42 protein-coding genes and 2 tRNA genes are annotated in these 46,422 nt (G+C 72.0%); 22 read left to right on the top strand and 22 right to left on the bottom strand.

The window, feature by feature from the left end:
• From ABZ573_RS29995 to ABZ573_RS29985, 3 genes are all read left to right on the top strand, one after another.
• The coding region (locus ABZ573_RS29995; protein WP_358122370.1) for an FAD-linked oxidase C-terminal domain-containing protein at nucleotides 1-167 on the top strand (167 nt) is incomplete at its 5' end.
• 42 nt (nucleotides 168-209) lie between these two features.
• Entirely contained in the window at nucleotides 210-1,448 is a 1,239-nt protein-coding gene (locus ABZ573_RS29990) for an ATP-grasp domain-containing protein (protein ID WP_358122358.1), read from the top strand.
• 90 nt (nucleotides 1,449-1,538) lie between these two features.
• Nucleotides 1,539-2,072, top strand: a complete 534-nt coding sequence (locus ABZ573_RS29985; protein ID WP_327029958.1) for a YbhB/YbcL family Raf kinase inhibitor-like protein — start codon at nucleotides 1,539-1,541, stop codon at nucleotides 2,070-2,072.
• A gap of 18 nt (nucleotides 2,073-2,090) precedes the next feature.
• On the opposite strand, the gene ABZ573_RS29980 is transcribed toward ABZ573_RS29985, so the two are convergent.
• Nucleotides 2,091-2,801 carry a class I SAM-dependent methyltransferase gene (locus tag ABZ573_RS29980; protein ID WP_327029957.1) on the bottom strand — a complete coding sequence of 237 codons (711 nt, stop codon included), beginning with the start codon at nucleotides 2,799-2,801 and terminating at the stop codon, nucleotides 2,091-2,093.
• A gap of 212 nt (nucleotides 2,802-3,013) precedes the next feature.
• Here ABZ573_RS29980 and ABZ573_RS29975 point away from each other — a divergent pair, with 212 nt between their 5' ends.
• On the top strand, nucleotides 3,014-4,834 hold the full coding sequence (locus tag ABZ573_RS29975; RefSeq protein WP_327029956.1) for a hypothetical protein: 1,821 nt from the start codon (nucleotides 3,014-3,016) through the stop codon (nucleotides 4,832-4,834).
• Between the two features lie 24 nt (nucleotides 4,835-4,858).
• Here ABZ573_RS29975 and ABZ573_RS29970 read toward each other — a convergent pair whose 3' ends face one another.
• Entirely contained in the window at nucleotides 4,859-5,641 is a 783-nt protein-coding gene (locus tag ABZ573_RS29970; protein WP_358122368.1) for an IucA/IucC family C-terminal-domain containing protein, read from the bottom strand.
• A 295-nt stretch (nucleotides 5,642-5,936) separates the two neighbouring features.
• Between ABZ573_RS29970 and ABZ573_RS29965 the strand changes: the two genes are divergently transcribed.
• A complete protein-coding gene (locus tag ABZ573_RS29965) occupies nucleotides 5,937-7,454 on the top strand; it encodes a peptide deformylase (RefSeq protein WP_358122366.1) in 1,518 nt (505 codons plus the stop codon).
• 164 nt (nucleotides 7,455-7,618) lie between these two features.
• On the opposite strand, the gene ABZ573_RS29960 is transcribed toward ABZ573_RS29965, so the two are convergent.
• Nucleotides 7,619-8,737, bottom strand: a complete 1,119-nt coding sequence (locus ABZ573_RS29960; protein ID WP_327029955.1) for a globin domain-containing protein — start codon at nucleotides 8,735-8,737, stop codon at nucleotides 7,619-7,621.
• Between the two features lie 158 nt (nucleotides 8,738-8,895).
• On the opposite strand from ABZ573_RS29960, the gene ABZ573_RS29955 reads away from it, so the two are divergent.
• Entirely contained in the window at nucleotides 8,896-9,666 is a 771-nt protein-coding gene (locus ABZ573_RS29955) for a CPBP family intramembrane glutamic endopeptidase (RefSeq protein ID WP_327029954.1), read from the top strand.
• Nucleotides 9,667-9,857: 191 nt separating this feature from the next.
• Here ABZ573_RS29955 and ABZ573_RS29950 read toward each other — a convergent pair whose 3' ends face one another.
• Nucleotides 9,858-10,547 carry a hypothetical protein gene (locus ABZ573_RS29950; RefSeq protein ID WP_327029953.1) on the bottom strand — a complete coding sequence of 230 codons (690 nt, stop codon included), beginning with the start codon at nucleotides 10,545-10,547 and terminating at the stop codon, nucleotides 9,858-9,860.
• 70 nt (nucleotides 10,548-10,617) lie between these two features.
• On the opposite strand from ABZ573_RS29950, the gene ABZ573_RS29945 reads away from it, so the two are divergent.
• The 3 genes from ABZ573_RS29945 to ABZ573_RS29935 all read left to right on the top strand — a co-directional run bounded on the left by ABZ573_RS29945 (nucleotide 10,618) and on the right by ABZ573_RS29935 (nucleotide 11,872).
• Nucleotides 10,618-11,085 carry a hypothetical protein gene (locus ABZ573_RS29945; RefSeq protein ID WP_327029952.1) on the top strand — a complete coding sequence of 156 codons (468 nt, stop codon included), beginning with the start codon at nucleotides 10,618-10,620 and terminating at the stop codon, nucleotides 11,083-11,085.
• Nucleotides 11,086-11,672: 587 nt separating this feature from the next.
• Nucleotides 11,673-11,763: transfer RNA gene (locus ABZ573_RS29940), tRNA-Ser, on the top strand.
• A gap of 36 nt (nucleotides 11,764-11,799) precedes the next feature.
• Nucleotides 11,800-11,872: transfer RNA gene (locus ABZ573_RS29935), tRNA-Arg, on the top strand.
• A 331-nt stretch (nucleotides 11,873-12,203) separates the two neighbouring features.
• Here ABZ573_RS29935 and ABZ573_RS29930 read toward each other — a convergent pair.
• A complete protein-coding gene (locus ABZ573_RS29930; RefSeq protein WP_327029951.1) occupies nucleotides 12,204-13,457 on the bottom strand; it encodes a S8 family peptidase in 1,254 nt (417 codons plus the stop codon).
• A gap of 561 nt (nucleotides 13,458-14,018) precedes the next feature.
• On the opposite strand from ABZ573_RS29930, the gene ABZ573_RS29925 reads away from it, so the two are divergent.
• The 3 genes from ABZ573_RS29925 to ABZ573_RS29915 are packed head-to-tail and all read left to right on the top strand — an operon-like array spanning nucleotide 14,019 to nucleotide 16,863.
• Entirely contained in the window at nucleotides 14,019-15,257 is a 1,239-nt protein-coding gene (locus tag ABZ573_RS29925; protein WP_327029950.1) for a YcaO-like family protein, read from the top strand.
• 8 nt (nucleotides 15,258-15,265) lie between these two features.
• Nucleotides 15,266-15,613, top strand: coding sequence for a hypothetical protein (locus tag ABZ573_RS29920; RefSeq protein WP_192581332.1), 348 nt, complete (start codon nucleotides 15,266-15,268; stop codon nucleotides 15,611-15,613).
• 8 nt (nucleotides 15,614-15,621) lie between these two features.
• Nucleotides 15,622-16,863 (top strand): MFS transporter, encoded by a 1,242-nt coding sequence (locus ABZ573_RS29915; protein ID WP_358122354.1) that lies wholly within the window; start codon nucleotides 15,622-15,624, stop codon nucleotides 16,861-16,863.
• Nucleotides 16,864-16,887: 24 nt separating this feature from the next.
• Here the strand turns inward: ABZ573_RS29915 and ABZ573_RS29910 are convergent, their stop codons facing one another.
• Nucleotides 16,888-18,144, bottom strand: a complete 1,257-nt coding sequence (locus tag ABZ573_RS29910; protein WP_358122364.1) for an MFS transporter — start codon at nucleotides 18,142-18,144, stop codon at nucleotides 16,888-16,890.
• Nucleotides 18,145-18,384: 240 nt separating this feature from the next.
• Here ABZ573_RS29910 and ABZ573_RS29905 point away from each other — a divergent pair, with 240 nt between their 5' ends.
• Nucleotides 18,385-18,558, top strand: coding sequence for a hypothetical protein (locus ABZ573_RS29905; RefSeq protein ID WP_192581334.1), 174 nt, complete (start codon nucleotides 18,385-18,387; stop codon nucleotides 18,556-18,558).
• A 131-nt stretch (nucleotides 18,559-18,689) separates the two neighbouring features.
• On the opposite strand, the gene ABZ573_RS29900 is transcribed toward ABZ573_RS29905, so the two are convergent.
• Nucleotides 18,690-19,037 carry a hypothetical protein gene (locus tag ABZ573_RS29900; RefSeq protein WP_151453793.1) on the bottom strand — a complete coding sequence of 116 codons (348 nt, stop codon included), beginning with the start codon at nucleotides 19,035-19,037 and terminating at the stop codon, nucleotides 18,690-18,692.
• A 182-nt stretch (nucleotides 19,038-19,219) separates the two neighbouring features.
• Between ABZ573_RS29900 and ABZ573_RS29895 the strand changes: the two genes are divergently transcribed.
• The 4 genes from ABZ573_RS29895 to ABZ573_RS29880 all read left to right on the top strand — a co-directional run bounded on the left by ABZ573_RS29895 (nucleotide 19,220) and on the right by ABZ573_RS29880 (nucleotide 23,726).
• On the top strand, nucleotides 19,220-19,795 hold the full coding sequence (locus ABZ573_RS29895; RefSeq protein ID WP_327029946.1) for an NADPH-dependent F420 reductase: 576 nt from the start codon (nucleotides 19,220-19,222) through the stop codon (nucleotides 19,793-19,795).
• A gap of 21 nt (nucleotides 19,796-19,816) precedes the next feature.
• On the top strand, nucleotides 19,817-20,185 hold the full coding sequence (locus ABZ573_RS29890; protein ID WP_358122351.1) for a hypothetical protein: 369 nt from the start codon (nucleotides 19,817-19,819) through the stop codon (nucleotides 20,183-20,185).
• Between the two features lie 418 nt (nucleotides 20,186-20,603).
• On the top strand, nucleotides 20,604-22,253 hold the full coding sequence (locus ABZ573_RS29885; RefSeq protein WP_358122349.1) for a cellulose-binding protein: 1,650 nt from the start codon (nucleotides 20,604-20,606) through the stop codon (nucleotides 22,251-22,253).
• Between the two features lie 240 nt (nucleotides 22,254-22,493).
• On the top strand, nucleotides 22,494-23,726 hold the full coding sequence (locus ABZ573_RS29880; RefSeq protein WP_151454813.1) for a serine protease: 1,233 nt from the start codon (nucleotides 22,494-22,496) through the stop codon (nucleotides 23,724-23,726).
• Between the two features lie 376 nt (nucleotides 23,727-24,102).
• On the opposite strand, the gene ABZ573_RS29875 is transcribed toward ABZ573_RS29880, so the two are convergent.
• Complete coding sequence (locus ABZ573_RS29875; RefSeq protein WP_358122347.1) at nucleotides 24,103-25,971, bottom strand: ABC transporter ATP-binding protein; 1,869 nt, start codon at nucleotides 25,969-25,971, stop codon at nucleotides 24,103-24,105.
• 197 nt (nucleotides 25,972-26,168) lie between these two features.
• Here ABZ573_RS29875 and ABZ573_RS29870 point away from each other — a divergent pair, with 197 nt between their 5' ends.
• Nucleotides 26,169-26,666 carry a pyridoxamine 5'-phosphate oxidase family protein gene (locus tag ABZ573_RS29870; protein WP_192581405.1) on the top strand — a complete coding sequence of 166 codons (498 nt, stop codon included), beginning with the start codon at nucleotides 26,169-26,171 and terminating at the stop codon, nucleotides 26,664-26,666.
• On the opposite strand, the gene ABZ573_RS29865 is transcribed toward ABZ573_RS29870, so the two are convergent.
• On the bottom strand, nucleotides 26,638-27,288 hold the full coding sequence (locus tag ABZ573_RS29865; protein ID WP_225852210.1) for a DUF2306 domain-containing protein: 651 nt from the start codon (nucleotides 27,286-27,288) through the stop codon (nucleotides 26,638-26,640). The two genes, ABZ573_RS29870 and ABZ573_RS29865, sit on opposite strands and share 29 nt — an antisense overlap.
• 556 nt (nucleotides 27,289-27,844) lie before the next feature.
• Here ABZ573_RS29865 and ABZ573_RS29860 point away from each other — a divergent pair.
• On the top strand, nucleotides 27,845-28,612 hold the full coding sequence (locus tag ABZ573_RS29860; RefSeq protein ID WP_192581406.1) for an RNA pseudouridine synthase: 768 nt from the start codon (nucleotides 27,845-27,847) through the stop codon (nucleotides 28,610-28,612).
• Between the two features lie 232 nt (nucleotides 28,613-28,844).
• Nucleotides 28,845-29,795, top strand: a complete 951-nt coding sequence (locus tag ABZ573_RS29855; protein WP_327029941.1) for an alpha/beta fold hydrolase — start codon at nucleotides 28,845-28,847, stop codon at nucleotides 29,793-29,795.
• On the opposite strand, the gene fxsT is transcribed toward ABZ573_RS29855, so the two are convergent.
• The 13 genes from fxsT to ABZ573_RS29790 all read right to left on the bottom strand — a co-directional run bounded on the left by fxsT (nucleotide 29,789) and on the right by ABZ573_RS29790 (nucleotide 44,121).
• Nucleotides 29,789-33,700 (bottom strand): FxSxx-COOH system tetratricopeptide repeat protein, encoded by a 3,912-nt coding sequence (fxsT, locus tag ABZ573_RS29850; protein WP_358122343.1) that lies wholly within the window; start codon nucleotides 33,698-33,700, stop codon nucleotides 29,789-29,791. The two genes, ABZ573_RS29855 and fxsT, sit on opposite strands and share 7 nt — an antisense overlap.
• A complete protein-coding gene (locus tag ABZ573_RS29845) occupies nucleotides 33,697-34,908 on the bottom strand; it encodes a TIR-like protein FxsC (protein ID WP_358122341.1) in 1,212 nt (403 codons plus the stop codon). The genes fxsT and ABZ573_RS29845 overlap by 4 nt, the downstream gene beginning before the upstream one ends.
• Entirely contained in the window at nucleotides 34,895-35,572 is a 678-nt protein-coding gene (locus tag ABZ573_RS29840; protein WP_151454819.1) for a TIR-like protein FxsC, read from the bottom strand. Before ABZ573_RS29840 ends, ABZ573_RS29845 begins: the two co-directional genes overlap by 14 nt.
• A 77-nt stretch (nucleotides 35,573-35,649) precedes the next feature.
• Complete coding sequence (locus tag ABZ573_RS29835; protein ID WP_225852212.1) at nucleotides 35,650-36,453, bottom strand: AAC(3) family N-acetyltransferase; 804 nt, start codon at nucleotides 36,451-36,453, stop codon at nucleotides 35,650-35,652.
• On the bottom strand, nucleotides 36,444-38,717 hold the full coding sequence (locus ABZ573_RS29830; protein ID WP_358122362.1) for an FxsB family cyclophane-forming radical SAM/SPASM peptide maturase: 2,274 nt from the start codon (nucleotides 38,715-38,717) through the stop codon (nucleotides 36,444-36,446). The genes ABZ573_RS29835 and ABZ573_RS29830 overlap by 10 nt, the downstream gene beginning before the upstream one ends.
• Nucleotides 38,718-39,023: 306 nt before the next feature.
• Nucleotides 39,024-39,926, bottom strand: coding sequence for a DUF4231 domain-containing protein (locus ABZ573_RS29825; protein WP_327029937.1), 903 nt, complete (start codon nucleotides 39,924-39,926; stop codon nucleotides 39,024-39,026).
• Nucleotides 39,927-39,991: 65 nt separating this feature from the next.
• The gene (locus ABZ573_RS29820; RefSeq protein WP_358122338.1) at nucleotides 39,992-40,441 is read right to left on the bottom strand and encodes a SitI3 family protein; all 450 of its coding nucleotides are present in this window, start codon (nucleotides 40,439-40,441) and stop codon (nucleotides 39,992-39,994) included.
• A 15-nt stretch (nucleotides 40,442-40,456) separates the two neighbouring features.
• Nucleotides 40,457-40,879, bottom strand: a complete 423-nt coding sequence (locus tag ABZ573_RS29815; protein WP_358122360.1) for a hypothetical protein — start codon at nucleotides 40,877-40,879, stop codon at nucleotides 40,457-40,459.
• A 188-nt stretch (nucleotides 40,880-41,067) separates the two neighbouring features.
• Nucleotides 41,068-41,595 (bottom strand): DUF6244 family protein, encoded by a 528-nt coding sequence (locus ABZ573_RS29810; RefSeq protein WP_151454823.1) that lies wholly within the window; start codon nucleotides 41,593-41,595, stop codon nucleotides 41,068-41,070.
• Nucleotides 41,596-41,716: 121 nt separating this feature from the next.
• Nucleotides 41,717-42,232, bottom strand: a complete 516-nt coding sequence (locus ABZ573_RS29805; RefSeq protein WP_358122336.1) for a DUF6098 family protein — start codon at nucleotides 42,230-42,232, stop codon at nucleotides 41,717-41,719.
• Between the two features lie 86 nt (nucleotides 42,233-42,318).
• Nucleotides 42,319-43,377, bottom strand: a complete 1,059-nt coding sequence (gene trpS / locus ABZ573_RS29800; protein WP_358122334.1) for a tryptophan--tRNA ligase — start codon at nucleotides 43,375-43,377, stop codon at nucleotides 42,319-42,321.
• Nucleotides 43,378-43,463: 86 nt separating this feature from the next.
• Entirely contained in the window at nucleotides 43,464-43,640 is a 177-nt protein-coding gene (locus ABZ573_RS29795) for a hypothetical protein (protein ID WP_192581407.1), read from the bottom strand.
• A 31-nt stretch (nucleotides 43,641-43,671) separates the two neighbouring features.
• On the bottom strand, nucleotides 43,672-44,121 hold the full coding sequence (locus tag ABZ573_RS29790; protein WP_327029933.1) for a PRC-barrel domain-containing protein: 450 nt from the start codon (nucleotides 44,119-44,121) through the stop codon (nucleotides 43,672-43,674).
• Between the two features lie 283 nt (nucleotides 44,122-44,404).
• On the opposite strand from ABZ573_RS29790, the gene ABZ573_RS29785 reads away from it, so the two are divergent.
• Both ABZ573_RS29785 and ABZ573_RS29780 read left to right on the top strand, forming a co-directional pair.
• Complete coding sequence (locus ABZ573_RS29785; RefSeq protein ID WP_151454826.1) at nucleotides 44,405-44,872, top strand: hypothetical protein; 468 nt, start codon at nucleotides 44,405-44,407, stop codon at nucleotides 44,870-44,872.
• 371 nt (nucleotides 44,873-45,243) lie between these two features.
• Entirely contained in the window at nucleotides 45,244-45,507 is a 264-nt protein-coding gene (locus ABZ573_RS29780) for an SCO4848 family membrane protein (RefSeq protein ID WP_151454827.1), read from the top strand.
• Nucleotides 45,508-46,422: the final 915 nt, after the last annotated feature.

The raw sequence follows: 46,422 nt of genomic DNA, 5'->3' as shown, positions 1-46,422 counted from the left end.
GCCTCGGCCTCGAACTGGGCGGCACCTGCACCGGCGAGCACGGCGTGGGCCTGCTCAAGCGCGACTGGCTGGCCCGCGAGATCGGCCCGGTGAGCCTGCGGGTGCACCAGGCGATCAAGGCCGCCCTGGACCCGGCCGGCCTGCTCAACCCCGGCAAGGTCTTCTGATGCCCGCCACCCTCCGGCGGGCCGTACGGAGATGAGGAGAGCGTGCCGACCATAGCCATCGTCGACGGATACTCCACAGGCAGCGCGCTGAGTCGGGCGCTGGCCGAGCGAGGGGTGACCTGCGTCCACGTACGCAGCGGCGAGTCCCTGTACGACTACTACCTGAAGACGTTCCGCCCCGGCGACTACGCGGTCGACCTCGGCTTCGTCGCCGACGAGGACCACCTCGTGGACCGGCTACGGGCGCTCGGCGTCGACCGGGTCGTCGCGGGCACCGAGCCGGGGGTGGTCCTCGCCGACACGCTCAACCACCTGCTCGGTACGCCCGGCAACGACATCGCCACGGTCACCGCGCGGCGCGACAAGTCGGCGATGGCGGCGACCGTGGCCGCCGCCGGTCTCGCCGTGCCCGCCGGCCGGTGCTTCGAGTCCGTGGACCAGGCGGTCGCCTGGTACGCGACCAGCCTGTCCGGCCCGGCCGTCGTCAAGCCCGTGGACGGCGCGGGCACCGACAACGTGCGGTTCTGCGAGAGTCTCGACGAGGTGCGCCTCGCCTGCGCGACGGTCCTGGCCTCGGTCAACCTGTACGGCGTACCCAATCGACGGGTGCTGGTCCAGGAGCGGCTCGTCGGGACCGAGTTCTACGTCAACACGGTCTCGTACGCGGGCACGCACCGGGTCGCCGAGATCTGGCGGTACACGAAACGGCCGGGCCCGGGCGGCGGTCCCATCTACGACTACGAGGAGCCGGTCGACCGGGGCTCGGCCCTGGCCCGGCAGCTCCGTGAGTTCGTCTTCGGGGTGCTCGACGCGCTCGGTGTCCGGTCCTCGGCGGCACACACCGAGCTCATGCTCACCGACCGGGGGCCGGTGCTGATCGAGGCCGGGGCCCGACTCGGGGGAGCGACCCTGCCCGACGTGGTGGCGAAGTTCTGCGGTGTGTCGCAGACCTTCCTACAGGCCCAGCACCTCGTCGATCCGGCGTCGCTCGACCAGTTCGACGACCGTACGCCGGGTTGGGCCGCCGCCGTCCGGAACGTGTCGCTGATCAACCCGGTCCCCGTCGCCGCGCAGGCGGGGGACTGGTACGCCCGGCTGTCGGAGCTGCCGGCGGCCGTGGCGATCGCCGCGCGCTGCTCCCCCGGGGCCGAACTGCCGCAGACCGTCGACCTGTTCAGCTCGCCCGGCTACCTCTATCTCGCCGCGGAGGATCCGGCCGAGGTCGAGCGGAGCTACGAGATGTTGCGCCGCTGGGAACGGCACGGCCTGTACGGGAGCTGACCCTGCGCTCCCGGCGCTGCCGGTTCGATCGCGGGTGCCGACGGGGTAAGAAGGTGCGGAGGAACAACCGCTCACCGGAAGGACCCCCCGATGACCCTGGAACGACCGATCGCCCCGGACCCGTACGAGCTGCTGCCGACCGTTGCGTCGTTCACGCTGACCAGTGACGACGTGCAGAACGGCGAGCCGATGGACGCCGCGTACGCCCACGGCAGCGTCGGGGGCGACAACATCTCGCCGCAGCTCGCCTGGTCCGGCTTCCCGGCCGAGACCAAGGGCTTCGTGGTGACCTGCCTCGACCCGGACGCGCCGACGGGCAGCGGCTTCTGGCACTGGGTCCTGGTCAACCTGCCGGCCGACGTGACGCGGCTGCCGCGCGGCGCGGCCGGCGACGACCTCGGCGGCGCCTTCACGGTCCGCAACGACTACGGCGACCGGGGCTACGGCGGCGCCGCCCCACCGGCAGGCGACCGGCCGCACCGCTACGTGTTCGCGGTGCACGCCCTGGACGTGGAGCGCCTCGACGTCACCCCTGCCGCGACCCCCGCCGTGGTCGGCTTCAACCTGGCCTTCCACACCCTGGCCCGCGCCGTGATCCGCCCCACCTACCAGGTCAAGGAGTAACCCGGAGCGGGCCCGGCCTCAGGAGGGGACCCGGGCTACCGCGAAGACCGACTGGCCGAACGGGGGGAGGACGCGCTGTTCCGCCGCCTTGGTGGCGGGGAGCACGAGGGTGTCGTAGACCTTGACCATCGGGCCCTCCTTCGGCATCAGCCGGAAGACCTTGGTCGCCATGAAGTAGCCGATCAGGCCGAGCGCGTTCGCGTAGTGGATCTTCTCCACCGTCAGGCCGGCGGCGGTCATCGCGGCGGCCAGGGTCTTCTTCGTGTAGCGCCGCACGTGGCCGGTGGCGATGTCCGCCGGGCTCATCGCGAACTGGAAGGCGGGCACGATGATGATGACGTTGCCGCCCGGCCGGACCAGGTCGCGCATGCTGCGCAGCGCGCCCACGTGGTCCTCGATGTGCTCCAGCACGTTGTACGACACGGCGGCGCTGTAGTCGCCCCGGTCGGGGTGCGGCAGCAGCATCTGCCGGACCTCGATGTGGGGCTGGTCGGCCAGCCGCTCCTTCAGCAGGACGAGCCGGTCCGGGTCGGCCTCGGTGGCGGTGAAGCGCGGCAGGTGCTCCGCCCACTCCAGCGCGTAGTCGCCGAGCCCGCTGCCGATCTCGATCGGGTTGTCACCGAGGTACGGCAGGGCCAGCTCGACGAACCAGCGACGGTGGTTGACCGCCGTCGCGAGACCCTCCAGGACCTCGGACTGCACGCGCTGATCCCCAGTGATTTCTGCCATGCGTCGATTCCTCACGATATGAACTCGACCCGCGCCTGGACCGACAGAGTGAATCATCCGCACTGGCAACAGAAAAATCGGGGCACCCGTGGTGGCCGAAATGCGGTCGGGGGTGGGCACGTGATCGGCGGTCGGCGAACCCGGCACATGGTACGCCAGTACCCCGAAACATGTCACCTTGGCGTCATAGCCTGACTACTCTACGAATCGTCATGACTACTCCTGAATCGGGCCTCCCCGCTGGCGAGTCAGGGCCCGGGGCGTCGGTGGACGGGCCCGACCGGGGCGTACGGCCCTGGAAGGGGTGGTGGACGGACGCCGCCGCGGTGGCGAGTTTCGTCGCGCTGGGCTTCTGGGTGACCGCGCGGCTCTGGCTGCGCCCGTCGCACGGCATCCGGGACAACCGCACCGACCAGTCGCAGTTCGAGTGGATGATGGCGCACGGCGCGCGCGTGATGACCGATTTTGTTGATCCATTCACCTCGGACCGGATGAACGTGCCGGAGACCGTCAATCTGATGGCAAATACGTCCGTATTATCCGTATCTCTGCCAATGACGCCCGTCACACTCCTGCTCGGCACCCGCGCGTCGTTTCTGCTCTTTCTCACCCTGGGCATGATCGCCACGGCGACGGCCTGGTACTTCCTGCTGTCCCGGGTGGTCGTCGGCGCCCGCGGGCCGGCCTGGCTCGGCGCCGCGTTCTGCGCGTACGCCCCGGCGATGATCTCGCACGCCAACGCGCACCCCAACATCGTCTCGCAGTACGTGGTGCCCCTGATCGTCTGGCGCACCTTGCGACTCGCCGAGCCGGGGCGCTGGCTGCGCAACGGGCTGCTGCTCGCGGCGGTCATCGTGTGGCAGGCCTTCCTCAACCTCGAGGTGCTGCTGATGACCGCCATCGGACTGGGCGTGGTGGTCGGGGCGCTCGCCCTCGGCCGGCCCGAGCTGCGCCGGCGGGTCCGGCCGTTCCTCGCGGGCCTGGCGGTGGCCGCCGTCGTGGCGCTGGTGGTGCTCGCGTACCCGCTCCACGTCCAGTTCTTCGGCCCGGGGGCGTACAACGGGCTGTCCTGGCTGATCCGGGGCTACTCGACGGACCTCGCGTCGTTCGTGGCGTACTCGCGGGAGTCCCTGGCCGGTGACGCCCGCAGCGCGCAGGGGCTGGCGAAGAACCCCACCGAGGAGAACGCCTTCTTCGGCTGGCCGCTGGTGGTGCTCGTCGTCGCCCTGGTCTGGTGGCTGCGCCGGCACGTCGTGGTACGCGGCCTCGCCGTCCTCGCGCTCTTCTTCGGCCTGCTCTCCCTCGGGCGGGAGGTGCAGCTCAACGGCAGGGGGACCGGGATACCCGGCCCGTGGGCGGCGCTGGAGAACCTGCCCGTCCTGCACTCGGTGGTGCCGACCCGGTGGGCGCTGGCGATCACCCCGATCGTCGGGGTGCTGCTCGCCTACGGGGCGGACCACGCGCGCGCCCTGGCCGCCCGGCACCCGCGGGCACGCCCGCAGATCCGCTTCGCCACCGCCACGGTGCTGGTCATGGCCCTGCTGCCGATCCTGCCGACCCCGCTGCCCACCACCCGGCTCGACCCCGTGCCCGCCTTCGTCACCTCGGGCGCCTGGCGGCCGTACGCGGACGGCGGGCGGAGCATCGTGACCCTCCCGCTGCCCGACACCCACTACGCCGATCCGCTGCGCTGGTCGGCGCGGACCGGGCTGGACATGCCCATCGCCCGCGGCTACTTCCTCGGCCCGGACACCCGCCCCGGTCGGGACCGGATCGCCCTGTTCTCCGCGCCGCCCCGCCCCACCAGCGAGTTCTTCGCCGAGATCCGGCGGACCGGCGCGGTGCCACCGATCACCCCGCAGGCGCGGGTCGACGCGGTCGGGGACCTGCGGTACTGGCGGGCGGGCGCGGTCGTCCTCGGGCCGCACCGGCAGGCCGACGCGCTGCGCCGGGGCATGACCGAGCTGACCGGCGTCCGCCCCACGTACACCGGTGGGGTCTGGCTCTGGGACGTCCGCCCGCTCACCGACTGACGCCGGGCGGCCCGGAGGCGGCCGTCAGGACTGGCGGACGCAGCAGCCCTGGCAGATCTTGGGCTTGGGGAGGGTGAAGGCGAGGCAGCAGGTGCGCCGCTGCACGGTCGGCTCGCCGTTGGGGCCCGGGACCAGCTCCACCAGGTCGGCGAGGTCGAGCGCGCCGAGCAGCGTCTCGATCGTCTCGACCGACGAGCCGGGCAGGCCGTCGGCGGCCCGGAGGACGCCATGGGCGATGCCCGAGGCCACCGACCCGAGCAGGGTGCGCGCGCCGATCCGGACCTCGGCCTGGATCGCGGCGACCATCGGGGCCAGGTGGGCGTCGAGCAGCGAGGCCCGGAGCGCCTGGAGCAGTTCTGCCTCGTCCGCGACGACCCGCACCTCGGGCAGCCCGGCGAGCGCCAGCGGGTCGCTCGGCAGCACCGCGACCGTGGTCGAGCGGCGCAGGCCCATGGTGAGCAGCGGTCGGTGGTCCTCGAAGTGGATCAGCACGTCGGCCGGGTCGAGCAGCGGCACCCGTCGGGCCGAGGCCCAGCCGAGCGCCACGGGCAGCGCCGTCCAGTAGCTGTACGACTTCCAGGCCAGCGCGGCGCAGGCGTGCGGGGTGCCGCCCCAGCGCGAACTGGCCGAGCGCAGGAACTCCGGCAGGAGGGTGCCGTCGACCAGGGTGGTCGCCGGGCGCCAGCCGAACTCGTCGTGCACCAGCAGGCCGGGCGCGAGACCGGGCACGTCGTCGGTGCCGAACATCGCGCGCATGGCGGCGGTGACCGGGGCCAGCGGCGCGGCGGCGGTGTCGCGCTTCGGCATCACCGCTGTCACTGGACTCACCCACCCCGTCGTCGCCGTCGGCGGGCAATCCGCCCGTCGCTGAGCTAAGGCTAGCCTAACCACATCCCGCGAGATAAGGGAAGGCTCGCCTGCGTCGGATCCGGAGGGGCCGGTCACTCCGCCCGTGCGGCCGTACTACCCGGTCATCGGGGCGGAAAACGTCGCCCCAGTATCGACAGCCATCGCTATCTGTCAAGGCTCGTGTCGGCAAGGTGCCAGTTCCGTGTGCGCGTCGCCACAGAACGTGAAACTGATACTCCCGGCCACGAGGAAGCTGATGACCTCACCGCTCGATCGGGCTGCCGACTCCTTCGCCGCCGAGATCGCCCGGCACCGCACGGGGCGGGGGCTGTCCAAGAAGCAGCTCGCCACCCTGATGGGCTTCGACCCGTCGTACGTCAGCCACGTCGAGGGGCGCCGGCACCGCCCCACCGAGGACTTCGCGCGCCGCGCCGAGGCCGTACTGGAGGCCGGCGGCGCGATCTGGCAGCGCTTCAAGGAGTACGACGAGCTGCGGCACGCCCGGGCCGAGCGGGCACACCGGGACCCACCCGTCCCTGGGCAGTGGATGCCGCCCGGCACCGGACTGATCGTCGAGCGGGAACTCGCCACCCTCACCCACCTCGGCGACGCCTACCGCTGCGTCATCCGGCGCGAGCTGTACAACGCCGGCACCGAGCCGGTCACCCGCTACCTGGTGCGGATCGCCGTCGACCGCTACCCCAACGACCCGGGGCGCTCCAACCTGCACCACCGCGAACACCCGCTGACCTTCGCCGAGCTGCGGCTGCGGGCGTACCGGGAGGACGGGGACGAGCGGGAGGCGATGCACTGGCGGGCCAAGCACGACCGCGACGCCTTCAAGGAGCTGTGGCTGCTCTTCGAGAACGCCGACCGGCGCTTCCCCCTCTACCCGGGGGACCGGACCACCATCGAGTACGCGTACTGCGTCGGGCACGACAAGTGGGGCCCCTGGTTCCAGCGGGCGGTCCGGCTGCCCACCCGGCAGATGGCCGTACGCCTGGACCTCCCGGCCGCGGTCGACCCGCAGGTGTGGGGCGCGGAGACCTCGCTCTCGGCGGAGGAGGGCCCGCTGCGCACGCCCGTGATCAGGCGCGAGGACGCCGACCGGGTGATCTTCGACTGGGCGACCGAGGACCCGCCGCTCAACGCGCGGTACCGGTTGCAGTGGCGGTTCCGCGGCCGGCCCGACGTCGAGCCCGAGGAAGCCGGGCGGATCCGGCCCAGCGACCGGATGCGCGGCATCGGCATCGTGCAGCGCGGCGCCGACCTGCTCCGCCAACCGGCCCGGCCGTTCGACCTGCCCCGCGAGGAACGGGAGGCCCGGGACGTCGCCGACCGCCTCGCGGCGACCCTGGTCCGCCTCGACGAGCTGCACCCGTTCCGCAAGGGGGTGGGCATCGCCGCCCCGCAGCTCGGCCTCGGCCGGGCGGTGGCGGTGGTCCGGCCCCCCGACCGGTCGGCCGACCCCGTCGTGCTGCTCAACCCCCGCGTCGTCGACGCCTCTCCCGACAGCGACGAGCAGTACGAGGGGTGCCTCTCCTTCTTCGACCACCGTGGCCTCGTGCCCAGGCCGCTCCGGCTCGACGTGGAGCACGCCCAGTACGACGGCAGCCGGATCATCACCTCGTTCGAGTTCGGCATGGCCCGGCTCGTCGCCCACGAGATCGACCACCTGGAGGGGCGGCTCTACGTCGACCGGATGGCGCCGGGGGTGCCGCTGGTGCCGGTCGAGGAGTACCGCGAGACCGGCCGGCCCTGGCGCTACTGACCTGCGCACATCCGCCCCGGCGGCACGACCACGTCCGCCCGGGTGGGAAGGACGGCCGGGCGGACGTGATCGTGCGGGGCGGTGCCGGTCCGCCCGATTGGGGGACCGGGGCGCGTGCCCCAGGGGGCAGGAGCACGCGCCCCGGTATGGGGGGAGGAACGCTTCTAGAGGTTGCCGAAGGTGTCGTAGCGGGTGTTCTCCGGCGGGACGCCGTCCTCGGCGAGCACCCGGAGGGCGGCCCGGACCATGCGGGCGGAACCGGAGACGTAACAGTCGTGCGCCGTCCACGGGCCGTACCGGCTGACCACGTCGGGGATGTCACCCAGCTCGCCGTCGAAGTCGGGATCCTCGCTGCACGCCGGAGTGACCGACAGCCACGGGTGCGCGGCCACCAACTCCTGGAGCCCGGCCAGGCCGTACAGGTCCGCCGCCGTACGGGCGCCGTAGAAGACGTGCACCCAGCGGGTCCGGTTGTAGCCGGCCAACTCCTCCACCAGCGCCTTGATCGGAGCCAGGCCGACGCCGCCCGCCACGCAGAGGATGTCCCGCTCCGAGGAGCGGTCCAGCGTCATCGACCCCATCGGCGCCGCCACCCGGAGCAGGTCGCCGGGCTTGACCCGGCGGACCAGCGCCCCGGACACCCAGCCGGCGCCCTCCGGCGTACGAACGTGGAACTCCAGCAGGTTGTCGTCGTTCGGGGCGTTCGCCACCGAGTAGGTGCGCCACACCCGGGGAAGGTGGCGGGGCACCTCCACGCTGACGTACTGGCCGGCCCGCCACGGCAGCGGATGCTGCAACGCCCGACAGGTCAGCACCGCCGTGTCCCTGCCGTACCGCTCGTGGGTCAGCACCTCCGCGTGCCAGAACGGCGGGTTGTCGTCGGCCGCCGCCCCGGCCAGCATCTTCTCCGTGATCGCCGCGTACGCGTCCCGCCACGCCTGGTCGTACTCCAGGTTCCAGCCGTCGCCGGCGATGCTGCGCAGCGCGTCCAGCAGCGCGACGCCCATGGTCTCGTAGTGCGCCGCCTCGACGTGGTACTTGCGGTGGTCCCGGCCCAGCGAGCGCAGGTACTCGTCGAAGCTCTCCGGGTCGCCGACCGTCTGGGCGGCGGTGACGATCGCCTCCAGGATCCGGTCGCCCTGCCCGGTCATCTCCACCGGGAAGAGCTTGCGCAGCTCGGGGTCGAGCAGGAAGAGCCGGGCGTAGAAGTGACCGCTCAGCCGCTCCCGGTGCTCCTCGACCAGGGTCCAGCTCTCCTTCAGCAGCCTTGCGAAGTCGTCCACGGGGCGCGCTCCTTCTCCTGACGGCGGATCGGGCATCCATAGAATGTCCACGGAGCGTGCCGACCGGTCGCACAGAATGTGCGACCGGCTCGTGAGGCTCGTTCGGGCGGTGCCGCCGGCCGGTGACGTCGGCCCTCGGCGTCGGGCAGAGTGGTGCGGTGACCGTTGAGCTGCAACGCCCGGCGACCCGCCGGATGCTCGGCACCGAGACGCTGCTCGTGCTCGGCCTCTCGCTCGGCCAGTCCGCCGTCTACGCGACGGTGTCGATCGTGGCGAAGCTGACCGCCGACGGGCCGCTGTCGAAGCAGACCGCCGCGCTCAACACGTCGGTGTCACCCCGGCCGTGGCTGGACCTGACGTACCAGCTGCTCGGGATCGTCTTCGCGCTGCTGCCGGTGCTGCTCGCCGTACACCTGCTGGCGCGGGACCCCGGCGATCCGGCGCGGACGCTCGGCCTGGACGCCCGGCGGCCCGGTCAGGACCTGGCCCGCGGCGCCGGCCTGGCCGCGCTGATCGGCCTGCCCGGCCTGGCGCTGTTCTGGGCGGCGGCCCAGCTCGGCGTCAACGCCACCCTGGTGCCGGCCGCGCTGCCCGACCTCTGGTGGACGGTGCCGGTGCTGATCCTCGCCGCCGTGCAGAACTCGGTGCTGGAGGAGGTGATCGTCGTCGGCTACCTGACGACCCGGCTGCGCCAGCTCCAGTGGCGGGTCGGCGCGATCGTGGCGACGAGCGCCCTGCTGCGCGGCTCGTACCACCTCTACCAGGGCTTCGGCGCCTTCCTCGGCAACGTGGTGATGGGCGTCGTGTTCAGCCTCTTCTACCTGCGCACCCGCCGGGTCATGCCGCTGGTCGTCGCGCACACGCTGCTCGACATCGTCGCCTTCCTCGGCTACGCCCTGCTGCCGAAGGAATGGTTCGACTGGCTCTGACGCCCACCAGCCCCTTCTCCCTCCGCGGCCTCGTCCCCGCCGTTGCCCCCGTCGGCTGCCGCCGTCGGGTGCCGCCCCGGCAGATCTTGGTCGGAAAGCGCCCCTCCGGGGGCCATTTCTCACCAAGATCTACCAGCGGCCCGCGTCCTTCCCCGCCGCGTTCCGCTCGGCCGAGCGCCGGCCGCCGGCGATCAGCGGGGCGTGGGCCGCCGGTAGGCGGTGACCGCGCGGGCGGCGAGCCGCTCGGCCGCCGCCGCGTCCCCGGCCGCGGCCACGAGGACCGCCGCGCCGGGCAGCACCCGGGACGCCACCCGCAGCGCCAGCCAGCCGCCCGCCTGGGCGGCCAACGGCGCCGCCAGCCGCCACGCCGCCTCGGCCGCCCGGGGCCAGCCCGCCTCGTCGGGCTCCTCCGCCGACCGGGCCGCCGCCAGCGCCGCCTGCGCGCTCTCCGCGTCCGGGTGCACGCGGGTCAGCACCAGCAACTCCACCGCCCGGTCCGGATGCGCCGGGTCCCGGCCGTACGCCGCCGCCAGGTGCAGCACCAGGTTGGCCTGCGCCCACAGCACGGCCGCCAGCTCGGCCACCGGCGCGAAGAGCCCCGCCAGCGCGGCGGTCGCCCCGCCCACCCCGGCCTGCCGGACGAACCGCCGGGTCGCGAGCCGCGCCAAGCCGTCCGCTCCCGCATCGGGGTACGCGTCGCGCAGCCGCTGCGCCCAGTCGCGGGCACGCGGCCCGAACGCCTCGACGGCGGCCAGGGCCAGCAACTCCGGCGCGAACGCGGGATGCTCCAGCACCCGCGCGGCGGCCAGCCGAAGGACCGTTTCCGGCGTACGCCCCGGCGGGGTCCCCGCCGCCCCGTCGCCGGCATGCCGCTCGACCACCTGCGGGGGCGCGGCGGTCGGGGCCTCGACGGGGGCCTGGACTGGAGCCTCGGCAGCGACCGTCGCCGGGGTGAGCGTCGCCGGGACGGCCTTCTTCGCGGGCGTCGCCTTCCGGGCAGGCTCGGCCCTCGCGGCCGGTGTGGCCTTCTTCGCGGGTGTCGCCCTCTTCGCGGGCGCGGCCTTCCGGGCGGCTGTGGTCTTCCGAGCGGGTGCGCCCTTCGTTGCCACCGGGGGCGCCGCGCCTTCCGCCGTTCCCGGCTCTGTGGCTTCCGCCGCCGTCGTGGCCGGCTCTGCGGCCTCCTTCGCCGCCGTCTCCGGTACTGCGGCCTCCTTCGCCGCCGTTCCCGGCTCTGCGGCCTCCGCCAGCGTCGTCGCGTCGACCTGGTCTGCCGCCTCCTTTGCTGTGGGCGGTCGCGTTGGCGCGGCCTTCTTCGCGACCGCCCTCTTCCCGGGCGCCTTGCGGGCGGGGGCGGCGTTACCGCCAGAGGTCTGCGTGCCGGAGCCGGGCGGGCCCGCAGCGGTGGCGGACCCCGGCTGATCGCCGGCAGCGGTGGGCACGCCGTCGCCGGTGTGTGCGACGTCACTCCTGCCGGTCTCGTCCGCCTGGCCGAGCCGCTCCCGTAGTGCCTTTTCGGCAGCGCGGCCGGCTTGGCCGGGCTGCTTCCGTGGCGCCTGTTCCGCCGTGTGGTCGGCCTGGTCGGGCTGCTTTTGCGGTGTCTGTTCGGCCGTGCGGTCGGCCTGGCGGGGCAGCGGCGGATCGGCCGAGGGCGGTTGGAAGAGCACCGCAGGGGCCGGCTTCGCCCGCCTGGGGCGCTTCCCGGAATCCTCCGGCCCGGCCGGCTCCGGCGGCGCGGGGGGCGGACTGAAGGTCGCCTTCGGGGAGCGTCGGCGCGCTCCCTCAGCAGGCTCTCGGCGGGTCGGCTCGCGCGGCGGCTGCTCCTGCATATCGATGGAGCGTAGTCCTGATCACGCCCGTGCACAGCAGGGAAAGCCGAGGCCGGGGCGAGTCCGGGCCTGGTTCGGGACAGCCCGTTGCGTGAGCGGAGGGGCGTACCGGGGAAGTCGCTTTGCTCCTGATGGGTGAGGCCCTGTATCCTCGGGCGCGGTGGTCTGCAGGGCCACCAGGGAGACTTCGCCTAGTCTGGTCTATGGCGCCGCACTGCTAATGCGGTTGGGGTCTTAAAGCCCCTCCCGGGTTCGAATCCCGGAGTCTCCGCGCGAAAGCCGGGTGTGTAGACTGGCCAAGCACCGAGCGCCCGTAGCTCAACGGATAGAGCATCTGACTACGGATCAGAAGGTTAGGGGTTCGAGTCCCTTCGGGCGCACTTCACGATCAAGGCCGTGACCAGCGGAAACGCCGGTCACGGCCTTGATCGATTCTGCGGGTTGGGGCGGAGCGTCCCAGGAGTTGGATCTGGTGCTCCCTTGTCGCCGCGCTGTCCGGCGGGGGTCTCGTGCCGATCGGTGTTGGCCAGTGCGTTTGCCTGTCGGCTGGCCTGGATCATGGTCGGGGCGCCGGTGCCTCAGGGGGAACCGATATCCACTGTGGCCCAGCGTTGTGGATCCTGTGTGCCGAGGTGGAGGCCCCGGATGTCAGTCGCGGTCGACCTGGGCTGGCGCAGGGGGGCGAGCGGGGGTCGGAAAGACAGGGCCAGTTCAGAGCGTCGGGGACAGGTGCAGGAGACGGTTGGGCGAGCCGGCCCCCGGGTTGATCACGACCGGGCTGGCGACGCTGAACAGGTAGCTGGCCACCTGGGCCGGTGTCCAGGTCGGGTTGTTGCTGAGCACCCGAGCGGCGACGCCGGCGACGAGCGGTGCGGCGTGTGAGGTGCCGCTGATCGTCTGGGTCGCGGTGGTCGAGTTCCACCAGGCCGACGTGATGCGATCGCCGGGAGCGAAGATGTCCAGGCAGGGACCGAAGTTCGACCAGCTTGCCCGGTTGTCGTTCGTCAACGTCGCGCCCACGGTCAGCGCGGCCGGCACCGACGCGGGTGAGACGGTGCAGGCGCTCACGTTCGAATTGCCGGCCGGAACCGTTACCGTGATGCCGTCGGCGACCGCGTTCGTCACTGCGGTGTTGAGCGCGACGGTGGGGCTGGTCAGCACGCCGATGTTCGCCACAGCCGGCTGCCCGGCGAGGTGGTTGGCGATCATCCAGTTGATCCCGTTGATCAACATTGACAGCGTGCTCGGCAGGGCGCAGTCGAACACCTTGACCGCGACCGGCACAACGTTCTTGGCCGCCCCGTAGGTCGTCCCGCCGACGGTGCCGGCGACGTGGGTGCCGTGCCCGCTGCAGTCGTTGGCCGGGAGCGTGCCGTCGACGGCGTCGTAGCCGTACACCGCCTGGCCGCCGAAGTCGGCATGGCCGATCTGGATCCCGCTGTCCACGATGTACGCCCGGACGCCGGTCCCGACACTGGTGAAGTTGTAGGTGCCACTGAGTCCCAGCGGTGCGTCGATCCGGTCGAGGTTCCACGGCGCGTTCGTCTGGGTGGTGGCCAAGCTGGTCAGGCGGTCCTGCTCCACGACCGCTACCGCCGGGTCGGCGGCCAGCCGGCGGGCCACCAGCTCGGAGGTCCGCACGGAGAAGCCGTTCAGCGCGTCGCGCCAGACCTGGTCCGGGCGGAAGCCGTACCGGTCGGCGAGGCGGGACACGCCAGCCTGCCGATCGCCGACCGTGCCGCCGCTGTCCTTGAGGGTGACCACATAGCTGCCGGGCACGGCGGTGGCGTTGCCGGTGCCGAGGATCTCGCCGGTCGTCGTCCCGGACGGCGCCTCGGTGGCGGGTGCCGCAGTGGCCGGTCCGGCAGCCACGGTCAGGAGCAGGACCGTGGTGGCGAGCGTGGCCATGGCGGCCGTTCCGGCTCGACGCTCGCGGGCGAAGATCGTGTCGCGGTGGAGCCTCATCTCCCAGCCTCCCTTTGTTCCGGCCATTCCGGCGGGCGTACGACGCGCCGATTGAATGGTCCGAATGGTTTGCTGGATCGTACAGTCGATTTACGGCCGCATTCCATCGTGGAATCCATGAATCCAATTGATGGAAGTCTTTTTCGGCGGGGAGTGAGAAGAGTCCTGGCTCGATGTATCAGGGCTGCTTCCGGGGCCTCGGCTGCTGCTGCCTGCGAGGCCGCAGGCGGCCTCGTCCTGGGCGCGGCCACGCCAGAAGCGACGCGCGAGGACTGACGGCTGCACAGCCATCCGTACAGCCAAGCGGCCGACATACGTGGGTGATGGGCGACGGCCACCGACGAGCCGAGCAGGTCAGGGGTTAGGGGTTCGAGTTCCTTCGGGCGCCCAGGCTCACGAGGGGCCGAGCTGCGGAAACGCGGCTCGGGCCCCTTCCCTGTCCCGGCGGCGACCTCAGAACGCGGTACGTCCGCGTAACCCCCGATTCCGCTGCCAGCCGTTGACATCGAAGCATTTCGTTGACACAGTCCGGGCCGATGGATGGTCCCGGGGGAGGCTGCGGTGTCGTTCCGATCCGTGCCCGCCGAGTGCGCCCTCGCGACGGCCTCAGCGGAGATCGCCCGGCTCGGCCTCACGGCGCGGGCGGCGGTCCTCGGCCCGGCCGCGTCGCCGATCATGCTCGTCACGCTGTTCCGGGACGGAGCACAGGTCGCCATCGGTGTGGGAAAGGGAGCTGGTCCCCAGGGCGAGGCGAGCGCGTACTTCGAGGCCCTGGAGCGCTATCTCATGTCGGCCCGGGACAACCGCCGATGGACCGCGGACGCCACCAGGCTGGTGCCGGCGAGCGTCGTGGCCGGGCAGTCCGCCCTGGAGCCCGACCTGGTCGTGCAGCGGTGGGCGGCGGAGTTTCCGGACTCCGTCGCGGCGTGTGCCTCCTACGGCGGGGTCCGTTATCCCACGTTCCTCACCGATCCGCGCTACTACCGGTGGCCGGTGGCGGGTGACGACGTCCGGCCGTACCGCAGTCTGCTGCGGTACTCGTCCAGCCTGGGCACCGCCGCAGGCGTCGACCTGGCAGAGGCCGTCTACCACGGCCTCTGCGAGCTGATCGAACACGACGGGCTCGGTCAGGCGCTTCTGCGCTGGTACGTCGCCGGAGTCCCGGACGTCGACCTCGTACCCGTCGGCGAACTGCCGGACGGATTGCGTTCGCTGCACGCGGATGCCGTACGGGCGGCCGGCGCACCCGTACACCTGCTCGACATCACGACGGACCTGGACGTGCCGGTGTACGTGGCGGTCAGCCCGGCGGCCAGCGGCGGGCCGACCCGGCTCGGGGCCGGCGCGTCGCTCTGGGCCTCCGACGCCGCGTCGCGTGCCCTCGGCGAGCTGATCCAGGTCTGTGCGCTCTCCGCATCCACCGCCGACTCGCCCGCGGTCCAGCGTCTGGCGGCCTGGCCGGCACTGCAACGGTGTGCCCTGATGCCACTCGACGAGCTGCTCTCCGGCCCCGTGCGGGCGGCGCCGCTACGCGCGGACATGGCCGGCGACGGCAGCCCGGGTTGGGGGCTGGAGCACGTCGGGCGGGCTCTGGCCCGACACGGCATCGGCTACCACGTGTGCGAGGTCGCGCCAGTCGGCTCACCGATCGCGGTGGCCACCACGATCGCCCCAGGGCTGGAGCGCTTCAGCCTGGTGCGGCACGGGGTGCCCGTCATCCCGACCGGGCGGGGGTGGCACCTGTGGCCGTCGCCGGATAGGGCGACGGTCACCCGACCAGATCCAGTTCGAACGAGATGAGGGACAACATGTCTGCTGGCGGCTCCTGCTTCCGCACCGGTGACGAGGACGGTGAGCTGATGGCTCGTCATTCTTCCCCGGGCGGCGGCACTCTGTGCTTCCACCCCGCCGACGAGAACGGTGAGCTGAAGGCTCGTCAGTCTCCCCCGGGCGGCACCCTGTGCTTCCACCCCGCTGACAAGGGCGACGAGCCGGTGGCCCGTAACGTCTGGCCCGGCGGTGGTGGCGGCGCCGCGTGCTTCCACCCGGGCGACGGGGACGGTGCGCCGACGGCTCGCCTCGCCGACGATCTGGCGGCGGACCTGCACCTCGCGCTGACCGGCATCGACGATCGGCAACTCGCCCTGCTGGGCTGACGCAGGCCGTGACACAGCGCACCGAGGCAGCCGGCGTCGAAGGACGCCGGCTGTTCCACCGTGACTTCTCCTTCTGGTACGTCGCCCGATCGATCTCGGTCGCCGGGACCGCTGCCAGCGCCGTCGCCCTGCCGCTGCTGGTCTACCGTACGAGCGCCTCCCCGACGCTGACGGCGGCGGTGGTCGGCCTCGAAGCCCTGCCGTACCTGTTGTTCGGGCTCTTCGCCGGCGCCGCCGCGGACCGCCTGCCGCGCAAGCGCATGATGATCACCGCCGACGTGTGCTGCGCTCTCCTGCTCGCCACCGTGCCGGTCGCCGCGCTGTTCGATGCGCTGCCCTCCTGGTACCTGCTCATCGTGGCGTTCGGCGTGGGCTGCGCCTTCTGCTGGTTCGACGCGGCAGCCTGGGGCACCTTCGTACGCATCGTCGGCAAGCCAGCGCTCACCCGGGCGAACAGCCTCATCTGGTCCACCGAGATCGTGCTGGAGATCGCCGCACCCGCCGCCGCCGGACTCCTGGCCGCGATCGCCGACCCCACCCTGGTGCTGGCCGTCGACGCCGCCACCTATCTGGTGTCCGCCGCGCTGCTCGCCCAGATCCGGACCGGGTTGGAATCGGGGCCGACGGTGGCCCGCAGGCTGAGGGCCGAGATCGCCGAAGGAGTGCAACACCTCTGGCGAACGCCGGTCCTGCGTACGCTGACCGCCGCGGGCTTCGGCCTCAACGTCGCCGCCGGCGGCGTGCTGGGTCTGCTCGTCGTCCACGCCGACCAGGCTCTCGGCCTGCGCCCGGAGGACCAGCGCCTCGGCCTGCTCTACGCCGCCGCCGCGGTCGGCTCGCTGATCGCCGCCGTCCTTCTGCCCCGAGCCAGCCGGTGGGCCGGCCAGGGAACGGTGTCCATCGTGGGGCTCGTCATCTTCGTCGCGGCCCTCATCGGCCTGGCCGGCACCTCGGCGTTCACCCTGGCGCTGGCCGGATGGGCGATCTGGGCCGTGGCGCGCCTGACCGTGAACGCGAACGGCATCACCGTGCGCCAACTGCTCACCCCCGATGCGTTGCGGGGCCGCGTCAACACCACCGGGCGCATGCTGGCCTGGGGCGGCACTCCGTTCGGCGCCCTGATCGGCGGGCTGGCCGGGGACACCTACGGGGTCCGGGTCGCGTACCTGATGCTGGCTGTGCCCGTCGTGCTCAGCCTCGCCCTGGTCGTCGCCTCACCGGTGCGTGGCCTGCGCATCGCGGTCGACTAGCCCGGTACCCCGCGCGTCCACCGGTCACCGCGTGGCCAGCCTCGTCAGGACGCCCACGAGCGTGACCAGGGCGATGACCTGCGTGATGGCCACCGCAGTCGTCAGACTTGCCGGCGAGAATTCGTACAGGAACCCGGCTGCGGCACCACCGGCCAGCGCCCCCGCGCCCTGCACTGCGGCGAACACCCCGTACGCGGTCGCTCTGCGTTCCCGTGGCACGAGATCGGCGACCAGCGCCTTGACGGTGGAGTCCTGCACACCCACGGCGGCACCCCACAGCAGGACCCCGGCCGCTGCCAGCGGCAGCCCACCGCCGAACAGCAGGGCGGGCACGGCGGCGATCAGCGCCGGGAGCGCGATCAGCACCCGTGGGCCGATCCGGTCGTAGAGAGCGCCGGTGAGGAGGGCGGCAATCGCGCCGGCGGCCATCGCCGCCGCGTACATCAGCGGCACCGTCGCGGTCGCGACGACGCCCGCGCGGACGAGGTGGAAGCCGATCAGCCCGAAGGTCACCAGGCCGGCTGTGCACAGCGCCATCGCCGCCGCGAACCAGTGGAACATCGCCGGCAACGGCGTCCGCCGCGCCGCCCGGGTGGCGGGCGGATCGGATGACGCCGAGGGGGTGCCGTCGGCCGGTGCGTTGCTCGCGGCCGGCACGTCGGTACGCGCCCGAACGGCGAGCAGCAACAGCATCGCGACGATGCCTGGCAGGGCAAGGACGGCCAGCGCCGGCCAGAGGGTCCCCGCGGCCATCGCGACGACCGCGGCGACGAGCAGCGGGCCGGCGAAAGCGCCGACCTGGTCGAGTGCCTTGTGGACGCCCAGCCCTCGACCCAACCCGACGCGGCTGGCGGCGTCGGCCAACAGCGCCGACTTGGCCGGACTGCGGACCGCCTTGCCCAACCGTTCGGCGAGGATCAACACGGCGGCGACGGCCAGGCCAGCGCCGCCCAACAGCGGTGTGAAGGCGAGCAGCGGTACGCAGACCGCGGTCAGGCCGTACCCGAAAAGTGTCAACGACCAGTACCGGCGGGTCCGGTCCGCAAGCGGCCCGGACACCAGCCGCAGCAGCAGTGCCGCCGCCTCACCGGCGCCGGTGACCAGCCCGACGACGACAGCGGACGCGCCCAGTGAGGCCAGCAGCGGCCCGTACACCGAGCGGGCGCCTTCGTACACCATGTCGGCGGCCAGGCTCACCACGCCGAACCCGACGACGACCCGCCACGCCGACCCGTCGCCTGCGGCCACACCTGTCCGGGACCGCAGTGGGCTGCGGATCAGCGTCCGCTTGCCTGCGGCGCCACCAGCGACATCCACTCCAGCCGCGTCATCCCCACGATCCACGTCCGAACGCACGTCGGCATTATCCGCAGCGGCTGGCGGCAGGAAGCAGGGCAGGTCTCGGGTGGCCGCCCCGGAGCCTCTCGTCGTAGGCCGTCGTTGGCCGGTGCGGCCCTGTGCCGCGTACGCCCGATGAGCGGTCGACGGGCGGTGACGGCCGTCGCGACCGATACTTGGTCGATGACCAACCCTGATCTCGACCCGGAGCTGTATCCACCGCTCGATCCTCGGGAGCCCGTGCCCGACGACGCGGCGCAACTACTTCCCGATACGCCCGACGAGCTGCCGGAAGCACCCGCCGAACCGCTTCCGGACGACGGTGACCAGTCCGGCGGGGTCCGCGAACCGGCCTGATCGGCCGCGCGGGCCGGAGGCCACCGGGACGCGGGAGAAGTGCCCGTCCACCGCTTCGGCCTGATGCCGCTCCGAACGACGGACGCGGATCGGCGACGGTGACGGTGGCGCGTGGCGAGCCGCGTACGGCACTACATCCAGATGTACTCCTCAGCAATGGCCCCGTCCCGCCACTTTGCCACCGTCACCATCCGGCCGCCGTCTTCGAACTCGCCCACCACGCAGGTCCACTCCCCCGATCCGAAACCGATGGGGTGCGACTTGATCTGCGGTGGCTCGCCACCGTTCTGCTGGGTGAACGCCACCATCGCGTCGATGTGCTCCTGGACGCCCCGGGTCTGCGGTTGTCCTTTCATGTCCACCAGCACGTCGTCAGTGTGATGGTGGGCGAAAACGCCGTTCCAGTCCGCCGAATTCCAACCCTTGAAGTCGAGATCGTCCATCCCCTTCAGGTTGCGGGTGACTTGGTCGTCGGTCATGACACGACCCCCCTCCAGCGAGTGGCGATAACGTCTTCAGGCGAGGCTACAGCGATCCACGGAAAGCGTCGTCGGATCGCCAATTCGCCGCGTCACGTGCGAGGGCCGTGGGAGGATGGCGGCGCGATGCGCTGCGGGCGCAGCTTCTTTCTGAATCACCGACCATTTGTTGAGGAAGCTTCATGGCGCACATCTCGATCATCGGTGCCGGCAACATGGGACAGGCCATCACCGCCGCTCTCACCAGGGACGACAACGTGGTCGATCTGCTCGGCAAGGAGGATGCCGACAAGCCGGTCGACGGCGACATCGTCGTGCTCGCGGTGCCCTACCCAGCCGTGGATCAGGTGCTGGCCCAGCGCCCCGGCCAATTCGACAACAAGATCGTTGTCGACATCACCAACCCGCTGAACTTCGAAACCTTCGACTCCCTGACCGTCCCTGCCGACTCCTCGGCGGCCGAGGAGATCGCCGCCAAGCTGCCGAACTCCCGGCTGCTCAAGGCATTCAACACCACGTTCGCCGGCACCCTCGCCGAGGGAACCGTCGGCCCGCTGACCACCACGGTTCTGATCGCCGGTGACGACGCAGACGCCAAGGCGACCCTCGCTGGCGTGGTCACCGCCAGTGGCCTGAAGGCGATCGACGCCGGCTCGCTCAAGCGCGCTCGGGAGATGGAGGCTCTCGGCTTCCTGCAGATAGGCCTGGCGTCAAATGAGAAGGTCTCCTGGTCCGGCGGATTCGGTATCGTCGACTGACCCACAATTTCGCCGACGCCAATGTTCGTCTGTCCTTCGCGGACATTTGGCTGCTCGGTGTCTGTTCGTCCGACGAGCGATCCCTACCCCGTCGCGTCCGCCGAGGCGTCCCTGGCCGCGCTGCGTTTCGACACCGCGATCCTCGGCTGTTGCGGCCTGACCGCCGACGGGCTGACCGCCTACGACCTCGCCGACGCCGCCATGAAACGGGCGATCATCGCCTCGGCCCATCGCGTCATCGTGGTCGCCGACCCCGCCAAGTTCGCACGTACGGCCCTGGCGTTCGTGGCGCCCATATCCGCGATCAGCATGGTCGTCACCACCGACGACGTGGCCGAGGACGACGCGAACGCACTCGTTGCCGCCGGCACGATCGTCCACCGGGCGTGACCGTCATGCCCGACGTCATCCTGTTCGATCTGTTCGGCGTCATCGCCTGCCACCGCCGCCGAACGCCTCGGCCTGCACACGCACCAGTTCACCGAGCCTGCCGCGACGGCCCAGGCGATCAGCCGGGCGCAACCAGGGTGGCCGAGGTCCGACGCCAGGCTCTAGCAGGCCAGACGATGCTGGGCTGGTGCGCGGTTCGATCCACGTTCTTGATGTAGGGGCCGCCAGCGTCCGGCGTTGCCGTATGCAACAAACCTGCACGTCTCCGCACTTGCCTCGCGGGCAAGCGCTTTCCTAGCCTGTGTTTCATCGATGTTTCGATCCCTGGCCGGGCTGAGGGTACGGACACGAAGCCGCATGCGGTGTCGGGCTGTGCAGGCAGTGCCCCGCACCGTGCTCACTCCTGAGGAGTCCAACAGTGCGAACCACAGTGCGACACAAGCTTCTTGCCGGCGGCACCGCCGTGGCTGCCGCAGCCGCGCTCGCCGCGGCGCTGCCGATGACCCAGGCGTCGGGTGCGACTGGCGGCCCCAGTCCCGCATCGGTCGGCGCCAACGCGACCAACCTCAGCCTCGGAGCCGGCTCCGACGGCTCCAGCAAGGCCAGCGGCACCAGCTACGGCAACGTGCTCGACGGCAGCATGAGCACCTACTGGTCACCTGCCGGCTCGACCGGCCGCGTCTCGATCAAGTGGGGCACCGCCACCACGGTGGCCTCGATCAACATCCGGGAGGCGGCCGGCGCCGTCGGGGTCATCGGCTCCTGGCGGGTCGTCAACAACGACACCGGCGCCACCCTGGCCAGCGGCAACGGGGCCGGGGTCATCAACTTCGCCGCCACGTCGCTGCGCAAGATCAATTTTGAGATCACCGGTGCGACCGGTACGCCGAGGATCGCCGAGTTCGAGACGTACGCCTCGGGCGGGACCACACCCCCGCCGACCACGCCGCCGCCGACCACACCCCCGCCGACCACCCCGCCGCCGTCGAGCGGCACGCTGTACGTGGCACCGACCGGCACCGACAGCGCGTCCGGCACGGAGGCGAACCCGACGACGCTCACCTCCGCGATCACCCGGATCGCCGCCGGCGGCACGATCTACCTGCGCGGCGGCACCTACCGCTACTCGCAGACCATCACCATCGGCCAGGGCAACAACGGCACGTCGAGCGCGCGCAAGAACATCTTCGCCTACCCGGGCGAGACCCCGATCCTGAACTTCTCGGCCCAGAGTGAGGACCCGGCGAACCGTGGCCTCGCGTTGGGCGGATCGTACTGGCACATCCGCGGCATCGTCGTCGAGCGGGCCGGGGACAACGGCATCCTGCTCGCCGGAAACAACAACATCATCGAGCGTACGGTGACCCGCCACAACCGGGACTCGGGGCTCCAGCTCTCGCGGCTGGTGGCCAACGCGCCCCGCGACCAGTGGCCGTCCAACAACCTCGTGGTCAGCACCGTGTCGCACGACAACGTCGACTCCGACGGTGAGGACGCCGACGGTTTCGCCCCGAAGCTCACCGTCGGCCCCGGCAACGTCTTCCGCTACACCGTGGCCCACAACAACATCGACGACGGCTACGACCTCTACACGAAGAGCGACACCGGGGCCATCGGCGCGGTGACCATCGAGTCCTCTCTCGCCTACAACAACGGCACCCTGAGCAACGGTGGCCAGGCCGGGGCCGGCGACCGCAACGGCTACAAGCTCGGTGGCGAGGACATCGGGGTGAACCACATCGTCCGGGGCAACATCGCCTACGACAACGGCAAGCACGGTTTCACCTACAACCGCAATCTGGGCAGCATGCAGGTGTCGAACAACGCCAGCATCGGCAACACCGAGCGCAACTTCACCTTCGACGGCGGCTCCTCGGTGTTCCGGAACAACACCTCGTGCGACAGCGGCTCGAACGACAAGATCGTCGGCAACTCCGACAGCTCGAACCAGTTCTGGTCCGGCAGCAACGGATCCCGGTGCGCCCAGTACTCCGGCGCCCTGGGCTGGTCCTTCGCGTCCGACGGTCGCCTCGTGGTGACCTTCGGCGGCAGGGTCGTCACGCCGTAACGAACGGTACGACGCCGGCGTCACCGCAGCGGTGACGCCGGCGTTCCGTCCGGTGCGGTCCGGCCGTGGCCGGGCTCGACCGGGGGAGTGTGTCGTGCGGGTGGTCCCCGCCAGGAACCCGTCGGCGCGACCGACGACACCGTGCCGGTAGGTAGGCATCGATATGTTTACATGTCTCCATCAATTCGTGTATGAAGGCTGCAAGCACGTCTGGGTGCTGGTTCCTCGGGAGGAGCGACGATGAAACATGCCATGCGCCGCCTACGAACGGCGGCGGTCGCGCTGGGCGCCTGCACACTCGGGCTGAGTCTGATGTCGGCACCCGCCGCCGAGGCGTACTCGGTGCAACCTCTCGCGCCGCAATCCGAACGGGCACCCGAATCGGAGCAGTTCTCGGCCGAGGGCGTCACCACGGTCGGTGAACTCCGCACCGTCGCCGGCACGCTCTCCTCCGCCGGCGACGGCCGGACGCAGGTCATCCGGCACCCCGGCGCGTCGTACGTCAAGGTGCACTTCAGCGCGCTGCGGCTGGCCCACGGCGACTACGTCACCGTGGCGAGCCCCGACGGCCGGGAGAGCTACCGGTACGACCGCTACCTGAACCGGGCGACCGGCGCGGACTACACCACCGATGGACAGCCGGGCTTCTGGGCGATGTCGGTGGAGGGCGACACCGCGGTGGTGACGATGCACAGCAGCCGCGCCTCCCGTGGCAACGTCGCGACCATCGACCGGTTCTGGCGCGGCTACGACCGCGCGGAGATCGCGCAGCACAACTTCTCCACGCAGTCCGTGTGCAGCACCGACGCCCGCCGCGACGTGGTCTGCTACCAGAACAGCCACCCCACCGAGTACGCCCGCGGCAGGGCGGTGGCGCGGCTGCTGATCAGCGGCGGCGGTATGTGCACCACCTGGCGGGTCGGCAACACCAACCGCATGCTGACCAACAAGCACTGCTTCTCGACGCAGGCCGCCGTCACCGGCAGCGAGATGCAGTTCAACTACCAGTGCGCCACCTGCGGCGGCTCGAACCCCGGCGCCGGCACCAAGGTGAGCGGGGCGACCCTCTACAAGGTGAGCAGCGGCGGCTCCAGCGAACTGGACTACGCCCTGTACTCGGTGAACAACTTCACCAGCATCCAGAGCTTCGGCACGCTGTACCTGGCGACGACCGCCACCACCACCGGCACGCGGATGTACATCCCGGGGCACGGCGACGGCAGCCCGAAGCGACTGTCGATCTTCGAGGACACCCAGAACGGTGCGAACTGCACCGTCAAGAACGCGAACTACAACGCCTCGAACATCAGCTACAGCTGCGACACCTCCGGCGGCAACTCGGGCTCGCCGGTGCTGAACGCCAGCCACCGGGTGATCGCCCTGCACCACCTCGGCGGCTGCCCGTCGAACCAGGGCGCGAAGGCGCACCTGATCTACAACCAGATCGCCAGCCTGATCGACAACAACGGCTGACGACGACTGACGGCGGGCCGTCGGGGCGCGACACGCACCCCGGCGGCCCGTCCGCGCGCTCGCTCATCGCCCCCGGCACGCGCCGCGCTCGCGCCCGGACCTCAGGGGTGCCACGGTGTGTGACCATGGGTGACGACACTGGCGCGCGCTGCCTATCCTCGCGGCCATGGGAGCTGTCAAGCCGTGGCACGTGTTCGTCCTGACGATCTGCTGCCTCCTGCCGGCCGTGGCGGCGATCGTCGGCGGGATCCTGGCGACCCGCCGGTCGCGCGACCGGCGTTGAGCGGCCCGACGCGGTGCGGCGGCCTCAGCCCCCGCCCGGTGACGGCACACCCAGACCCGGGCGGGGGCCGGTCGCGCGACCACGGGCGACACGTCAGGCCGGCACCGGTTGATCGAACTGGGTGCGGTACAGCTCGGCGTACCGGCCGCCCCGGGCCAGCAGGTCGGGGTGCCGGCCGCGTTCCACGATCCGGCCCTGTTCGAGCACCAGGATCTGGTCGGCGGAGCGGATCGTGGAGAGCCGGTGCGCGATGACCACGCTGGTCCGCCCGGTCAACGCCTCACCCAGCGCCGCCTGCACCGCCGCCTCGGACGTCGAGTCGAGGTGTGCGGTGGCCTCGTCGAGGATCACCACACGCGGGCGGGAGAGCAGCAGCCGGGCGATGGTGAGCCGCTGACGTTCGCCGCCGGAGAGGCGGTATCCCCGCTCGCCCACGACCGTCTCCAGGCCGTCCGGCAGCGAGCGGATCAGGTCGGCCAGCCGCGCGCGACGCAGCACGTCCCACAGGTCGTCCTCGTTGGCGTCCGGTCGGGCGTAGAGCAGGTTGGCGCGGATCGTGTCGTGCAGCAGGTGGCCGTCCTGGGTGACCACCCCGAGGGCGTCTCTTACCGAGTCGCCGGTCAGGTCGCGGACGTCGCGCCCGGCGAGCCGGACGGCGCCGTCCTCCACGTCGTACAGGCGCGGCAGCAGTTGCGCGATGGTGGACTTGCCCGCGCCCGACGAGCCGACCAGGGCGACCATCTGTCCGGGCTCGGCGCGGAACGAGATCCCGTGCAGCACCTCCTCGCCGCCGCGGGTGTCGAGCTTCGCCACGTCCTCGAGCGAGGCCAGGGAGACCTTGTCGGCCGACGGGTACCCGAAGCGGACGTCGTCGACCTCCACCGCCACCGGTCCGTCGGGCAGCGGCCGGGCGTCCGGCTTGTCCTCGATCATCGGCTTGAGGTCCAGGATCTCGAAGACCCGCTCGAAGCTGACCAGCGCGCTCATGATCTCCACCCGCGCGCTGGCGAGCGAGGTCAGCGGCGCGTACAGGCGCGACAGCAGCAGGGCGAGCGCGACGACCGCGCCGGCGTCGAGCTGCCCGCCGATGGCGTACACGCCGCCCAGGCCGTACACCAGGGCCAGCGCGAGGGAACCGACCACCGTGAGGGCCGTGATGAAGACGGTCTGCAACATGGCGGTACGCACGCCGATGTCGCGCACGCGCCGGGCGCGGGCGGCGAACTCGGCGGACTCCTCCGCCGGCCGCCCGTAGAGCTTCACCAGGGTGGCGCCGGGCGCCGAGAACTTCTCGGTCATCCGGGTGCTCATCGCCGCGTTCAGGTCGGCCGCCTCCCGTTCGAGCCGGGCGAGCTTCCGGCCCATCCGCCGCGCGGGCAGCACGAAGATCGGCAGCAGCACCAGCGCCAGCAGGGTGATCTGCCAGGAGAAGGTCAGCATCACCGCGAGCGTCAGCAGCAGCGTCACGGCGTTGCCGACCACGCCCGAGAGCGTGTCGCTGAACGCCTGCTGCGCCCCGATCACGTCGTTGTTGAGGCGCGAGACCAGGGCGCCGGTGCGGGTCCGGGTGAAGAACGCGACGGGCATCCGCTGCACGTGGTCGAAGACGGCGGTCCGCAGGTCGAGGATCAGGCCCTCGCCGATCCGCGCCGACTGGTAGCGGGTGAGGAGCCCCAGCCCGGCCTCGGCGAGCGCGATCAGGGCGATCGCCACGGCCAGCCGCACCACCGTCGCCGTATCGGTGCCGGAGACGATTGCGTCGACCACCCGCCCGGCCAGCACCGGCGCGGCGACGGTCAGCACCGCGGCCACGACGCTGCCCGCCAGGAACCACGCGAGCAGGCGGCGGTGCGGGCGGGCGAAGCCGCCGATCCGCCTCAGGGTCGCCTTGGAGAAGGGCCGCTGGTCACGCTGATGCATCGCGTGGTGCAGGGACATCCACGCGGTGACTTCCATGCTCATGCCGCGAACCTAGGACCTGCAGCGCGGTTGAGGTCAAGCGAATTCGTCCCCTGTGGAATGCGGGAGCGCGGGACGGTCGGAGGGGCGCGTCCCTCCGACACTCCGCGGCGGCGGTGTCCGTCCGCTCGCGGACGCCGCCACACTGAGATACTCTCCGTGCTGCTTCAGTCACGATGTCGTCGTTCGAAGGGGAACCCATGGTGAACCGTGAGCCGGTCGCGGAACCGTCCTTTGCCAGCGAAGGCTCCAAGCCGATGCCCTGGTCGCAGGCGCGTGAGCGGCTGACGGAGGCGGGAGAGTTCTTCCTGTGCACGGTCCGGCCGGACGGCCGGCCGCACGCCGTGCCGCTGCTGGCCATGTGGCTCGACCAGAGCATGTACTTCTGCTCCAGCGAGACCGCCCACAAGGTCGACAACCTGGCCACCAACCCGCACTGCGTCCTCACCGTCGCCAGTCCGGAGCTGGACCTCTCGATCGAGGGCACGGCGTCCCGGGTCAGCGACTCGGCGACGCTCAAGCGCGTCGCCGAGGCGTACGGGGAGAAGTACGGCTGGGAGGTGACTCCGGTCGACGGTGGGATCGACGGCGACGGGATCGGTCCATCGCCGTACCTCGTGTACGAGGTGACCCCGGCCAAGGTCATCGGCATGGACAAGGGTTCCGGCTTCAGCGCGACCCGGTGGCGGTTCGACTGAGCACGCCGGCCGGGGGTGTCAGCTGAGCGCCGAGGCGTGCCGGGCGGGGGGTGCGGTGCAGCCACCAGTAGGCGATGGCGAGGTTCACCAGCACGCTGAGCCACCCGCCCGCCTCGGCGGCGACGACCGGGTTCATGGACAGCCCGGTCAGCGCGCTGAACAGGAAGATCACCCGTCCCCACATGGTCTGCAGGGCGAAGGCGAAGCTGTAGACCATCCACTTCCGGTGCTCGGCGTAGCGGCGCTGACGGGCCGCGCGGAATCCGAGCACCGTCGTGGCGATCCATCCCACGGAGGCCAGCGCGCTGCCGAGCAGCCCGTTCGGCGCCGCGGCGAACGGCATGAGGACGAGCGCGAGCAGCGCGGACGGGATGGCGCCGGCGAAGACGTACAGCCGCCCGCTGAGCCGGTGCACCCTCGGGTACCGCAGGCGCAGCCACGGCCAGGCCTGGAGGCACAACGTCACCAGCGCGATGGTGCCGAAGAGGATGTGCACCACCAGGACGGCGTAGTGCGACGCGAAGCCGTCGTTCAGCACCACCCGTGACTGGCTCGGGTCGAGACCGAGGTACGGCGGCAGGACGAACAGCAGGAAGGCCCCGTTCAGCGCGACCAGTGGCACGATCCACGGTCGTCTCCACCACCGTTCGGACGATCCTCCGGCACCCGCCCCTCTCGCCGGCGGTCGAGACTCTTCGGCCTGCCGCGTCGGGCTGCCGGCCTCCTCCACGTACTGGGTCACGGTTGGATTCCTCCCAGGTCCGGACCGCGCTTTCCGCGCGGGTCTGCCTCGACCCCCATGTGCCGTTTTCACGGTAGAGTCCGACAACCCGTCATATTTCTTTCAAAATGCTGGCCTCGCCATTGGTCCGCTCCGTGCGGCGACGTACGGAGATGGTGTGGTCGACCCGGATTTGGTGATCCCACGGTGCGCCGGCACGCGGCTCGTGGCCGGTCACCCGCACGGGCCGAGGGCCGGCGCGACGGTCCCGGGGCGCGGGCGCGATGCCCCAGGGCGCGACGCCGCTCGACGTCGGGGCGGGCGGTCGCCGGGTTGGTATCCTTCGCCGTGCCGGCCCACCTGGCCCGGCTCGACCCCGCTCCGCGCGTCACCGATGTCCCGGGGCCGGCCGTCGGCGACACCGAGCAGCTCAGCACAGTCGAGAGCCGAGGCGATGATGACCACCTTCAGTTGGTCGGAACTTCGGCGCGATCCCATCCACGAGGACGACCACCTGCTCGTGCTCGACAAGCCGCCGGGCATCTCCGTGATGGGCGAGCGGCACGCCGAGTCCCTGACCGACCTGGCCGCCGCCGCCGGGGAGCCGGTGCACTGGGTGCACCGCATCGACAAGGTCACCTCGGGGCTGCTGCTGCTGGCCAGGACGCCGTCGGCGCACGCCTCGCTGACCCGGCAGTTCGCCAGCCGGGGCGCCGACAAGCGCTATCTGGCCTGGGTCGAGGGGGCGCGGCTGCCCGAGACCGGCACCATCGACCTGCCGCTGCGGCCGGGCCGCAAGGGCACCATCCGGATCGCGGGCGAGCGCGATGCCATCCGCTACGACGCCGACCGCCGCCGCTTCGCGCTGCCGGAGTCGGCCGTCGACCGGTCCAAGCCCTCCTACGAGTCCCGTACCGACTTCGCCACGGCGCTGGTGAGCGGCGACCGTACGCTGCTGGTGCTCAAGCCGGTCACCGGCCGGCGTCACCAGATCCGCGTCCACCTGGCGTGGCTCGGCTTCCCGATCGTCGGCGACCCGCTGTTCCACCGCGGGCAGGCGGACCAGCGGACGTACCTGCACTCGTGGGGCTGCGAGATCACCTGCGACTGGCGGGACGAGCCGCGTACCCGGTTCTGGGCCCCGCCGGGCGAGGAGTTCCTCGACGTCTTCGCCGACGGCCGGAAGCCCCGGCTCGACGACGCCCTCGACGCGCTGACCGCCTGACCGTCCGACCCCCGCCACCGGCGTCCCCGGTCGAAGCGGCCGCCGGAAGTTCCAGCGGCGGCAGACCGGCGGTGTCGTTTCCGACAGATCCGGCCCCTTGTTCCCGCTCGGCATAGCGGCGCGGCGGGCCCGACCATTAGGCTCGATTGTTGAGTGGAGCCGTCCGACATCGTCTCTACTCGATGCCGGGTTGCGAGTATTGGCTGGTAGCGGCACCGAAGGGCAGGACGGAGTGACCCGAGACGGCGAGCCAGGGGCCGACTTCGCCGAACGCGAGGACAGCAGACGCGTGGCGTACGAGGTGACCGGCGCGCCCGACGGCTTCCCCGTCTTCCTGCTCCACGGCACGCCCGGCAGCCGACGTGGCCCCAAGCCGCGCGGCATCGTCCTCTACCGCATGGGTGTCCGGCTGATCGCCTACGACCGGCCCGGCTACGGCGACTCCGACCGACGGGAGAACCGCGACGTCGCCGACGCCGCCCGCGACGTCGAGGCGATCGCCGACCACCTGGGCGTGCGGGAGTTCGCGGTCGTCGGACGCTCCGGCGGCGGCCCGCACGCCCTCGCCTGCGCGGCCGATGCCCGCCTGCGCGGCAGGGTGACCCGGGTGGCGGTGCTGGTCAGTCTCGCCCCGTGGAACGCCATCGAGTTGGACTGGGTCGGCGGCATGAACACCGGCAACGTGCGCGGGTTCGGCGCCGGCAGCCCCGACACCGCCGCCGTGGTGGAGGAGATCCGCCAGCGTGCCGAGCGGGCCGCCGCGGACCCACGGCTGCTCCTCGCGGACCTGAGGACGGAGATGAGCGCGGCGGACCGGCGGGCGGTCAACGATCCGGCGCTGCGCCGGCTCATCACCGACACCTACGCGGAGGCGCTCCGCTCCGGGCCGTACGGGTGGATCGACGACGTGCTGGCGTTCCGCCGCCCCTGGGCGTTCGACCTGTCGGCGATCGACACCGCGGCGACGCCGGTCCGGCTGTGGCACGGCGCCGACGACAACTTCGCCCCGGTCAGCCACGGCCGCTGGCTGGCCGCGCAGATGCCCGGCGCCGAGATGGAGGTCCGGCCCGGGGCGGCGCACTTCGACGCGGTTGAGGAGTTGCCGCGCATCCTGCGCTGGCTCGTCGACCCCGACCCCGCGCTGAGCGCCGACCTGCTGATCGGCGCGCGGCCCGGTCAGTAGGGGTGCGGGTCGAGCACCCGCCGCACGTACCGCCCGTCGCGGAGCACCACGACACTGGGGTGGTGCTGCCCGACCCGGTTGGCGAGCCGGTCGGCGATCCGCATCCGCCCGATGCTCACCCGGCCGCCCGACAACGCCTGGTTGACGGTCTCCAGGTTGCCCCGGGCCCGCAACGTGTCGGGGTGCTCGGGCCCGAGCACCTCCGCGAGCTGCTCCACCACGGCCAGCAGCCGGTCGCGTCCCCGCTCCTGCTCCCCGGTGAGGATGGTGAAGACCGCGAGGTTGTTGGCCGCCGCCATGGTGAACGGGTGCCGGTCGCCGAGTGCGGCGAGCATCGCCGCCGCGGCCGCCTCGGTGATCGACAGGCTGGTGCCCGTGTCGCCGGCGTCCCACTGGGCCACGCCCAGGTTGACCCGGCAGACCAGCGAGTACGGGTGGTCGGCGCCGAACGCCTGGACGAACTGCTGCTCCACCTCGACCAGCTCCGCCAGGGCCTGCGCGTTCTGCCCCTGCAACATCAGGTTGGCCGTGCGGCTGAGCCGGCTGAACAGGGTGTCCGGGCTGGTCGGCCCGAGGGTGGCCAGCAGCCGCTGGTAGGTCTCGTCGAGCAACTGGGCCGCCTCGGCGATCTCCCCGGTGCTGCGCAACGACACGGCCAGGTTGGCCTGCGCGGTGAGCAGGTCACGGGACTGCTCGCCGAAGAGGTTCCGGTAGCCGGTCACCACCTCCCGTAGCAGCGCCACGGAACCCTCGTAGTCGCCGGTCTCCCGCAGGTCGCGGGCGAGGTTGTTGGCCGACACCAGGGTGTTCGGGTGCTCCGGCCCGAGGACGACCCGCTGTCGCCGGTTGGTCGCCTGGTCACCCTCGAGCGCCCGGTCGAACATGCCCATCAGCCGGTACGACACGGCCAGGTTGTTCGCCGCGGTCAGGGTCCGCCGGTGATCCTCGCCGAACACCTCGACCGATGCGGCGTACGTCCGCGAGCTGCGCTCCAGGGCCTCCCGGTAGCGGCCCAGGGTGCGCAGGTCCGCCCCGTAACCACCGGCGGTCATCAGCGTGTGCGGGTGGCTGTCGCCGATCAGCTCCTCCTGCTGGTGCAGGGTGTCCTCGTCCAGCCGGAGGGCCTCGTCGAACCGCCCGAGGCTGCGCAGCACGTTCGCCCAGTTGAACCGAAGGTGCAGCAGTTGGACGCGCAGCTTGCGGTGCTCCGTTCCGTCCGGCGGCAACTCCGCCAGCAGCGCCGACCACACGGCCTCGGTCTCCCGCGCGTACCGCTCGCCCTGCTCGTACCCGCCGCTGACGTAGATGTAGCGGACCCGGTCGATGACCAGTTGCCGGACGTCGTCGTCCCGGCAGGAGATCGCGTCGGAGCCGTCGAGGTGCGGCCAGAGCATCCGGAACCGTTGCCGGTTCGCCGGGTCCTCCACCTCACCCGGCGGTCGCGACCCGGCGAGGATCTGGTGCACCTCGTGCTTGGCCGTGACCAACTCGTCGTCGGTCATCCGGGCGCGCAGCGCGGTCTGCAACAGCCGGTGCACCTGCACGCGGTGGGCGTGCGGGTCCAGCTTGATGAGCGCGAGCTTGTTCATCCGCTGCACCAGCGTCGCCGCGATGTCACGCTCGGAGACCCGGTCGGCGACCCGCGCGGCGACGACCGGGTCGTGCGGGGCGATGACCCGCGCCACCCGGTCGCTGTAGAGCAGGTCGAGGGAGATCTCCGGGGCGAGCACCGACGCGAGTTGAAGGAGACGGTACGCCCCCGGGGAACCCTCCCGCAGCCGCTGGAGCGGGAGGTCCCAGACCTCCGTCTCCAGGCCGGTGCGGCGCAGCCCGGCCAGGTAGTCCTCGACCGGTGTGCGGGTGTCGGCCAACCACGCCCCGACCGTCGCGACGAAGATCGGCACGTTCTCCACGGCCTCGGCGACCCGCTCGGCCTCGGCGACGCTCATCAGGTGCTCGCCGAGGCGGGCGCGCAGGTGCGCCACGCTCTCCGCCCGCGCGAACTCGTCGACGTCCACCGCCCGCGCCAGGTCACCCCAGTCCGGGTTGCGGGTGGTGACCAGCACGTGTCCGTTGCCCTGCGGCAGGTAGGGCCGGACGTCCTCGTACTGGTCGGCGTTGTCGAAGATCAGCAGCCAGTGCGGCGGCGGGGTGCCGTCGGGGCGGCGCTCGGTCTGACCCAGCCGCTGCCGCAGGGCGCGGTTGGTCTCCGGGATCGTCGCCTGGCTCGGCAGGCCCAGCTCGTCGCTGAGCTCCGTCATGAGCACGTCGACGAACTGCGGCGGGTCGGCGGCGACCCACCAGATGATGTCGTACGCGCCCCGGAACCGGTGGGCGTACTCGATGGCGAGCTGCGTCTTGCCGAGACCGGGACCGCCCCGCAGGGCGACCGGGGTGCCGCTGCCGCCCGACGCCCTCAGCTCCTCACGGAGCCGGCGCAGCAGGTCCTCGCGCCCGGTGAAGCGGGCGTTGCGGGCCGGCGCGTTGAAGACCGTCGCGCGCACCCCGGGGAAGCGGGCCGGGCGCAGGCCGGCCGCGCCCACCGTGCGTCCCACCAGCTTCAGCAGGTGGGTCGCCGCGTCCTCGGCGGTGAGGTCGTGCACGGCCGTCCAACTGCCGACCGGGACGTCCGGCACGGGCGGGGTGTCGTCGACGTGCACGGCCAGCCAGCTCGGCGCGGCCCGGTCGCCACCGGTGCCGGAGCGGGCACGCCAGGCCGCCAGGTAGGCGCGGGAGACCAGCCGGACCTCGCGGAAGGCCGAGCCCGTCTGCTCGGGTGCCGGCCCGTCCAGGGAAGCGGTGACCACCCGCAGGTCCGCGGAGTTCAGCACGGCCTGCGCCCACTCCGCCCACACCTGGTCCTCGGGCACGTGCCGCAGCAGGATCAGCTCGTCCACGACCGTCGGCTTGCGTTCGAAGCGCTGCACCGTCCGGCGGCGCAGCTGGTCGTCCATCCGGGGCAGACCGGTGATCCTGCCGTTGGTGATGTGGCTGGTCAACGTCTCGTACGCGGACAGCAGGGTGGTGCGCCCGCCCGGCTCGTCGCCGAAGGTCGCCAGCGTCTCCTCGTAGGCGTAGTACGCGCGGTACGGCACCTCGACGGTGAGCCAGTAGGCCTGCCGCTCGCTGTCGGTCATGCCGCCCGGCAGGCCGGCGAACTTCTGCATGGCCAGCGACCGCCCGGCGTCCCGCTTGCCCTTCTCCCCGTCGTCGACCCGCATCGGCACGGGCAGCACCCGCCGCGCCCGACGCCCCTCGTAGTCGCGGACGCGGGCGGCCACCGCCGCGGCGCCGTCGATGCCCTGGTCGCTGAGGGTGAAGCAGTCGACCAGCACGTCGGGCAGGTGGATGGTGCAGATCTCGGCGACGTCGCTGATCCCGGTGCGGCTGTCGATCAGGGCGTAGTCGTAGTGCCGCTTCATGTCCTCGCGCAGCGCGTCGAAGAACTGCGCGCCGCCGAGCCGGTTGTAGAAGTTGTCCCAGTTCAGGCCGGTCACGCTGGTCGCGTAGTCGGGATTGTGCCGGCCGGCCAGGAGCAGGTCGAGGCTGCCGCCGCCGGGGAACTCCCAGCTCACCGAGAACGCGTACCGGTGGACCCGCGCGTACTCCCGGTGCCAGTCGCCGGGCCGGGGGTCGGCGCCGGTCTCCTCGCGCCGGCGGGCGTTCTCCCACTCGTAGTCCAGGATCAGGTCCATGACGCCGCCGGTGGTGGCGACCTGCTCCGCGTCGAGGAACGGGGCGTAGAACCGGTGCAGGCCGGGAGACTCCAGGTCCCAGTCGGCGACGAGCACCCGCTGACCGTTCGCGGCGAGGATCCAGGCGGTGTTGGCCAGCGCCATCGTGCGGCCCGTACCGCCCTTGTAGGAGTAGAAGGTGATGACCTGCCCTTCGCGCGATGGCGTCATCGCTCGTCCTTCCCTCGCGTCGTGTCGAACGGCCGCACCGGCGGCAGGCTCGCGCCGGACCCGGGCGGCCCGTCGAAGGGCCGGGCCGGGCGCAGGCTCGGTCTCGGGGTGACCGGGCCGTCCGGCGGGTCGACCGGACCGTACCGGAGGAACTGCTTGCGGGCCTCGGTCACCAGCAGCGGGGTGCAGCGCTCGAACTCGTCGATCGCGCGTACCGGCATGACCCGGGGGAACCCGGCGGCCTGCAACGCTTCGGAAACCGACTCGGGTGCCGTCGCGCCACGCTCGTGACCGGCGGCGATGACCAGCGGGACGACCCAGCGGGGCAGGTCGTCCAGCGCCGATCGGATGGCGGCGGCACCGGCCGCGGCGTCCACCAGCACGACGGTGGGGCTCCGCGGCGCCAGGGCCCGGGCCGCCGCCAGGTCGACGACCCGGGTGGGCAGGCCGAGCCGCTCGGCGGTCGCGGCGACGTGGTCGGCCACGGCCAGCTCGTGCTGCCCCGCGTAGGGCCGCCACCGTGCGTGGTCGGTGAGGGTGGTGACCACCAGCGCCGGGCCGACGCTGTCAGGCACCGGGTGGCTGGACAGCGTCGTCGCCCGGGACCGGGCCAGCGGCTGCGTCTCGGTCACCGTGACGATCTGCTTCGCCAGCGCCTCGAGGACCCGCCGGTAGAGGTCGTGGTAGGCGCTGAGCTTGCAGAGGGCGCGCAGGCCGTTCTCGGCGTAGTCGGCCCGGTCGCCGGCGTCCGGAACCAGGTCGAGGGCCCGGGTCGTCTCCGGCCGCTCGCCCCGGGACGGCAGCGGCAGCCACAGCACCGGCACCAGGTGCCGTTCGGCCTGCGCCGGGGTGAGCCGGGTGAGTCGGCTGCGGAACGACTCGCGTTCGCCCAGCGCCCACGCGTTGCGGAAGTAGTTCGGTGAGTGCAGCGGCACGAAGACGTGCGCGAGGCTGAGCGCGTCGGTGAGCGTCTGCCTGAGGTCGGCTCCCGGGTTGACCTGGCCGTCGAAGAAGCCGGCGTCGAGGTCGCGGCTCCTCGTGGCAGCGTGCCGGACGGCGGTGGCCAGGTCGTTGAAGAACCGGTTGACCCAGTAGTCGGTGTCCGGCCGGACACCGGCCGACAGCGGCACCGAGTGGGCGTAGCTCAGGAAGAAGTAGGTCTCCCGGCGGGATGCGCCCCGGGGCGGAACGGGGTCAGACCACGTCATGTCCGCCCTCCTCGAACGTGGTGCGCAACTGCCGCACGTCGGTCGGGACCTGTGCCTGCACCCAGTGCGTCCGATAGGCCCGGGCGACCCGCTGCGCCAGCCGCCAGACCACCGCGTCGTAGGCGGCCTTGCCGGTGTCGCCGAGGCTCAGTAGACCGTAGATGCCCTCTTCGTGGTATTGCGGAGCGATCTCCGGGGGCAGCCGGGTGGGGGTGAACATCTGCCTCCGCGACACGGCCGCCGGCAGCCGGCGACGCTCCACCAGGGACCAGTTGACCGGGATGACCGGCGTCTCCCCCGCCGACGGCTCGGCACCCGGCCGGGTCAGTATCGGCCGGCGGGTGAACGCGTCCCACTCGCGGGCACACCAGTCGCTGTTGAGGTAGTGAGTGGAGATCAACGGGATGAAGACCTGGCAGTGCCCGGCGGCAAAGGCCAGGTCGTCGGTCCATACCTGCCCGCCGTCGAGCATCCGGTCCATGAATCCGGCCGTGCGCCCCGGGCCGAGGCCGAGCAGCTCGACGACATGGTCGGAGAGGTCGACGAAGAGCTGGAAGACCTTCTGGTTGGTGTCCCGGGGCGCCGCGACCTGGTTCTTCTTGTGGGCATAGCTGAGAAAGAACACGGGGGCGCTCTCGTCCTCCCAGAGCGTGCCCTCTGTCAACTGAGGCTCCCGACCGGTGCGGCGACTCCCGACCGTCCACAGTATCGACCGTGGCCAACCCTCCGCTGCCCCGCTCGTCACCGCCGGTGCTCATCCATCCACCCCCGGGCGAAGTCGACGGCCACCCGAAGGTCCGTGAGCCGGCAGTCGGCGCCGCCGACCGGCCCGCGCCGCACCGCGCCGGCCTCCGTCAGTGCCCGGCCGATCAGCGGAAAGTCGGTGTCGTGGAGATCGAGGGCCTGGAAGTCGTGCCGGACCCGCCGCCCGGCGGCGTCGCGCACGTAGCACCGGTACGCCCGGTCGACCGGCGGGCGGCGCAGCCGGTACTCGGCCAGGTGGAACGCCGTGCAGACCGACCAGTCGACGCCGAGCAGCAGCACCACGGCGTCGGCGGCGTGGAGCGCGCCGAGGGGTGAGCGTTCGCCGAGGTGGCAGTCGAGGTCGTGGACGGCGGTCAGCCGGGCCGCGTCGGGGCCGAGGGCGGCGAAGGAGGTCTGCGGGTGGTGGCTCCGGCACGCCCCGGGCTGCCGGCGTACGTGCTCGGCGAAGACCCCCATGCCCTCGGCGGGGCTGCGCTCCGGGTCGAACGGCACGATGGCCGCCTCCGCCGCCGCGACTCCGGCGGGGCCCGAGCCGGCGGTCGCCGCCCGGAACGCCCGCGAGGTGGTGGAGTTACCGGCCGTCTGCGCCGGTACGACCACCGTGCCCGCTCCGCCCAGCACGTCCCGCAGGGCGGCCAGCAGCGTGGCGGGGCCGCCCGCCACCCGACCGACGCGGGACAGGGCGCAGTGCACCAGCACGGTGGACCCCGGCCGCAGTCCCAGCGCGCGCAGGTCCGCCGTCAGCGTGGCCCGCCGGAGCGGGCCGGCGGTCACGGCCACGTGTCCACGGTGGCGCGCATCCCCCCGACGAACCGCTCGCCGGCGGCGGTCAGGACGCCGAGGTCGAGCAGGGCGTCGAGGGCCCCGTCGGTCCAGTCCCGGTAGCGGCGGAAATGGTCCCCGGCGGCCGGCCCGGGGCGGTGGCGCCACACGTCGGCGACGGCCAGATGGGCGTAGACGCCGTGCAGCACGCCCTCCACCGGGCGCGGGTCGTCCCGCCACGGCACGCGCAGCGTCCGGGTGTCGTCGCGGTCGAACAGGTCGCAGACGTCCAGCACCGCGCTGAGCTTGAGGTGCTGCACCTCGTGCACGAGCAGCACGGCGAGGGTGGCGTCGTCGGGTACGGCCGTGACGGCCACCGCGCCGAAGGCGACGCCGGCGGCGGCACTGCGGAACCGGCCGGTCGGCTCCGCGCGCAGCGGCACGACGGCCCGCAGCAGGGTGCGTACGCCCGCCGTGTAGCTGGTGGCCTCGGCGTCGATCCGCCGCACCGCCCCCTCCAGCCGCCGCGTCCACCCCAGCGCGGCGGCGCCGGACAGCCGCGGCTCGACCGGCAGGTCGTAGCCGTTCCGGTGCGGATCGGTGTCCTCCAACAGCAGCCGGTTCCCGCCGAGACGGACGGCACGCACCGGCAGCCAGCCGTCCGGCCCGTCCTTTCGGGCCGGGTCGCCGTCGTGGCCCGGGAGGACGGCGATCCGCCGGCCGGCGAGCCGGACGTCGCCGTCGTCGACGACGAGCCTGACGACGCCCCGCTCGGCACCGACCGCGAGCGCGCCGAGCGTCGGCAGGCTGACCACCCCGTCGCGCACCGGGACGGGCAGGTCGGCCCGGACCCGGGCGCGGACGGCGGCGGCCGCCGCCACGCAGGCCAGGTAGGACAGCTCCGCCGTCCCGTCCCGGCAGCGCCGTGCCCAACGGCGCACGAAGGGGTGGGCCAGCACGGCGCGGACGGCGTCGGGATGCGCGTCGTCCAGGTGGACCAGCAGCCGCCAGCCCTCGGCCGCCACCGGGTCGCCCGCGGCCCGCTCGCTGAGCGCGACCAGCAGGGCGCGCACCAGCGCCAGGTGGACGGCGGCGAGCTGCGCGGCCGAGCCCGCCGCGCCCGCGCCGGTCGCCAGGTCGTCGAGGACGCGCGGGTGGAGCGAGTCGGTGGGCCGGTCGGGTTCGTCGGCGACCGGGGCCGCCGTCACCACCCGGACGAGTTCCAGCAGGTCCGGGCAGTAGACGGACGGGTTGTCGAAGCCGTCCCCGGCGCGGTACCGGTGGGCGTAGAGCCCGCCGCCGCAGTGCCCGACCACCGGGCACGCGCGGCAGGTCGCGCAGAGACCGTCGAGACCGGTCTGCCGTACGGCGATCCCCGGGTGGGCCGCGGCGTCGTCCACCCGGTGGCGGAAGACGTCCAGGCCGGTGGCCGCGGCGCCGTCGAAGGCGGACTTGAGCGAGTCGACCTGCTCGAAGGTGCCGTCGGTCTCGACGACGACCAGGTCGGCCGGGCCGAGCCCGACCGCCTCGCTGCGGCTGCCGTGCCCGGACGCGGTGGAGAGCAGGGACTCCAGCAGGCGGATCGGCACCGGACGCCCGTCGGCCAGCCACCGCCGGTGGACGGCCAGCAGCCAGTCGGCGTACGGAGTGGCGGGGCCGTCGGGCCGGGCGGGCGGGTTGTCCCAGTTGGCATGCGGCAGCAGGAAGTCGACGTGCGGAGGCTCCTCGGCCAGCAGCGCCTCGTACACCCGGATCGGGTCGTTGGCGAGGTCGACGGTGCAGAGGATGCCCGCGTAGCTGCTGCGGTACGCGGGGCTGCGCAGCAGCGACAGCGCCCGCAGCACCTGGCGGTGGCTGCTCGACCCGTTGGCGTGGCGGCGGTGCCGGTCGTTGGCGGCCCGGTCGCCGTCGAGCGAGATCCCCACCTTGACGTCGTGGGTGACCAGCACGTCGCAGGTCGCCGGGGTGAGCAGCACACCGTTGGACTGCATCCGCAGGTCGAGGCGGGCCACCGGGCCGATGACGCGCCGCAGGGTGCCGGCAGTGGAGTCGAGCCGGGCGGCGCCGGCGAGCAGGGGCTCGCCGCCGTGCAGGACCACCCGTACGGCGTCGAGCCGGTGCGCCGCCGCGTGCTCCGCGATCCGCTCCGCGACCGCCGCCACCGTGGCGGAGGCCATCACCCGGGGCTGGCGCCGCCAGGACTGGTCGGGGTGCTCGTAGACGTAGCAGTGGTCGCAGGCGAGGTCGCAGCGGCTGACCAGCTTCAGCACGTACTGCGTCAGCGGGGCGACCTGCCCGGTCGGCTGCCCGTCCGGCTCAGATCGCAGAGCTGAACGCCGCGACGTCGACACGCGCCGGACGATCCTCCCTCCGGCCGGCCACGCGCGCGACGGACCGGGCCCGGTCGAGGGAGATCCGGCCGAGCGGGGTACGCCGGAGGTCGTCCAGTGGCGGCGCGGTCGGATCGGGCTGGCGTGCGGTGCGATCCACGTCGGTTCCCCCATTTGGAGTCGGGAGTGGACGGACGACCGCCCACGACGACGGTCAACGACGACTATCGACGATGCTATATGGCACAACCAGTGATGTCACGGCTGCGCAGCGCCATCCTGCTCGATCATCTTTGCCATCCAGCCCTCGTTGGACAGCGAGATGATGCGCTCCGCCTCGGCGACGAACGCGTCGTCGCCGGCCCAGCCCAGCCCGGCCTCGCGGGCCGTGCGCAGCCGGGTCAGCTGGTCGGCGGTGCGGGCGTACTCGATCTGGTGGTGCTCGTACTGCTGGGCTGAGCCGTAGCCGACCAGCGCCGTGGTCACGGCCGCCGCGACACCGATCCAGGCGGTGAGGCCGAGGTTGTCGCCGAGCACCCCGACCGTCGCGGAGACCAGGGCGGCGGCGATCGTGAGCCCCGTCGCCGCGTACCGGACCCGCCGCGCGGCGCGGGCCATCCGGCGGGCCGCCGGCAGGTAGTAGCCGTCGACCTGCCGCTGCAACCGTTCCGTCACGTACGTCGCCACGTCCGAGACGGCTGGCAGCGGACGGTCGGCCGGCGGCGCGTCCAGGGTGCGGCCGACCAGGTCGCCGGCGTCGTCCATGAGCGCGTCGAACCGGCCGAGCAGGACGGCGTCCCGGTCCGCGCCGCCGAACGGGGCGACCCCGGCGAGGTAGCGGTAGGTGTCCGCCTTCAGCGCCTCGGAGACCGAGCGGAGCCGGGTCCACGCGTGCACCGCCTCCCGGGAGGACCACCGGGCCGCCAGCGGCACCACGAGCAGCGCCGCCGCCGCGACGATCGCGAGCGCCCGCCCCACACCGGGGTGGGCGTGCCCGAGCTGGTTGGCGAGGGTGCCGCACACGGCGGCCCCCACGGTGAGCGCGGCGATGGTCAACCGCGCACGGGTGATCGCACGCTTGGCCTCACCGGACGCCCGTGACCAGGCAGCCTGCCGCTGCCAGATCGTCGCGACCGCTGCCGGGACATCGAAGTTCGCCACGATCCGATGGTAGGGCGGCCGCGCCCGCGCCAGGGGGACCCGAAGCGGCCGTTGCGATCCGCGGTTCAGCGGGGCAGGACGCTGTCGTACGCCTCGTCGTACCAGTCGGCCTCGTTGTGCCGGCGGATCACGCCGTCGAACCGGGTCAGCATCAGCCAGTTGTCGTTGAGCACCAACGCCGCGTCCTCCGGCCGGCTGGCCAGCACCCGGCCCACGGTCCGCAGCATGTGCGGCCTGCCCTTCTCCGTCAGCGTGTCCTTGCGCATGTGGAAGCCGATGTCGACGTAGGTCTCCGGCTCCCACTCCCACTGGACGCCACCGTCATCTTCCGCGCCGTAGTACCCGTGGCTGCCCGACGTGATGCTGACGACGTACCCGCACTCCTCGTTCAGGTTGGCACTGAGCAGGCGGTTCCCGGCCGGCGTGGGTGTCTCGGCGGCACCCGGAGCGGCGAGTTCGGCCACGAGCTCCAACGGGATGTCACCGGCCAGCGTCAGTCGGTAGGTGATGGACATGTGTGGCGCCTTCCCTCAGTTCCGCCGGACGATTTCGACGATCGTGCCGTTCCGTGTGACCGCCACCAGTTCCTCCAACGCTGGTACCGGCCAGTCGTCGAACTGCTTCTGCAGGGCAGCGAGGTCCCCCCGCCAATCCTGGAGGTTCAGCACCACGCGCTGCGTCTGGGCGTCCGTGATCTTCCTCGTGACCGCGCTTCCGATGGCTCGGACCGGGGTGGTGGGACCGGGAGAGTAGCAATCGAAGATGAGCCCTTCGATCAGGTAATCCGGCGACCTTTCCGGATCGACGACGTCGCCGGTGTTCCGCCGGGCTGTTGCGATCTCCTGTTTCGTCGGGTTCTGGTGCACCCGGTAGCCCTGGTGGGCAATCTTGTCGGCGGTCTCGTTCTCCAGTTCCAGGCTGCGGCGTTCCGTTGGTCTCTCCTTCGCCGGGATTCGGGTGCGTGGTCCGGTCGGTGCGCCGCCGAGGGAGCCGGTGGCGGGCCTGGTCCAGAACGCAAGACCGGGTGTGGGGCCCTCGTGCCCGGCGTCGTGGTCGGCGGTGTCGGTGTCGTCCGCCGGGGAGGCGTTGGGGGCGGGTGCTGTGACGGTCGGGCTGGACGGTGTGGTGCCGCCAGCCCCGGTCAGTTTCCCGCCGACCCCAGCTGTCGGGCCTCGGCGATCGCCGTCTCGACCGCCTGCCGGGCGCTGGCGGTGCGTTGGGCGACCAGGCTCAGGACCTGCGTGATGCTCTCCAGGGACTGCACGAGAGGGCCCGGTTGGCCGCCGTGCAGGACGGTGGTGACGAGTTGTCGTGTCTCGCGGACCTGCGCGATCGTGGCGGCGGCGGTGTCGCGGATGCCGTCGCACGCGTTGTGCACCGGTGCCAGGCCGGTGATCGTCTCGTGCGGGCTGGCCTCCTGCGGGACGGCCGCGGTGGCCTTCGTGGCCTCGCCGATGGTGGTCGCGAGGCTGCCCAGGCTGCCCCGGACGGCCGAGATGCCGTCGCGTACCCGGATCACGCCCGCCGCCACGGCGGCGAAGCCGGCGCCGGCGGCGCGCAGGGCGACCTCCTGCGCCTGGTTGTCGGCGGCGGACGCCAGCGCCTGCGCCCTGTCGACGCCGGTCGTCAAGGCGCGCAGTTCCCCGGTGATCTTCTCGATGTGCGACACGCGGCCGACTTCCCCCGATCGACGACAGTGAGATACCCGAAGCTGAAACCTAGCGACCCGCGCCCCCGGGCCGCCAGACCCTCCGGGGCGGTGGGGGAGGCCGACCTGGTCGCGGGGCGGATCAGTCGGCCCGGTGCAGCGGTCCCCACTCCGTCGACGCCTGCGCCTCGACGACCCGGTCCGCCTCCCGCAGCGCCCGCTCCGACACCCACGCGACCGGCCGGCGGCACCGCACCAGCGGCTCGTTGTCCGGGCCCCGGCCGCGCTGCTCGCCGGCCAGCACCCAGGGACGTACGCCCGGGCCGCGTAGCCGACGCAGGTGGCAGTAGTCGTAGAGCCGGCGGGCCACCCACAGCCGCAGCGGCCGATCGCCCCACCACGACTCGACGGCGAGCGGATTGGCGGAGAGGCCGGGCAGGCCGATGCCGGTCAGCGCGTCCTTGCTGGACTGCCCCGACCCGTGCTCGCCGGACAGGTCGACGCCCGGCCCGCGGGACCACCGGACGTACAGCTGCTCACCCGGGGCCGCCTTGCGCAGCAGGTCGACGAGCTGGTCCAGCTCGTCGACGACCGGCAGCACCGCCTCGTACCGGACCACGCCCATGGTGTTCCAGTTGCCCCGCCCGGAGCCACTCATTCATCCCGCTGCGACCGCTCCGCACGAACCGGCCCGGTGCCGGAGCTCATTCCCCGTCCCGGGCCGGTCGCCGGTCGTACGACCGCTCAGGCCGGCGTGGCCGTGGCCTTGCGGTGCCGCTCGGCCCGGCGGCGCACCTGCGTGTACGCGCTGGTCAGCCCCATCGCCCGGCGGACCTCGACGAGCGTCTGCCGCACCTCGTGGCGGGTCCGCTCCGTGCCCTCGAAGATCAACTGGTCGACCAGCCCGGGCTCGGCCTCGATCCGGGCCCGGCGTTCCCGGATCGGGTCCAGGAACCGGTCGAGCGCGACGACCAGTTTCTCCTTCACCTCCACGTCGCCGACCCGCCCGGCCTGGTAGCGCTCCTTGAGGTCGTCGACCTGCGCCCGATCGGGGTTGAAGATGTCGTGGTACGCGAAGACCGGGTTCCCCTCGACGGTGCCGGGCACGTCGGCGCGGATCCGGTTCGGGTCGGTGTACATGCCCAGCACCGCGCGGCGGACCGTCGCCGGATCGGCGGAGAGCGCGATCGCGTTGCCCAGGCTCTTGCTCATCTTCGCCCGGCCGTCCGTGCCGACCAGGGTGGGCGTCTCGGACGCGATCGTCTCCGGCACGGGGAACACCTCCCCGTAGAGGTGGTTGAAGCGCCGGGCGATCTCCCGCGTCACCTCCACGTGCGCCGCGTTGTCCTTGCCGACCGGTACGACCTGCCCCTTGACGCAGAGGATGTCGGCGGCCTGGAGCACCGGGTACCCGAGCAGGCCGTAGGGCATCTCCTCCTTGCCGGCGTCGCGGGCCATGTCCTTGAGCGAGGGCACGCGTTCCAGCCGGGGCACCGTGACCAGGTTCTGGAAGAGGGTGTTCAGGTCGCCGACCTCCGGGATGGCCGACTGGAGGTAGAAGGTGGCGCGCTGCGGGTCGACGCCGGCGGCCAGGATGTCGGTGACCATCTCCCGGGCGTTGCCGGCGACCCGCTCGATGTCCTCGCGGGTGTTCCGCGTGGTGAGCATGTGCAGATCGGCGATGATGAAGAAGCTCTCGTAGCGCTGGTGCAGCCGCACCCGGTTGGCGATGCTGCCGACGTAGTGGCCGAGGTGCAGCCGCCCGGTGGGGCGGTCCCCGGTGAGCATCCGTGCAACGGACATGGTGGTACGCCTTTCGTGCCTGGTGGACGAGGTGTGCGCGGGCGCGCGTCGACCGGGGATGTCATCCCGGGTCGGTCAGGGTCGGCTCAGTGAGCCGAACGCCATCGCGCGCCGTCGCGGAACCGCAGTCCACCGGCACGAAGTACGTCGATCATCCGCTCGCGGCCGTCGTCGGAGCGGGTCGGAGAGATGGTCACGACACCGAGCGGGAGGCCGTCGACCAGGTCGACGACCTCCGGCGCGTAGCTGATCGGCCGGACCATGTCCCCACCGTAGCGGGTCCGGCCTGCCCGCTCAGCCCTGCCGGTAGCTGTCCCGGTAGTAGTCGCCGATCCGGTCCCGGTAACCGGGCTCGCCGTAGGCATCCGCGTCGAAGGCCGGTGACTCCTTGACCTGGTCGCGGGTGCGGTCCACGTGCACCGTGCGGTCCAGGTGGTCGACCCGCGTCACAGTGCCGGCCGGCAGCAGGACCTTGCGGCCGAAGATCCACGGCCCGGTGTCCACCACCAGCCAGCGGGCGTCGGTGTCGTCGCTGGCCTCGTCGACCGAGCCGATCCGCCCGTCGGTGGCCTCCACGCGGTAGCCGACCAGGTCGAGCGGGGTGCCGGGGCCGGGGGCGTCGGGTCCGTCGCCGCCGGGCTCCGGCCCGTCCGGCGGGGCGGAGTCGGGGCTGGCTCCGGAGTACCCGCCGGCGAGGGCGGACGGGTCGCGCCAGGTCCAGGGGTTGAATGTCGACGGCTGCACGGGTCACCTCCGATGACGGTCTGCGCCGGTCCCCAAGTCAGTGCCCCGCCCGCGCTCCCGGGAAACAACACGGCAATTTTCGGTTCACTGAAATTTCTCGGTGCGAAGTACGTCATATTCGCCGACCGTCGATGAATGGCGCGCTGTGCCGCAGGTGGCGGCGACGGGAAAGGGGCCGCGCACATCCGCCGGGGATGCGGAGTGTCCAGTCGGCACATTCGTTCGGTCAACCGGGCCGACCATTCTGGTGACGCATCTGTCGCAGAGGAAAAGGGGGACACGGATGTACCGCACCATTCGTCGGCTCGGGGTCGTGCTCGTCGTCGCGGTCGGGCTCGTCGCCGGGGCCGGCGCCGCCGCCCAGGCGGCCGTCGTCAACCCGGTCACGCCGCAGTCTCTCTGCGGGCTCGGATACACGGTCGTGGACCAGGACCCGATCCGGCACGCGGAGACCGGCGTCCGGCTCGGCACCGTGTACCTGCTGCACAACGCGATGGTCGGCTACGGCTGCACGGTCACCGTCAAGTCCGCCTACATGGGGACGCTGACCCGCACCCAGGTCTACCTCGCCGCCCAGTACCTGCCCACCCAGACCGACGACGGCGACAAGCTCTGGGCGGCCGGGCCCGCCCGGGCGTACGTCAGGGGCGGTTGCATCATCTGGGGCGGTTTCATGGCCGACCCGAGCGGCACGATCCATTACCACGACCGGGCGAACCCCGCGATCGGCGGCATCGGCACCTGCTTCTGACGGTGTGTTCGGGAGGTCCGCGATCATGCGGGCCTCCCGTTTCCGGGGGAGCCGTGCGAAACGCCCACCGCAGTTTCGGAATGGCACAAGGAAACGCGTTACTGCTCACCGTTCTCTTCGGCTTTCGGTAGGTCCACGTGCACGGGGGAGCCGCCCGACGGACGGGCCGCCAGTGCGGCTACGGCTCGCACCAGCTCCCGGCCGCCGAGGCACTGCCCGTCAAGCCGCACGACATACGGAAGCGCTGCGCCGCGCTCCCGGCTTGAGCGCACGGCACGGCGCCGGCGGCGGCAGGTCCCCGGCGGTGGCAGGTCCCCTGACCTGCGCCTCCACCGCTGGCCCGTCAGCTCGCGCTGGCATACTCGGCAGCCATGGTGCTGTCGCGCGGCTGGGCGCTCTTCCTCACCGGGGTCGGAATCTGGACCTGGGTGATCTGGCCGAGGTTCGCCGTCGCCATCTGGAAGGACCCGCGGGCCTGGTCCACGGGCAGGGTCGGGGAGTTCCCGGCCACCGGCTTCCTCTGGATCCACGCTCTGCTGATCGCGGCGTCTCTGCTCATCGGCACCACTGTCGGTGTGCTCGGCGTCCGAGCCTGGCGGGCGGCCGGCCGGCGCGCCGACCGTCAGGCACCCTGACGGACGCTCCACCGTCACCGGGCTGCCGCACGGGCCCCCGAGGTCCATCGCTACCGATCTGCTCCACCGGGCCCCCGAGGTCAACTGCCACCAGGCTGCTCCACCGCACACCAGAGTTCCGCGACACGCCGCGCCACATTCACTGCCACCAGGCCGCTCCAGGGTCGTGGGGGATGCCGCGGTGCCTGGCGCGCTGACACCTCCGCCGGCACCCTGCGGCAGGCATGTGCGGATGAGGCGTGACTGCGACGGATACGGGCGTTCGGAAGGTGGCGGTGCTGCCCCGTGGCGGTGGCGCCTTGGCTGCCGGGCGAAGCGGCAAGGTGCCCTGGTTGCCGGGGGACAAGCGCCGCACCGGCGCTGAGCAGGCGATATAGCGAGCGGGAAATGATGTGACCGGGGACGCTACCCCCGGATTTGACGTTCAAACCCGCAGACGCGTAACTTTCTCTCTGCCAGCGCGGAACGGGGCAAACAGGGCGAAAGTCCTGAGGCGCCGAACCGAACTGGCCCGGGTCGGACGGGATCGAATCCTTGGACGACGCGGCCCCGGGCGGGGCTCACCGGATCTGCCGCGAGGCGGATTTGGTGCAGCGAAGCCGACCGGGTAAGGTTCACGGCCGGCAGGGATCCGGGCGAGCTCGCGGGAAACCGCAGAGCGGCCGGTCTGCCAAATCCGATGATCAACGCGGCGGTTCGTTGCTGCGTGCGCTCGTCGGAGCCAACCCGTACGAAGCACGACAGACCGGAACAAACGGTTTGACACGGCGAAGACGGTGAGGTAACGTAGTAAAAGTGCCCGGCGCGAGAGCGCCGGACACGGTGAACGAAATGCCCCGGGTCGGGTGCTCCACGGTGTGGGGTTTCTGGGCGGTGTGTGGTTGTTCTTTGAGAACTCAACAGGGTGCTTGATAA

Source organism: Micromonospora sp. NPDC007220 (assembly GCF_040634035.1).
Taxonomy (GTDB): Bacteria; Actinomycetota; Actinomycetes; order Mycobacteriales; family Micromonosporaceae; genus Micromonospora; species Micromonospora reichwaldensis.
Note: the sequence above shows the minus strand (reverse complement) of the source record. Positions and strands in the feature narration are given on the sequence as shown.

Coding starts and splice junctions, on each gene's coding strand:
- ABZ573_RS29875 (WP_358122347.1), bottom strand. CDS start 25,971: ATGAGCATGGAAGTCACCGCGTGGATGTCCCTGCACCACGCGATGCAT.
- ABZ573_RS29900 (WP_151453793.1), bottom strand. CDS start 19,037: ATGACCGACGACCAAGTCACCCGCAACCTGAAGGGGATGGACGATCTC.
- ABZ573_RS29780 (WP_151454827.1), top strand. CDS start 45,244: ATGGTGCTGTCGCGCGGCTGGGCGCTCTTCCTCACCGGGGTCGGAATC.
- fxsT (WP_358122343.1), bottom strand. CDS start 33,700: ATGACGCCATCGCGCGAAGGGCAGGTCATCACCTTCTACTCCTACAAG.
- ABZ573_RS29880 (WP_151454813.1), top strand. CDS start 22,494: ATGAAACATGCCATGCGCCGCCTACGAACGGCGGCGGTCGCGCTGGGC.
- ABZ573_RS29890 (WP_358122351.1), top strand. CDS start 19,817: ATGTTCGTCTGTCCTTCGCGGACATTTGGCTGCTCGGTGTCTGTTCGT.
- ABZ573_RS29895 (WP_327029946.1), top strand. CDS start 19,220: ATGGCGCACATCTCGATCATCGGTGCCGGCAACATGGGACAGGCCATC.
- ABZ573_RS29905 (WP_192581334.1), top strand. CDS start 18,385: ATGACCAACCCTGATCTCGACCCGGAGCTGTATCCACCGCTCGATCCT.
- ABZ573_RS29930 (WP_327029951.1), bottom strand. CDS start 13,457: ATGAGGCTCCACCGCGACACGATCTTCGCCCGCGAGCGTCGAGCCGGA.
- ABZ573_RS29820 (WP_358122338.1), bottom strand. CDS start 40,441: ATGTCCATCACCTACCGACTGACGCTGGCCGGTGACATCCCGTTGGAG.
- ABZ573_RS29795 (WP_192581407.1), bottom strand. CDS start 43,640: ATGGTCCGGCCGATCAGCTACGCGCCGGAGGTCGTCGACCTGGTCGAC.
- ABZ573_RS29785 (WP_151454826.1), top strand. CDS start 44,405: ATGTACCGCACCATTCGTCGGCTCGGGGTCGTGCTCGTCGTCGCGGTC.
- ABZ573_RS29985 (WP_327029958.1), top strand. CDS start 1,539: ATGACCCTGGAACGACCGATCGCCCCGGACCCGTACGAGCTGCTGCCG.
- ABZ573_RS29860 (WP_192581406.1), top strand. CDS start 27,845: ATGACCACCTTCAGTTGGTCGGAACTTCGGCGCGATCCCATCCACGAG.
- ABZ573_RS29870 (WP_192581405.1), top strand. CDS start 26,169: ATGGTGAACCGTGAGCCGGTCGCGGAACCGTCCTTTGCCAGCGAAGGC.
- ABZ573_RS29920 (WP_192581332.1), top strand. CDS start 15,266: ATGTCTGCTGGCGGCTCCTGCTTCCGCACCGGTGACGAGGACGGTGAG.
- ABZ573_RS29970 (WP_358122368.1), bottom strand. CDS start 5,641: ATGCCGAAGCGCGACACCGCCGCCGCGCCGCTGGCCCCGGTCACCGCC.
- ABZ573_RS29805 (WP_358122336.1), bottom strand. CDS start 42,232: ATGAGTGGCTCCGGGCGGGGCAACTGGAACACCATGGGCGTGGTCCGG.
- ABZ573_RS29975 (WP_327029956.1), top strand. CDS start 3,014: ATGACTACTCCTGAATCGGGCCTCCCCGCTGGCGAGTCAGGGCCCGGG.
- ABZ573_RS29980 (WP_327029957.1), bottom strand. CDS start 2,801: ATGGCAGAAATCACTGGGGATCAGCGCGTGCAGTCCGAGGTCCTGGAG.
- ABZ573_RS29845 (WP_358122341.1), bottom strand. CDS start 34,908: ATGACGTGGTCTGACCCCGTTCCGCCCCGGGGCGCATCCCGCCGGGAG.
- trpS (WP_358122334.1), bottom strand. CDS start 43,377: ATGTCCGTTGCACGGATGCTCACCGGGGACCGCCCCACCGGGCGGCTG.